The organism is Photorhabdus sp. RM71S (assembly GCF_042879355.1).
Classification (GTDB): Bacteria; Pseudomonadota; Gammaproteobacteria; order Enterobacterales; family Enterobacteriaceae; genus Photorhabdus; species Photorhabdus kayaii.
Genome location: NZ_JBHFKV010000035.1, coordinates 1 through 53,508 on the forward strand (window position 1 = coordinate 1; position 53,508 = coordinate 53,508).

54 protein-coding genes and 1 pseudogene are annotated in these 53,508 nt (G+C 41.9%); 12 read left to right on the forward strand and 43 right to left on the reverse strand.

Annotation, left to right across the window (positions count from 1 at the left end; translation table 11 throughout):
• Positions 1-681: 681 nt before the first annotated feature.
• Positions 682-1,020, reverse strand: a complete 339-nt coding sequence (locus tag ACGF5R_RS16760; RefSeq protein WP_387691894.1) for a hypothetical protein — start codon at positions 1,018-1,020, stop codon at positions 682-684.
• A gap of 101 nt (positions 1,021-1,121) precedes the next feature.
• Between ACGF5R_RS16760 and ACGF5R_RS16765 the strand changes: the two are divergent.
• Positions 1,122-1,528: pseudogene (locus ACGF5R_RS16765) on the forward strand (transposase); the annotation flags it as partial.
• A 71-nt stretch (positions 1,529-1,599) separates the two neighbouring features.
• On the opposite strand, the gene hemY reads toward ACGF5R_RS16765, so the two are convergent.
• From hemY to hemC, 4 genes are read right to left on the reverse strand one after another with little or no spacing between them, the layout of a single operon-like run.
• A complete protein-coding gene (gene hemY, locus ACGF5R_RS16770) occupies positions 1,600-2,838 on the reverse strand; it encodes a protoheme IX biogenesis protein HemY (protein WP_387691896.1) in 1,239 nt (412 codons plus the stop codon).
• A 3-nt stretch (positions 2,839-2,841) separates the two neighbouring features.
• Positions 2,842-3,966 (reverse strand): uroporphyrinogen-III C-methyltransferase, encoded by a 1,125-nt coding sequence (gene hemX / locus ACGF5R_RS16775; protein ID WP_112877295.1) that lies wholly within the window; start codon positions 3,964-3,966, stop codon positions 2,842-2,844.
• A gap of 20 nt (positions 3,967-3,986) precedes the next feature.
• Positions 3,987-4,727 carry a uroporphyrinogen-III synthase gene (gene hemD, locus ACGF5R_RS16780; protein ID WP_387691898.1) on the reverse strand — a complete coding sequence of 247 codons (741 nt, stop codon included), beginning with the start codon at positions 4,725-4,727 and terminating at the stop codon, positions 3,987-3,989.
• The gene (hemC, locus tag ACGF5R_RS16785; RefSeq protein ID WP_387691900.1) at positions 4,724-5,665 is read right to left on the reverse strand and encodes a hydroxymethylbilane synthase; all 942 of its coding nucleotides are present in this window, start codon (positions 5,663-5,665) and stop codon (positions 4,724-4,726) included. Before hemC ends, hemD begins: the two co-directional genes overlap by 4 nt.
• Positions 5,666-6,262: 597 nt before the next feature.
• Between hemC and ACGF5R_RS16790 the strand changes: the two genes are divergently transcribed.
• Entirely contained in the window at positions 6,263-8,833 is a 2,571-nt protein-coding gene (locus tag ACGF5R_RS16790; RefSeq protein WP_112877292.1) for a class I adenylate cyclase, read from the forward strand.
• Positions 8,834-8,861: 28 nt separating this feature from the next.
• Here the strand turns inward: ACGF5R_RS16790 and cyaY are convergent, their stop codons facing one another.
• Complete coding sequence (gene cyaY, locus ACGF5R_RS16795) at positions 8,862-9,182, reverse strand: iron donor protein CyaY (RefSeq protein WP_112877291.1); 321 nt, start codon at positions 9,180-9,182, stop codon at positions 8,862-8,864.
• A 78-nt stretch (positions 9,183-9,260) separates the two neighbouring features.
• Here cyaY and ACGF5R_RS16800 point away from each other — a divergent pair, with 78 nt between their 5' ends.
• From ACGF5R_RS16800 to corA, 7 genes are all read left to right on the forward strand, one after another.
• Positions 9,261-9,446, forward strand: a complete 186-nt coding sequence (locus tag ACGF5R_RS16800) for a lipoprotein (protein WP_112877290.1) — start codon at positions 9,261-9,263, stop codon at positions 9,444-9,446.
• Positions 9,447-9,494: 48 nt separating this feature from the next.
• Entirely contained in the window at positions 9,495-10,319 is an 825-nt protein-coding gene (dapF, locus tag ACGF5R_RS16805) for a diaminopimelate epimerase (RefSeq protein WP_387691902.1), read from the forward strand.
• 32 nt (positions 10,320-10,351) lie between these two features.
• The gene (locus ACGF5R_RS16810; RefSeq protein ID WP_112877288.1) at positions 10,352-11,056 is read left to right on the forward strand and encodes a DUF484 domain-containing protein; all 705 of its coding nucleotides are present in this window, start codon (positions 10,352-10,354) and stop codon (positions 11,054-11,056) included.
• Positions 11,053-11,964, forward strand: a complete 912-nt coding sequence (gene xerC, locus ACGF5R_RS16815; protein ID WP_387691903.1) for a tyrosine recombinase XerC — start codon at positions 11,053-11,055, stop codon at positions 11,962-11,964. Before ACGF5R_RS16810 ends, xerC begins: the two co-directional genes overlap by 4 nt.
• The gene (gene yigB / locus ACGF5R_RS16820) at positions 11,964-12,680 is read left to right on the forward strand and encodes a 5-amino-6-(5-phospho-D-ribitylamino)uracil phosphatase YigB (protein ID WP_112877286.1); all 717 of its coding nucleotides are present in this window, start codon (positions 11,964-11,966) and stop codon (positions 12,678-12,680) included. Before xerC ends, yigB begins: the two co-directional genes overlap by 1 nt.
• A 57-nt stretch (positions 12,681-12,737) precedes the next feature.
• Positions 12,738-14,909 carry a DNA helicase II gene (gene uvrD, locus ACGF5R_RS16825; protein WP_387691905.1) on the forward strand — a complete coding sequence of 724 codons (2,172 nt, stop codon included), beginning with the start codon at positions 12,738-12,740 and terminating at the stop codon, positions 14,907-14,909.
• 95 nt (positions 14,910-15,004) lie between these two features.
• Complete coding sequence (gene corA, locus ACGF5R_RS16830) at positions 15,005-15,955, forward strand: magnesium/cobalt transporter CorA (RefSeq protein WP_112877284.1); 951 nt, start codon at positions 15,005-15,007, stop codon at positions 15,953-15,955.
• Positions 15,956-16,049: 94 nt separating this feature from the next.
• On the opposite strand, the gene ACGF5R_RS16835 is transcribed toward corA, so the two are convergent.
• The 26 genes from ACGF5R_RS16835 to ACGF5R_RS16960 all read right to left on the reverse strand — a co-directional run bounded on the left by ACGF5R_RS16835 (position 16,050) and on the right by ACGF5R_RS16960 (position 42,977).
• Entirely contained in the window at positions 16,050-16,178 is a 129-nt protein-coding gene (locus ACGF5R_RS16835) for a hypothetical protein (protein WP_387691907.1), read from the reverse strand.
• Positions 16,179-16,222: 44 nt separating this feature from the next.
• Positions 16,223-16,657, reverse strand: a complete 435-nt coding sequence (gene ccmI / locus ACGF5R_RS16840; protein WP_387691909.1) for a c-type cytochrome biogenesis protein CcmI — start codon at positions 16,655-16,657, stop codon at positions 16,223-16,225.
• Positions 16,657-17,118, reverse strand: coding sequence for a cytochrome c-type biogenesis protein (locus tag ACGF5R_RS16845; RefSeq protein WP_112877282.1), 462 nt, complete (start codon positions 17,116-17,118; stop codon positions 16,657-16,659). Before ACGF5R_RS16845 ends, ccmI begins: the two co-directional genes overlap by 1 nt.
• Positions 17,115-17,669, reverse strand: coding sequence for a DsbE family thiol:disulfide interchange protein (locus ACGF5R_RS16850; protein ID WP_112877281.1), 555 nt, complete (start codon positions 17,667-17,669; stop codon positions 17,115-17,117). The genes ACGF5R_RS16845 and ACGF5R_RS16850 overlap by 4 nt, the downstream gene beginning before the upstream one ends.
• Positions 17,666-19,636, reverse strand: coding sequence for a heme lyase CcmF/NrfE family subunit (locus ACGF5R_RS16855; protein ID WP_387691911.1), 1,971 nt, complete (start codon positions 19,634-19,636; stop codon positions 17,666-17,668). Before ACGF5R_RS16855 ends, ACGF5R_RS16850 begins: the two co-directional genes overlap by 4 nt.
• Positions 19,633-20,127, reverse strand: a complete 495-nt coding sequence (ccmE, locus tag ACGF5R_RS16860; protein WP_112877279.1) for a cytochrome c maturation protein CcmE — start codon at positions 20,125-20,127, stop codon at positions 19,633-19,635. The genes ACGF5R_RS16855 and ccmE overlap by 4 nt, the downstream gene beginning before the upstream one ends.
• On the reverse strand, positions 20,111-20,374 hold the full coding sequence (ccmD, locus tag ACGF5R_RS16865; protein WP_387691913.1) for a heme exporter protein CcmD: 264 nt from the start codon (positions 20,372-20,374) through the stop codon (positions 20,111-20,113). The genes ccmE and ccmD overlap by 17 nt, the downstream gene beginning before the upstream one ends.
• Positions 20,375-20,376: 2 nt before the next feature.
• Positions 20,377-21,108, reverse strand: coding sequence for a heme ABC transporter permease (locus ACGF5R_RS16870; RefSeq protein ID WP_112877277.1), 732 nt, complete (start codon positions 21,106-21,108; stop codon positions 20,377-20,379).
• A 119-nt stretch (positions 21,109-21,227) separates the two neighbouring features.
• Positions 21,228-21,887 (reverse strand): heme exporter protein CcmB, encoded by a 660-nt coding sequence (gene ccmB, locus ACGF5R_RS16875; RefSeq protein WP_387691915.1) that lies wholly within the window; start codon positions 21,885-21,887, stop codon positions 21,228-21,230.
• On the reverse strand, positions 21,887-22,513 hold the full coding sequence (ccmA, locus tag ACGF5R_RS16880; RefSeq protein ID WP_387691917.1) for a cytochrome c biogenesis heme-transporting ATPase CcmA: 627 nt from the start codon (positions 22,511-22,513) through the stop codon (positions 21,887-21,889). Before ccmA ends, ccmB begins: the two co-directional genes overlap by 1 nt.
• 88 nt (positions 22,514-22,601) lie before the next feature.
• A complete protein-coding gene (locus tag ACGF5R_RS16885) occupies positions 22,602-23,177 on the reverse strand; it encodes a C39 family peptidase (protein WP_112877274.1) in 576 nt (191 codons plus the stop codon).
• Between the two features lie 306 nt (positions 23,178-23,483).
• On the reverse strand, positions 23,484-23,951 hold the full coding sequence (locus ACGF5R_RS16890) for a hypothetical protein (protein ID WP_112877272.1): 468 nt from the start codon (positions 23,949-23,951) through the stop codon (positions 23,484-23,486).
• An 11-nt stretch (positions 23,952-23,962) separates the two neighbouring features.
• Positions 23,963-24,850 carry a hypothetical protein gene (locus ACGF5R_RS16895; protein WP_262980478.1) on the reverse strand — a complete coding sequence of 296 codons (888 nt, stop codon included), beginning with the start codon at positions 24,848-24,850 and terminating at the stop codon, positions 23,963-23,965.
• Between the two features lie 1,163 nt (positions 24,851-26,013).
• The gene (locus ACGF5R_RS16900) at positions 26,014-26,466 is read right to left on the reverse strand and encodes a GNAT family N-acetyltransferase (protein WP_387691920.1); all 453 of its coding nucleotides are present in this window, start codon (positions 26,464-26,466) and stop codon (positions 26,014-26,016) included.
• A 7-nt stretch (positions 26,467-26,473) separates the two neighbouring features.
• A complete protein-coding gene (rarD, locus tag ACGF5R_RS16905) occupies positions 26,474-27,364 on the reverse strand; it encodes an EamA family transporter RarD (RefSeq protein ID WP_112877268.1) in 891 nt (296 codons plus the stop codon).
• A gap of 111 nt (positions 27,365-27,475) precedes the next feature.
• Entirely contained in the window at positions 27,476-27,946 is a 471-nt protein-coding gene (locus ACGF5R_RS16910; RefSeq protein WP_262980476.1) for a thioesterase family protein, read from the reverse strand.
• 444 nt (positions 27,947-28,390) lie between these two features.
• Entirely contained in the window at positions 28,391-30,793 is a 2,403-nt protein-coding gene (locus ACGF5R_RS16915; protein WP_387691921.1) for a GNAT family N-acetyltransferase, read from the reverse strand.
• Positions 30,793-32,094, reverse strand: coding sequence for a lysine N(6)-hydroxylase/L-ornithine N(5)-oxygenase family protein (locus ACGF5R_RS16920; protein ID WP_262980474.1), 1,302 nt, complete (start codon positions 32,092-32,094; stop codon positions 30,793-30,795). The genes ACGF5R_RS16915 and ACGF5R_RS16920 overlap by 1 nt, the downstream gene beginning before the upstream one ends.
• A gap of 30 nt (positions 32,095-32,124) precedes the next feature.
• A complete protein-coding gene (locus tag ACGF5R_RS16925) occupies positions 32,125-33,672 on the reverse strand; it encodes an aspartate aminotransferase family protein (protein ID WP_262980473.1) in 1,548 nt (515 codons plus the stop codon).
• Between the two features lie 169 nt (positions 33,673-33,841).
• Positions 33,842-34,618: a siderophore-iron reductase FhuF gene (gene fhuF / locus ACGF5R_RS16930; protein ID WP_192881004.1), complete on the reverse strand. Its 777-nt coding sequence runs from the start codon at positions 34,616-34,618 to the stop codon at positions 33,842-33,844.
• 310 nt (positions 34,619-34,928) lie between these two features.
• A complete protein-coding gene (locus tag ACGF5R_RS16935; RefSeq protein WP_112877262.1) occupies positions 34,929-35,741 on the reverse strand; it encodes an ABC transporter ATP-binding protein in 813 nt (270 codons plus the stop codon).
• Complete coding sequence (locus tag ACGF5R_RS16940; RefSeq protein ID WP_387691924.1) at positions 35,726-36,787, reverse strand: FecCD family ABC transporter permease; 1,062 nt, start codon at positions 36,785-36,787, stop codon at positions 35,726-35,728. Before ACGF5R_RS16940 ends, ACGF5R_RS16935 begins: the two co-directional genes overlap by 16 nt.
• Complete coding sequence (locus ACGF5R_RS16945; protein ID WP_387691926.1) at positions 36,774-37,787, reverse strand: FecCD family ABC transporter permease; 1,014 nt, start codon at positions 37,785-37,787, stop codon at positions 36,774-36,776. Before ACGF5R_RS16945 ends, ACGF5R_RS16940 begins: the two co-directional genes overlap by 14 nt.
• A complete protein-coding gene (locus ACGF5R_RS16950) occupies positions 37,784-38,797 on the reverse strand; it encodes an iron-siderophore ABC transporter substrate-binding protein (RefSeq protein ID WP_112877259.1) in 1,014 nt (337 codons plus the stop codon). Before ACGF5R_RS16950 ends, ACGF5R_RS16945 begins: the two co-directional genes overlap by 4 nt.
• A gap of 67 nt (positions 38,798-38,864) precedes the next feature.
• The gene (locus ACGF5R_RS16955; RefSeq protein WP_387691927.1) at positions 38,865-41,102 is read right to left on the reverse strand and encodes a TonB-dependent siderophore receptor; all 2,238 of its coding nucleotides are present in this window, start codon (positions 41,100-41,102) and stop codon (positions 38,865-38,867) included.
• Between the two features lie 51 nt (positions 41,103-41,153).
• The gene (locus ACGF5R_RS16960) at positions 41,154-42,977 is read right to left on the reverse strand and encodes an IucA/IucC family protein (RefSeq protein WP_387691929.1); all 1,824 of its coding nucleotides are present in this window, start codon (positions 42,975-42,977) and stop codon (positions 41,154-41,156) included.
• A gap of 448 nt (positions 42,978-43,425) precedes the next feature.
• On the opposite strand from ACGF5R_RS16960, the gene recQ reads away from it, so the two are divergent.
• The 3 genes from recQ to yigL are packed head-to-tail and all read left to right on the forward strand — an operon-like array spanning position 43,426 to position 47,093.
• The gene (gene recQ / locus ACGF5R_RS16965; RefSeq protein ID WP_112877256.1) at positions 43,426-45,252 is read left to right on the forward strand and encodes an ATP-dependent DNA helicase RecQ; all 1,827 of its coding nucleotides are present in this window, start codon (positions 43,426-43,428) and stop codon (positions 45,250-45,252) included.
• Between the two features lie 14 nt (positions 45,253-45,266).
• The gene (pldB, locus tag ACGF5R_RS16970; RefSeq protein WP_262980470.1) at positions 45,267-46,265 is read left to right on the forward strand and encodes a lysophospholipase L2; all 999 of its coding nucleotides are present in this window, start codon (positions 45,267-45,269) and stop codon (positions 46,263-46,265) included.
• A 27-nt stretch (positions 46,266-46,292) separates the two neighbouring features.
• Positions 46,293-47,093, forward strand: a complete 801-nt coding sequence (gene yigL / locus ACGF5R_RS16975; RefSeq protein WP_112877254.1) for a sugar/pyridoxal phosphate phosphatase YigL — start codon at positions 46,293-46,295, stop codon at positions 47,091-47,093.
• Between the two features lie 66 nt (positions 47,094-47,159).
• Here the strand turns inward: yigL and ACGF5R_RS16980 are convergent, their stop codons facing one another.
• The 11 genes from ACGF5R_RS16980 to ACGF5R_RS17030 all read right to left on the reverse strand — a co-directional run bounded on the left by ACGF5R_RS16980 (position 47,160) and on the right by ACGF5R_RS17030 (position 53,430).
• Complete coding sequence (locus ACGF5R_RS16980; RefSeq protein WP_112877253.1) at positions 47,160-47,894, reverse strand: immunity 52 family protein; 735 nt, start codon at positions 47,892-47,894, stop codon at positions 47,160-47,162.
• Positions 47,895-47,921: 27 nt separating this feature from the next.
• Positions 47,922-48,224 carry a Tox-REase-5 domain-containing protein gene (locus ACGF5R_RS16985; RefSeq protein WP_240000761.1) on the reverse strand — a complete coding sequence of 101 codons (303 nt, stop codon included), beginning with the start codon at positions 48,222-48,224 and terminating at the stop codon, positions 47,922-47,924.
• 45 nt (positions 48,225-48,269) lie between these two features.
• Positions 48,270-48,998: an immunity 52 family protein gene (locus ACGF5R_RS16990; protein ID WP_112877252.1), complete on the reverse strand. Its 729-nt coding sequence runs from the start codon at positions 48,996-48,998 to the stop codon at positions 48,270-48,272.
• Positions 48,999-49,033: 35 nt separating this feature from the next.
• Positions 49,034-49,660, reverse strand: coding sequence for a restriction endonuclease fold toxin 5 domain-containing protein (locus tag ACGF5R_RS16995; protein ID WP_112877251.1), 627 nt, complete (start codon positions 49,658-49,660; stop codon positions 49,034-49,036).
• Positions 49,661-49,823: 163 nt separating this feature from the next.
• Positions 49,824-50,087 carry a PAAR domain-containing protein gene (locus ACGF5R_RS17000; RefSeq protein WP_112877250.1) on the reverse strand — a complete coding sequence of 88 codons (264 nt, stop codon included), beginning with the start codon at positions 50,085-50,087 and terminating at the stop codon, positions 49,824-49,826.
• 2 nt (positions 50,088-50,089) lie between these two features.
• Positions 50,090-50,845 (reverse strand): immunity 52 family protein, encoded by a 756-nt coding sequence (locus tag ACGF5R_RS17005; protein ID WP_112877249.1) that lies wholly within the window; start codon positions 50,843-50,845, stop codon positions 50,090-50,092.
• A 31-nt stretch (positions 50,846-50,876) separates the two neighbouring features.
• Positions 50,877-51,509 carry a restriction endonuclease fold toxin 5 domain-containing protein gene (locus tag ACGF5R_RS17010; protein WP_387691931.1) on the reverse strand — a complete coding sequence of 211 codons (633 nt, stop codon included), beginning with the start codon at positions 51,507-51,509 and terminating at the stop codon, positions 50,877-50,879.
• Between the two features lies 1 nt (position 51,510).
• Entirely contained in the window at positions 51,511-51,687 is a 177-nt protein-coding gene (locus tag ACGF5R_RS17015) for a hypothetical protein (protein WP_387691933.1), read from the reverse strand.
• 2 nt (positions 51,688-51,689) lie between these two features.
• Positions 51,690-52,415, reverse strand: coding sequence for an immunity 52 family protein (locus ACGF5R_RS17020; RefSeq protein WP_112877247.1), 726 nt, complete (start codon positions 52,413-52,415; stop codon positions 51,690-51,692).
• Positions 52,416-52,442: 27 nt separating this feature from the next.
• The gene (locus ACGF5R_RS17025) at positions 52,443-53,045 is read right to left on the reverse strand and encodes a restriction endonuclease fold toxin 5 domain-containing protein (RefSeq protein ID WP_387691935.1); all 603 of its coding nucleotides are present in this window, start codon (positions 53,043-53,045) and stop codon (positions 52,443-52,445) included.
• A 163-nt stretch (positions 53,046-53,208) separates the two neighbouring features.
• Positions 53,209-53,430, reverse strand: coding sequence for a PAAR domain-containing protein (locus ACGF5R_RS17030; RefSeq protein ID WP_387691937.1), 222 nt, complete (start codon positions 53,428-53,430; stop codon positions 53,209-53,211).
• Positions 53,431-53,508 lie beyond the last annotated feature (78 nt).

Consider the following 53,508-nt stretch of genomic DNA (forward strand, 5'->3'; position numbering starts at 1 on the left):
CAGCAAAGACACTTAGCTTGAACGAAGAGAAAGCCGCGTCATTTAGGCGCAGTCGGTAACATGCCCTTATAGGGCTAGAGCAAACCACCCGCTATGCGGGTGGTTATGATTAAATCCCATTCACCAAACGGAGCTTACTGCTATGTTAAGAACACCTCTTCCTCAGACTTTCCCACCAGAAACGCTCTCACTTGACGAGCGGTCGTTTTTGATATTACTGATGTGGTGATAAAAAATTGGCCTCGGCCACTTCCGCTAATAGGTCAGAAAAATTTATCTGAAATATCAATAGATGTGACATAAGTCTCAATTTTTCCCATTAAAAATTGATCCTCATTTGATGTAATATTACAGACAATTTCTTCAATAATGGATTGTGTTATGTTATTAATTGCTTTTCTTTTGTCGATATTTGTGATTTTTTTTATGCTATCTATGGTAGCTAATTATTTTATATTAGGAAGAAATTTAAAAAAACCATATTAGTGTCGTTATTAATGACTATTATTGCAATATTCAGCCATGTTTCTCCTATGATTATGTATCAATGGTTTTTTTAATTGTTTTTTTGTATAAGGTCACGCATTTAATGTGCGACCTTTGATGATGGATATTAATGCTATTGCTTTTCAATCAATGGCTTGACTTTTTTTTCATAAACATCTTTATCGACCTGGAAATTTACATTTTTTTCCACTCCCCTGTGATATCAAACGGAGTTCCATTAGGATTCCACTCTTTACCAATTAAATCTTTCATATCGTATGGGTCTGTAAATTCGTCATAAAATTTATAATTTATTACGCCAGATATATTATATTTATCGCCAATATTTTCAGCCTTAGTATCTTTCAAAGTTCCGCTTACTGTTGCACCTACAATAGCCCACAGAGGATCGACAACTTGTATTTTTGCTTCCTTAGCGAAATCATAATTATTTTCAAAATAAATTCGTTCGCCACTTTGAATTTGTGAAATATAACTTTGATATAAAAAAAGTTCTTCATGCGTCATACTCATAAAATTTCTGCTAGCTGCTTGAAGATCTTCGTCAGCTAGTTTTTTTGTTCATTAATAATGTGTTCTAGTTTATCTTTTTGCTCCTGATTTAAACCAGAAATACCATGACTCACGCCATGCGTTATCCGGGAGATGAGATGGTAGATCTTTACAGCCACCGGTGGGAAATAGAGCTGGGTTATCGCGAAATCAAACAGACTATGTTATATGTTACTGAACAAATTAACCCTGAGGAGTAAAAAGCCGGAACTGGTGGAGCAGGAGCTATGGGGCGCGTTATTGGCCGAATCAACTGAGCTTCTCAGAATCGTGCGGCATGGTAATGAGAATGCTGATGATGTTACAGGGTGCTTCGCCGGGCAGAATCCCAGAACTGATGCGAGGTCTGGAAAGTATAGCGTAGTCACTGAAGTTGCCGACAAGGAGGGAAAGGGCCTTCCCGAGAGTGGTAAAGGAAAGGCCATATAAGTACAGAAAGGCTCAGAAAAACAGCCAGTCAGTTGCTTAACTGACTGACATTACCCCATGCGGGGCATTTTTAATCATCGGCATGAAGACTTGCTAATAATGGATGAGAAATCACGACATTACAGCACTATTGCTATTAACGAGATCACTCTTCACGACATTACTCTCGCGCTTCAAAGTGAGCATTAATCCTTCACGACGAACCTGTGCGGCCTCTTCTGGTTTACGCAGTTTATCCAATGCGTCTGCTAACCATGCATAATCATGTGCATCAGGACGTTGGGCTAATGCGGTTTTAAAGTCTTTTACTGCTTTTTCCCATTCTCCGTGACGCACAGCAACTTGTCCGAGCGTACTGTTTAGCAAGGGAGTTGAACCATGTTGTTTTAACTGATGATCCAATGCGTTTTGTATCGGCTTTGGATCTTCGCTTTTTAAGCGTGGGATCAATAAGAGTAAACGTTCGTCATATTGACGTTTTAAACTTTCCAGGATGATCTTTTGTGCAGTTTCATGGTCATCACATTCAATTAAGTGTTCAGATATTGCAACTTGTAAAGCCACATCATGGCGAATTTTTCGGCTTTGATCGTGCCACCAACGTTTTAAGCCTTCGCTGCCTTGTTCTGCCATGTACTGATTCATCAGACCGATATAGGCTTGCTGGCGCAATTTGTGAATTTGTAACTCATCATGTAGATGGATTTTTTCCATTACCGGTAGTATATCAATCAGTGACTGGTAAGCTCCTGACTTCATATAAGCCTGTTCAGCCAAGCGTAAGACTTCTGGATGACGTGAAGCTTGATTTAATAGCTTGTCTACACCATGACGGGCTGCGTGAATTTCACCTTGCGTGAGTTGAATACGTACACGGGTAATATCCACAGGCAACTGGTTATTATCTGCGACTTCTGCCGCGCGTTGTAAATATTGATTGGTACGAAATTCATCTCCGCGTTGTTGGGCTGCTTCAGCCGCCAGTAAGTAGTTGACCACAGGTTGTTCTGCATGGTCAGCGTTACGGGTCAGTAATTGCTCAACTTGTTTGAAGTCGCCTTCTGCCAGTTTGATCAGCGCTGCTTTTGTTTGAGCATGGGCACGGCTGCGCTTGCGTCCAAGGAACCAGCCACGGGTACGTGAGCCTGTGCGTATAACTCTGCGGTAGCACCAGCCAAGGAGGCAGAGTGCCAGTTGTAAAAGAACAAATATAATAAACAGGCCGGTAACACTGGTTTCAATGTTGTAATTGTCAGTTTGAATCAGAACATATCCCTGATGGCCGGCAACGATTGGGCCAAGCACAATACCAACAATGAGTACCACAAACAGTAATAGAACTTTCAGCATAACTTAACCCTCCTGATTGGTTTCAGAAGATTGGGAAAGTAGGCTGCGAACCCGGGTTTGCATCAGTTTTTCCAGTAAAGGCTGGCTTGAAAGGTGGTCTGGCGCAGTGATGGAAACAGGTTGCTGGCTTAATGAATCAATTTCTTCCAAGAATGCTTTGGTATTGGGATCATTGATATCAAAGTAAGCTCTAACCCAAGTTGAAACCGTTTCTAATGATTGTTTAAAAACTTCACCTTGATGACGCGGTATTGCTTGGGCGGCAATCAACAGACGGGCTCGGATATTCTCTCGTAGATAGATATCTTGATTTGGTGCCAGTAATGGCTCTGCTGCGGTATCCCGGCGACGGATGGTAATGAAATTATCCATGAAACTCTTCCAGCTTTTGCTCAGATTCTGGCGCCATTCAGATAATGTACCGGTTAATTCATCATTATCTTCGTCCATTGGCGAACCATCGGTTGTATTGTCAGCCAGACGCAGGTTATCTACTTGGTTAGAAAGCTGATTAACTCGCAGGATAATGCCGTCAAAATCAATCTGACTAATGGCAGATAATGTACTGATGTCTTGTGTAATTGCACGACGGATTTCAATCAGGCTTGGATCATTCATTTCAGAGAGACTGGTATCTGCATTTTTCAGCAGAGCAGCGGCGGTGACTACATCTTGATCATTCCATAATTTCCGGCCTGCCATTTTGACCAGAAAATCAGCTTGTGCCAGTAGCCAGCTTTTTACATCAGAGCTGGATAACGCAGAGATTTTGGCTTGTAACTCTTGTAGGCTATTATCTAGCTGATCATTTTGTGCGGCGAAATGGCTTAAAGTCTGTGATTGTTCTTTAAACAGCGCTTCAATATGCTGTTTATCCTGTGATTGCTGTTGTTTCAGTGATTCCAGTTGTTGGCGTAGCTCATGGTTCTCTGCTCTCAATAAATGGCTTTGTTGCTGTCCGTAATAATAAAGACCGCCACCGATTGCCAGCATGATTGCAATAGCAATAATGTTTTTTAGCGTACCAGAACGTTCTTGCTTTTGAGGCGCGGTTTCGAGCTGTTGCAAGTTTTCAACCGTAGTTTTTGTTTGTTCAACTGTCTCGGCGGACTGTTTTTGCTCCGTCATAGTGGGCATCCCATGTCAGTTTATTCTAGTGCCTGAATTAAGGCATCGTTATCTGCACTTTTTGCAACTTTAACATCCTGCCAGCCCAAGTTCCGGGCGGTATGTGCAAGACGCTCGCTTACCACAATCAGGTGGCAATGCAATAACCACCTGTTTCGATCACTTTCAGGTATTAAGTTATATAATAGTTGCAGTATTTCGCCACTGGTTACAACTAAAGTTTGTACTCCATACTTTTGCCAGTGGACACTGAATTCTGCTGCCGGGTAGTCTACTGGCTCGCGGAAATAACATTCACAATAATTAACTGTGACGCCTCTTTCTGTCAGCGTCCGGGCAATAAGTTCACGTCCGCCATTTCCTCTGAGCAGCAAAGCTTGTTTATTTTCAACCTGATGTAGTGATGGTAATTTTAGCAAGATTTCGCTGGTCTCACCCTCTGATGACCAGATAACATTCATATCCGTTAGTTGATGAAAAGCCAGAGCGGTTGATCTGCCGATAGCATAATAAATCAGCTTGTTGGGCCATAAAAGATTAATTTTATTTAACTGAGAGTTTGCATAATAAACTGCATTTTTTGACAATAGAAATACCATATCACAGGTATTTAGATGGTTAAGCTTCTCAGCTAGCTGTGGCAGCTCTGAACCTGGGTGAATATTGATTAAAGGTGCGCTGAAAGCTGTTTTTCCCGCAGCCTGTAACTTTCTGACTAGTTCCTCTCCGGCAGGAGCAGGGCGAGTCACCAGAATACTCATGTGGAGGGATTTCCTCGATAAACTTTGGTTAGAATTTCCCGTGCTCCCCGTTCCAACAACTCTTCTGCCAATTCAACCCCTGCCTGGCAGGCATCTTTTGGGAAAGCCGTTCTCTCACCGCGAATAATAACGCTACCATCAGGTGCGCCAACTAATGCCCGTAACCAGATTTTCCCGTCCTGCCAGATAGCATAGCTACCTATTGGTACTTGGCAGCCTCCTTCCAGCCGGGTATTCATCGCACGTTCGGCAAGAACACAAACTTCTGTATCATAGTGGTTTAATGGTGCTAACAGAGTTTGTGTTTGTTGGTCGTCGAGGCGGCATTCAATTCCTACCGCGCCTTGACCAACGGCAGGTAATGATTGTTCTGCCGTCAATGGCGTACGGATACGCTCATGCAGTTTTAACCTTTTCAATCCTGCGACGGCGAGGATAATTGCATCATAGTGACCATTATCCAACTTGTTCAGACGGGTTCCAACATTGCCCCGAAGGTCACGGACAATCAGATCAGGACGGAATACACGGAGTTGACACTGGCGGCGTAAACTTGATGTGCCAACGATGCTGCCTGTTGGCAATTCATCAAGAGAGTGATATTTCACAGAGACGAAAGCATCACGTGGATCATCACGTTCACAAATAGTGACCAGACCTAGCCCCTCAGGAAAAGAGATCGGGACGTCTTTCATTGAATGGACGGCGATATCGGCTCGGCCTTCAAGTAGAGCTAATTCTAACTCTTTGACAAATAGCCCTTTTCCTCCAATTTTTGCTAGAGGCGTGTCCAGAATAACATCGCCCTGGGTTACCATCGGAACCAGTTGAACTTCCAAATCTGGGTGACATTGTTGTAGTTTTTGTTGAACATACAGCGCCTGCCACATGGCTAGAGGGCTTTGCCGGGTTGCGATACGGATGGTTTTAGTTGACATAGATGTTTGTATTTCTCAGGCTTTTCAGCCGTCATATAAATGAAAAACATAGCACTCGTTTTAACACTTCATCACTTTTTTTTCCAGCTAGGAGGCTGAGAAGAAGAGATGCCAGTTATGTTAAATCATAAAATAAATTTTAATTTTTAAATTATTTTGATATCTATAAAAATAGATTGATTTAATTATGAATTAACTTTTCAAGTAAATTATTTCTGTAATTAAAGAATTCCGAATGGAAAAAATCATTAATTAAAATATAGCCAACGGAGTCATTTTTATAGGGTTGATGATAACAAGGTATTACGCGCATTAACTTGAAAAAATGGGTAGAGAAAATTTCTTTCGTATAAGAAAGTATAAACGGTATGGGTTTTTTGATTATTCCCATATATAACAATGTATTATTTGATTTTCCGTACGATAAGGCATCGAATTCAATTGCTTTACTGACTTTACGGTTTATCGACAAGGTGTTAAATTGATCACGTTTCCGGTAATAAATTGGTAAAAATCATTCTAAATAATTCCATCGAGCTATAACAGCCGGAAACGGGGGATTTATCTGGGCACTGGAACTCAATCGGGCGAGACGTCTTGTACCTTTATATCGAAACACTGAAGCAGAGACTGGATGCGATAAACCAACTCAGGTTAGAACGCGCCTCTACCGCCATGAGTGCGGAATTTAAACAGGTATACAGTTTACTGCCAGTATTATTGCATTATCATCATCCGATGATGCCAGGTTACATTAACGGTAATGTTCCCTATGGCGTATGTTTTTTCGTGCATGATGAAGCACAAAAATCTTATCTTAATGATTTAGAAAATAAATTAGATCACTTCATAGAACAGCCTGCCAATGGTGAACTTCCTATTACCGGTATTTACTCAATGGGCAGTACTTCATCAATCGGGCAGAGCGGTTGTTCTGATTTGGATATCTGGGTATGTCATCAGTCATGGCTTGATAATGATGAGCGCCTTTTGCTGCAACGTAAGTGTACGCTTATTGAACAGTGGGCGGCAGCGCTTAGTATTGAAGTCAATTTTTTTCTTATTGATGAAAACCGCTTTCGCCATAATGCGAGTGGTAGCCTCGGTGGTGAGGACTGCGGTTCTACTCAGCATATTCTGTTACTTGATGAATTTTATCGTACCGCTGTACGTATGGCGGGTAAGCGTTTGTTATGGGAAATGGTGCCCGTAGAAGAAGAACGCCATTATGATGAATATGTTTTATCGCTTTATGCGCAAGGTGTTCTGACGCCAAATGAGTGGCTTGATCTCGGTGGATTGGGTGAACTATCTGCTGAAGAGTACTTTGGTGCTAGCTTATGGCAACTCTACAAAAGTATCGATTCCCCTTATAAAGCCGTATTAAAAAGCTTGTTACTGGAAGCCTATTCTTGGGAATATCCCAATGGTAAGTTACTGGCAATGGAGATGAAACAGCGCCTACATGCGGGTGAAATAGTTTCCTTTGGCCTTGATGCATACAGCATGATGCTTGAGCGTGTTACCCGTTATCTGATAGAAATTAATGATACGACCCGTTTAGATCTAATACGTCGATGTTTTTATTTAAAAGTTTGTGAAAAGCTCTCTCTAAATCAAGATGATAAAGGCTGCATTGGCTGGCGACGTCAGGTTTTGACCCAATTGGTCTATGAGTGGAAGTGGGATCCAGAACGGTTGAAAATTTTGGATAACCGCAACTCATGGAAAATTGAACAGGTTCGTGATGCGCATAATGAACTGCTCGATACCATGATGCAGAGCTATCGTAATCTTATCCGTTTTGCTCGCCGTAATAATCTGAGTGTCAGTGCCAGTCCACAGGATATTGGTGTGCTGACGCGTAAACTTTATGCTGCATTTGAAGCATTGCCAGGAAAAGTAACGCTGGTTAATCCGCAAATTTCGCCAGACCTATCAGAGAAAAATTTAACATTTATTTATGTCCCTCAAGGACGTGCAAACCGTAGCGGTTGGTATCTCTACAATCAGGCTCCGGCTATTGGATCGATCATTGGTCATCAACCTCTGGAATATAATCGTTATCTCAATAAACTGGTGTCGTGGACCTACTTTAACGGTTTATTAACAGAAAAATCGTGTATTCATATTCATCATGGCGAAACTCAATGTGATGAGCTGAAGCTGCATGAATTGATTAATGATATTTCTACTCATTTTCCCATCCGTCTGCCATCACCGACACCGAAAGCACTCTATAGCCCATGTGAAATTCGCCATTTGGCAATTATTGTCAATCTGGAAAAAGATCCGACCGCTGAATTCTCCAATCAGGTTGTACATTTTGATTTCCGTAAGCTTGATGTATTCAGTTTTGGTGAATCGCAACAGTGTTTGGTAGAAAGCATTGACTTACTTTATCGTAATTCATGGAATGAAGTGAGGACTTTACACTTTAGTGGTGGGCAATCTGTGCTGGAAGCGTTGAAGACCATATTGGGTAAAATGCATCAAGATGCTGCACCGCCAGCGGCTGTTGAAGTGTTCTGTTACAGCGAACATTTACGAGGGCTTATCCGAACCCGGATCCAGCAACTGGTATCTGAATGTATTGAATTACGTTTATCCAGCAATCGTCAGGACCCTGGTCGTTTTAAAGCATTACGTATTGCCGGCCAGACTTGGGGGCTGTTCTTTGAACGTCTTAACGTATCTGTGCAGAAATTGGAAAATGCCGTGGAATTCTATGGGGCAATTTCTAATAACAAATTGCATGGGTTGCCGGTGAAAATTAATACCAAAGAGACACATTTGCCTGCGGTGGTTGATGGCTTTGCCAGTGAGGGCATTATTCAATTTTTCTTCGAAAATACGCAAGATAATCAAGGTTTTAATATTTATATTCTGGATGAAACCAACCGGGTAGAAATTTATTCTCATTGTGAGGGAAGTAAGGAAGAATTGGTACGTGACGTCAGTCGGTTTTATTCTTCATCTCATGATCGGTTTACCTACGGATCAAGTTTTATCAACTTTAACTTGCCACAGTTTTATCAGATTGTGCAAATGAAAGGCCAGATTCAGGTGATTCCATTTAGTGAATCATCTTTTTCACATTTGTGTGTGGCTCATGATGGGGAAAATGAAGAGCAGCCAGAACCTTATCGTTTTGTGTCACATTACTGATTTACCCCGCGATGCGGGGTAGGTTCAATTATGGAAAACTGAACTGTTCGCCACTTTGTTCGCTGATGGCGTGTGCTAGCATGGTTAAAAAATTGTCACCATTGCGGTCACAAATCCACTGACTTTCTTTGTAGTCAAAATGATAACCACCGCCTTTGGTTGCCAACCAGATTTGATGGAAAGGTTCCTGGCGATTGATAATAATTTTGCTGTCATTATCAAAGCTCAGGGTCATGACGCCGCCATTGGTTTCACAGTCGATATCAGCATTGCCATCATAATTATCTAACTGCCCTTCGATATAAAGCATCAGTTGGTCAGCTAACTGGTGAAATTCACTGTCGTTCATCTTCATTTCCTATTTGCTTTTCGAGGTCTAACTGCGATTATAGAGAATATTGACGTATGAATTACAGGCATTAATGCAATGAAGAAAAAATTACGCGGATTTCTGGCTATCATAACCTTATTTGTACTTTCCGGCTGTGGACTGAAAGGTCCTCTCTATTTTCCTCCAGAACAACCATCGACAGAGAAGGCGACAACTGCGTCTCAGATTTCCCCAAATACTGGGCAGCAAGGGCAGAAAGTGGATAGCACCTCTCAGAAATAAGCGAGATAAGCCGATAGTCAGTAGCTACGGTTTACGGTGGAGCATTATATGCAGTTCTCCAAAATGCATGGTCTAGGTAATGACTTTATGGTCGTTGATGCTGTGACCCAAAATGTTTATTTCTCACCAGAATTGATCTGCCGTTTGGCAGATAGACATACTGGTGTGGGCTTCGATCAATTATTAATTGTTGAAGCACCTTATGATCCGGATATGGATTTTCACTATCGTATTTTTAATGCTGACGGCAGTGAAGTTGCGCAGTGTGGCAATGGAGCGCGTTGTTTTGCCCGTTTTGTCCGTCTTAAAGGATTAATTAATAAGCGTGATATTAAAGTCAGCACGCAATCGGGGCGGATGATGCTGAGCATCACCAATGATGATCAGGTTCGCGTTAATATGGGGGAACCTGAATTTGAGCCGCATCATGTACCATTTCGTGCGTTAAGGGCGGAAAAAACCTATATTTTACGGGTAGTAGAGAGAACCGTTCTTTGTGGGGTTGTCTCTATGGGGAATCCTCATTGTGTGATTCAAGTGTCAGATGTGGAAACGGCCGAAGTAGATATTTTAGGGCCAGCTTTGGAAAGCCACGAAAGATTTCCTGAACGGGCGAATATTGGTTTCATGCAAATTTTAAACCGTGGTCATATCCGCTTACGGGTTTATGAACGTGGCGTTGGGGAAACCCAAGCTTGTGGCAGTGGTGCTTGCGCTGCGGTGGCAATAGGCATTCAGCAGCAACTGCTCGACAATCATGTTCGGGTAGATTTGCCGGGAGGTTCACTGTTTATCTGTTGGGATGGGCCGGGAAAACCGCTCTATATGACGGGGCCGGCGATGCATGTTTATGATGGTACAATTCACCTGTAATCGAGTCTGTTTTGAGCTGCGGAGCATCAGAGATGGAGAAAAAAGAAGAGCAGTTAAGCATCAATGGCATACTTGATGATCAGACTGTTGTGGATTATTTGTTGGAAAACCCCAATTTCTTTATCCGTAATGCATGTGTCGTTGAACAGATGCGGATTCCTCACCCGGTAAGAGAAACGATTTCTTTGGTTGAATGGTATATGAGCCGTCAGAGAACGCGAATTGCTTATCTGGAAGAAGATATAACTCTGCTCATGGAGCAGGCCAGAGAGAATGAACAACTGTTTGAGCAGTTGCTTAAATTACTTGTTAATTTAGTTGCGGCAGAGAGTTTACAAGATATGCTTGGTCGGTTAAGTTCATGGGCTAAGAATATGGGACTAAATAGTGCCAGTATTCGTCTTTTCAATGATAAATGGCATATTGGTGCACCACTTAATGCGCCTGATTTAGCGCTTGCTCGCAATGCTTTTGAACCAATCCGTATTCAGCGTTTTGGTAATAAAAACCACTATCTCGGTATGCTAAATGGGCCGGAAATTCTATTGTTGTTGCCGCAAGTTCGGCATGTCGGTTCGGTTGCCGTCTCTCTACTGGGAACGAGGGGCGAATTGGGGATGGTGATATTTAATAGTCGAAATCATCAACATTATCAAGCCGGTATGGGAACTGACATGCTTGAGCATCTGGCTAATTTATTGCCGGATATATTGTCTCGTTGGATTAAACGAATATGATGCAGGAAATTGACCGGTTACTGGAGCCGATTGAGGCATTTTTGCGGTATCTCAGGGTAGAGCGTCGGTTAAGTCCAGTGACTATCACCAATTATCGTCGCCAGCTTGCCACATTGGCTGAGATGGTTTTAGAAATGGGTGTCAGCCAATGGAAAGATCTTGATCCAGCGAAAGTGAGAATGTTGGTAACACGTAGTCGTCGGGCTGGCTTACAGTCAGCGAGCTTGGCGTTGCGTTTATCTTCCTTGCGCAGTTTCCTTGATTGGCAGGTGACTCAAGGGGAAATTTCCGTTAACCCGAGTAAAACCGTCAGCACGCCGGGAACCAAGCGTCACTTGCCGAAAAATATCGATGTGGATGAAGTGAACCAGCTGCTGAATATCAATTTTAATGATCCATTATCGGTGCGTGACCGGACGATGTTGGAAGTGATGTATGGTGCTGGATTACGTTTGTCGGAGTTGGTGAGCCTTGATTGCCAGCATCTGGAGCTTGAAAGTGGAGAAGTATGGGTTTCAGGTAAAGGCAGTAAAGAGCGGAAGGTGCCTTTGGGACATACCGCGGTTGAATGGCTTAATCGTTGGTTGGCAATGCGGGAACTATTCGAGCCGGAGGATAATGCCGTTTTTGTCTCAAAGAGTGGGCGGCGGATATCAACCCGTAATGTACAAAAACGGTTTGCTCAGTGGGGAATACGCCAGGGAATGAGTAGCCATATTCATCCTCATAAATTGCGCCACTCTTTTGCCACTCATATTCTGGAATCTAGTGGTGATTTGCGCGCAGTTCAGGAATTACTTGGTCATGCCAGCCTATCCTCCACACAAATCTATACTCATTTGGATTTCCAGCATTTGACAAAAGTGTATGATGTAGCCCATCCCAGAGCCAAACGGGGGAAATCGTAATGCGTTTTTACCGGCCTCTTGCGCCAGTGTTAGCGATGACATTTGATCTAGATGATACGCTGTATGATAATCATCCAGTTATGGATAAAACGGAAGAGGAAGTACTGAATTTTGTACGGCGGTATGATCCTAGGTTCAGTCATCTTAATCATCAGGATCTATGTGCTTTCCGTGAATTGACACTTGAGCAGTATCCTGAAATTTGTCATGACATGACTTTATGGCGCTGGCACTCTTCAAAGTTGATGTTTTGCCATTACGGTTTTAGCCGTGAAGATGCTGATCGGGGGGCAGATGATGTCATGGCGCATTTCACCCTCTGGCGTAATCGGATTGATATTCCTGAATCAACACATAAGACCCTGGCGGCGCTTGCTGAACAGATGCCACTAGTAGCCATTACTAATGGCAATGCAGAACCCGCTGCTTGTGGTCTTGCCCCTTATTTTAAATTTGTGCTGAAAGCTGGCCCTGATGGGCGTTCAAAACCTTGCAGCGATATGTACTGTTTGGCTGCGGATCGTCTGGGTTTAGCGCTTGGGCAAATCTTACATGTCGGTGATGACTTGAATACTGATGTGGCAGGGGCACTGCGTAGTGGTATGCAAGCTTGCTGGATGAATACTAAGAATAAAAAATTATTGCAGACGATGGAAAGCTGCCTACTGCCTCACATTGAGATTTACGATTTGGCTTCTTTGACAGCATTGATATAATCAAGAAATTATTCTGTATAAAAACACAGCAGCCTCTGGGCGCTGTCTAATCAATTGATGGTAACTATGGACGTCTCCTATCTGCTCGAAAGTCTGAATGACAAACAACGGGAAGCTGTAGCTGCTCCGCGAACCAATATGTTGGTATTAGCTGGCGCAGGGAGTGGTAAAACCCGGGTTTTGGTACACCGAATTGCTTGGTTGTTGTCAGTGGAGAAGGCTTCGCCATTTTCCATTATGGCGGTGACTTTCACCAACAAGGCGGCGGCGGAGATGCGCCATCGGATTGAAAACTTGATCGGTACCAGTCAGGGAGGGATGTGGATTGGTACATTCCACGGTTTGGCTCATCGTTTGTTACGAGCCCATCATCTGGATGCTAATTTGCCACAGGATTTTCAGATTCTTGACAGTGAAGATCAAAATCGCCTGCTTAAACGCATTATCAAAGCAATGAATTTGGATGATAAACAATGGCCAGCTCGTCAAGGCATGTGGTACATCAATGGTAAAAAAGATGAAGGATTGCGGCCCCAGCATATTGAAAGTTATGGCAATCCTGTTGAGGCGACATGGCAGAAAATTTATCAGGCTTACCAGGAGGCTTGTGATCGAGCCGGGCTGGTGGATTTTGCCGAGCTTTTACTGCGAGCTCATGAGTTGTGGTTGAATAAACCTCAGATCCTGCAACATTACCGTGGCCGCTTTACTAATATTCTGGTGGATGAGTTTCAGGACACTAACAGTATTCAATATGCTTGGATTCATCTGTTGGCAGGGGAAACAGGCAAAGTGATGATTGTCGGGGATGATGATCAATCTATTTATGGTTGGCGTGGGGCTCAAGTTGAGAATATTCAGCGTTTTCTGAAAGATTTTCCCGGCGCTGAAACTATCCGTTTGGAGCAGAACTACCGTTCCACCAGTAATATTCTGAAAGTTGCCAATACACTGATTGCTAATAACAGTGATCGTCTGGGTAAAAATCTGTGGACTGATGGTGTAGAGGGTGAACCTATCTCCCTTTATTGTGCATTTAATGAACTGGATGAAGCCCGTTATGTGGTTGGCCGGATAAAAAACTGGCTTGAAAATGGTGGTGCCCTGAAAAACTGTGCCATACTTTACCGCAGCAACGCTCAGTCCCGTGTACTGGAAGAGGCGCTGTTACATGCATCAATGCCATACCGTATTTATGGTGGTCAACGATTCTTTGAACGTCAGGAAATTAAAGATGCACTGGCTTACCTGCGTTTGATTGCCAATCGTCATGATGACGCGGCGTTTGAACGTGTGGTGAATACGCCTACCCGTGGTATTGGTGACAGAACTTTAGATATTGTGCGCCAAGCGGCTCGTGAACGGCAGCAAACGTTGTGGGACTGTTGTCAGATATTGCTTCAAGAGAAAGTGCTGGCTGGGCGTGCCGCTGCTTCCTTACAGCGTTTTATTGAACTGATTGACGCATTATCGACAGAAACTGAAGATATGCCATTGCATGTTCAGACTGACAGGGTTATCCGTGATTCTGGCCTGCGGGCAATGTATCAGCAGGAAAAAGGTGAAAAAGCGCAGGCGCGTATTGAAAACCTTGAAGAGCTTGTCACGGCGACTCGCCAGTTTAGCTATCAGGAAGAGGATGAAGATTTTACGCCATTGCAGGCGTTTCTCTCCCATGCTGCGCTGGAATCGGGAGAAGGGCAGGCCGATGCCTATCAAGATTCGGTGCAACTGATGACATTACATTCGGCTAAAGGACTGGAATTCCCACAGGTATTTATTGTTGGCATGGAAGAAGGCATGTTCCCAAGCCAGATGTCGATTGAAGAAGGTGGACGTTTGGAAGAGGAGCGTCGTTTGGCTTATGTGGGGCTGACACGTGCAATGGAAAAGCTGACCATCACTTATGCCGAAAGTCGTCGTTTATATGGCAAAGAGGTTTATCATCGGCCATCTCGTTTTATTGGGGAACTGCCGTCAGAATGTATTGAAGAAGTTCGGTTACGTGCGACAGTATCTCGTCCAGTTAGCCATAGTCGGTTAGGTACACCAATTAGCTCCAATGATAGCGGTTATGCTCTTGGGCAACGTGTTCGTCATCCTAAATTTGGTGAAGGAACCATTGTCAATATGGAGGGGAGTGGTGAAAATAGCCGATTACAAATCGCGTTTCAAGGGGAAGGGATTAAGTGGCTGGTTGCTGCTTATGCCAGACTTGAAATGGTCTGAAAATAATATCCAGGTTGAATGTTGACAGGCTTTTTCTTCTAAGCGTAACATTCGCGCCTTACGATCACGTAGGGAGTAAAGGAGACTTATGATACATGCTGAGCGCATTTAAGTTAGAGAATAATCGCCTGCTCCGTCTTGAATTTGAAGAGGGAGAAAAGTTATCTGATTCCTTATGGGTAGATTTGGTTGAGCCGGAAGAACAAGACAGGTTGCAAGTTCAAAATGAATTAGGCCAAATTCTGGCAACCCGACCGGAACTGGATGACATTGAGGCGTCGGCGCGTTTTTTTGAAGATGAAGACGGGATACACGTCCACTCATTTTTTTACTTTGAAGACGCGGAAGACCATGCTGGCAACGCAACAGTTGCATTTACTATTCGTGATGGTCGTCTCTATACGTTGCGAGAGCGGGAGCTCCCTGCGTTCCGATTGTATCGTATGCGTGCTCGTAATCAGACATTAGTCGACGGTAATGCTTATGAAGTGCTGATGGATCTGTTTGAAACCAAGATTGAACAGTTGGCTGATGTCATCGAAAATATTTACAGCGTGCTGGAATCCCTGAGCCGGGTCATTATGGAAGGGAAACAGGGTGATGAGTTTGATATTGCCTTGTCCAGTCTTGCTGAACAGGAAGATATTAGCTGGAAGGTTCGCTTATGTCTTATGGATACACAGCGTGCGCTTAACTTCTTGGTGCGACGGGCCCGTTTGCCGGGAGCTCAACTAGAGCAGGCCCGTGAAATCTTGCGGGATATTGAATCACTGTTGCCACATAATGAATCTTTGTTTCAAAAAGTTAATTTCTTGATGCAGGCGGCAATGGGTTTTATCAATATTGAACAGAGCCGAATTATCAAAATCTTCTCGGTTGTCTCTGTGGTATTCCTGCCGCCAACGCTGGTGGCTTCCAGTTATGGTATGAACTTTGAATTTATGCCGGAGTTACACTGGACATTTGGTTATCCGGGCGCAATTGGTTTAATGATTGCGGCCGGCCTTGCACCGTATCTCTATTTTAAGCGGAAGAACTGGCTTTAGCAAAAACTGCTGTAAACCCTTGCCCAATGTAGCATAGGTATTTACACATCGCTGAACTGATCCAAAACCTTTGCGGCTAGCTGGGTCGAAAACGTCAGACAGCCTGAGTGGCAACAGTTGTTTTTTGGGCGCTGGCGATATCTTTAATTATGGGAGCATTAAGGAAGCGACAGGCGCCAAAATCAGTGATGTTTGTTATCTCTTTATCTTGGTGTAATTGCATAAAGATTTCGGCATATAGTCTAGGTGACTCCCTGATTATTTGGTTCAAGTTGATGGTAGGTGTGAGCAAACTCTTGGTGTGCTTGTTGATTGATAGCTCTCGCATTGTTTTTCTTGATTCTGCCAGTCAAGCACTTGCATTAGGCTGCCAGTTTTTAGGTAGAACCCGACAGCTACTATGATCAGAACTAATACACCAGGCACTAACGCCCAGCGATTAATGGGCTTTTTTTGCACTATTGGTTGTATAGGTATGTCACTCAGAAGGTTTCGTTGTAACTCTTGTACCAGCGCCAAACGATCATTTACCACACCCTGTGCTTCATTCTGCTCTAACTCTCTCAGATGCTCCTGATAAAGTATCTTGTTAAGCGTATCGCGGTTGGTATTGGTGTTTGCTTTGCCTTGGAGAATTGCAGGTACTACCAGTAGCGCTGAGGCACTAGCTAGTAGCATAATAATTATTAACCAAAAAATCATTAGGGTTTGTTCCTGTCAGTCTCTTTTAGTAACATCACTAAATGTTGTTGCTCCTGTTTGGTAAATCCATCGTCTGTTTCTTGATGACGGCGGAAATGTACAATTACTATAGCACCACCAATCAGTACAAACAGTAGTGGGCTGACCCAAAGGATCAGTGTTATAGGCGTTATAGGTGGTTTATAGGTTACGAAATTACCGTAACGTTCCACCATATAGTCGATGATATGTTGTTTGTTTTTCCCTTGTATTATTAACTCATACACTTTGGTGCGCATGTCTGCTGCAATAATTGAATTGGAGTCTGCGATGTTGTTGTTCTGACATTTTGGACAACGCAGTTGTTTTGTCAGTTCGTGGAATTGTTGTTCTTGTTCTGCTGACTTAAATTGATATGTGTCAATTGTTGCCCAAGTGCTGTAGCTCAGTAGCCCTGCCAACAATAGTGTTACTAGCTTCATGAGTCACCCCCATATTTCTTGTATAGCGGTAGTACTTTCTGCTCCCAAACTCGTTTATTCATGGCTCCGGCGTGGCGATAGAGGATAACGCCTTGTCCGTCAATTAGAAACGTTTCTGGTGCACCATATACACCAAGATCGAGGCCAAACATGCCGTCGCCATCGTATAGACTCAAGATGTATGGGGTTCCTAAATTATTGAGCCAAGCCACAGCTTTAGTACGATCGTCTTTATAGTTTAGGCCAATTATACGTATTCCTTTCGCAGCTAGGGTATTCAGATATTCGTGTTCAGCCCAGCAGGTTGGGCACCATGTCGCCCAAACATTGAGTAGTATTGGTTTGCCGTTGTGCAATATTGTTTGATTGCAGGTTTTTTCTGGTTGATTAAGCAATTCTAGCTTAAATATAGGTATTGATTTGCCGATCAAAGCTGACTCTAGCATGGTAGGCTCTTCACCGTTGTAGATGTTACGTGTCAGCTGCACTATGAACGCCGCCACTAGGAGAAGAAAAAGGATTAGCGGGATAAATAATAGCCTATGTCTCATGTCGGCTCCTTCATTTTACCTTTGCCCGTTAGCTTTCTGCCCATATGATAGCGAGGATCGAAGATGCACAGTATCCCGCCTATTGCCATGAATATGCCACCGAACCAGATCCAGCGTACAAACGGTTTGTAATGCAGGCGTATTGTCCAGGAGCCATCTTCTAATTCTTCACCTAGCACAGCATACAGATCGCGGGTAAAGCCGCCATCTATAGCCGCTTCAGTCATTATGCTACGAGCTATGTTGTAATAGCGTTTCTCGGCATGTAGCGTCGCTTCTGGTTTTCCGTTGCGTGTAACGTCGATAATACCCACACCACTAATGTAGTTAGGTCCGTAGATGCCGTGTATGTCACGGAAGATGAAGTGGTAATCATGGATATTTACTATATCGCCTATCTTCATGCGTACGTTGCGTTCGATACTGTAATTTTGGCTGAAGGTGATTCCGATAACCATTACCGCTAAGCCGAGATGGCCGAATATCATTCCCCAATGGCTACGAGAGAATTGTGTCAAACCACGCCAAAAGCTGTGTCGATGGGTGGCGCGTTCGTGAAGTTCTACCAGCGTCAGTACAATTACCCATAGTGCCATGATTAGTCCGACCACAGTCATCCCAACTATTCGATCCTGCAATAGCCAGGGTAGCAAGATAGAGAGTAGTAGTGTTAATACTATTGCCACGCATAAGCGCTTCCATAGATTGGATGGTTTATCGCGTCGCCAGCGTACCAGAGGTCCAACGCCTAATAGTAGTGCAAACGGTGCCATCAGCCAGGTGAACATAATATTGAAGAATGGTTCTCCGATAGAAATACTGCCAAAGCCGAATTGTTTGTGGATCAACGGTAGTAGTGTACCTAATAGTACTACCATCATTGCGGTGATCAGCAGCACATTGTTACCCAACAAGAATGTCTCGCGTGAGAATACTTTGTGCTGTATGCGGCTACTCATTTGGTCACCCTTCACTGCATATAGCAACAAAGAACCACCAATGATGATCACCAGATAGGCCAAGATAAATATGCCGCGTTCTGGGTTGGAAGCGAATGAATGGACTGATACTAACATACCAGAACGTACCAGAAACGTACCAAGTAGGCATAGTGAGAAGGTAGTAATTGCTAACAATATTGTCCAAGCTTTGAAGGTACCACGTTTTTCTGTCACTGCCAGAGAGTGGATCAGTGCTGTACCGGCCAGCCATGGCATGAAAGAGGCATTTTCTACCGGATCCCAGAACCACCAGCCACCCCAGCCTAATTCGTAGTAGGCCCAAGCAGAGCCGAGTACTATCCCTAAGGTCAAAAATACCCAAGCGGCTATAGTCCAGGGGCGTGACCAGCGTGCCCAGATAGTATCCAGCCGTCCAGATATTAATGAGGCGATGGAGAAGGCAAAGGCCACGGAGAAACCGACATAGCCCATATATAGCAGCGGAGGATGGAAAATTAGTCCAATGTCCTGTAGTAAAGGATTGAGATCTCGCCCATCGGTAGGAAAATTTGGCAGGGTACGAGTGAATGGATTGGAAGTCATAATGATGAACAGCAGGAAGCCTGCTGTGATTATTCCCATTACTGATAACACGTATGCCACGGCGTCCAGTGGCATTTGGCGGTTACATAGTGCTACCGCCAGAGTCCAGCTGCTTAGTAGTAGTACCCACAGTAACAGAGAACCTTCATGTGCCCCCCAAGTAGCAGCAATACGGTAATATACTGGTAGTTGGCTGTTGGAGTTGTTGACCACATAGGTTACAGTGAAGTCGTTGACCACAAATGCATGCACCAAGCAGAAAAATGCTAATACAATGGTGATGAATAGGCCGTAGGTAAGCGGGCGAGCAACGGCCATCATGCGTTCGTCTTGGCGCACTGCACCCCATTGGGGATAAACGCTCAGCAGCACGGAAATTGCTAATGCTAGGCACAGCAGAAAATTTCCTAACTCTGGCATCATGACTTTCTGTTCCTTTCCTGTGGGGTGATGTAGGCTGAAGTTGCCTCTTTATCGTTTTCCGTCATTGCCTCGGTTATTTCAGGCGGCATATATTTTTCGTCATGCTTCGCCAGTATTTCGTGCGCATTTACGACATTACGTTTTTCCAGTACGCCTTGTGCTATCACACTCTGCTCTTCTCTAAACAGATCGGGCAAGATTCCATCATAAATGACATTGATAGTGCCTTGCGCATCATAGATCTTGAAATTCACTTTCAAGGTTTGTGGATCGCGTTTTACTGAGCCGGGCATTACTGTGCCTCCGATACGTAATCTCTGGCCGATTTCCGGTTTCTTATGATTTTTTCCTTTGCCTAGTAGGACTTCGCTTGGGGTATAGAATAGGTCGATATTTGAACGTAGCGCATACAGAACCAGTGAAACGGTCAGTGCAATGCTGATCAACGCTATTATTACTAGGTAAAGACGGTTTCTACGACGAGGATTCACAATAGTTTCTCTCCCGTTGCTGGATGGTATGTCGTTTCATTAGTAGAGAGGTCCGTTTTGACTGGTGGATACGTAGTTCGCGTGTTTGTCGGCGAATGATTTCATCAAATAGTTGTTTACGTCGCCACAGTGTATGTACTACCAGAGCGAGCATTGAGATCAACGTAGCTGCTACCGCTAGCCATACATAGAAAGCGTAGCTACCCATGGCAAAGAATGACTGCCAAGAACTGAATGCTGTATTCATGGTTAATTTTCCTTATTGACCAGTGCAACTACCCATGGGTGTTGGCGTTCTTGGAATAGGATCAGGTTACGCAAGCGCATTAGGGTTAAGGTGATGAAGAACAGTAGATAGCCGAGAATTGTCCAACGCAGTGGTAGGCGCATATTTGGAGCAACGGTTTGTTGCAGATTGGTTGAACCTTGATGGAGGGTATTCCACCATTCAACGGAAAAATGGATAATTGGTAAATTTACTACTCCAATTAACACTAGAATGCTAATTGAGCGTCCTGCTAGGCGATGATCTTCAAATGTGTTGTACAGCGCGATGGTACCAATATAGAGGAATAATAGTATTAGTTCTGAGGTCAGGCGTGCATCCCATACCCACCAGGTACCCCACATTGGTTTACCCCAAGCAGATCCGGTTATCAGAGCGATAAAAGTGAACACAGCTCCCACTGGTGCCATTGCAGCGACTATGGTATTAGACATTTTCATTTGCCATACTAGACCTATTAATGCTGCTATCGCCATCAAGGCATAAATTCCTATTGACCACATTGCGGCTGGTACGTGGATATACATAATGCGGTAGCTTTCACCTTGTTGGTAGTCTGATGGCGCAAAGCCAAAACCCCATATCCATCCCAGTCCTAGGCACAGTATACTGGCTAGCCCTAGCCAAGGAATAAAGTAGCCACACATTTGGTATAGCTTCTCTGGCTTGGCAAATTGATGTAACCATTTCCACATAGTTGTCATTGCTCACTGCAAAATTGAAACTCTGATCGTTCTTCAGATCAATGAAATTATTTGTTGTTTTCAGGATTAGCTCTCATCTGTATAGTCTGGTTCGATAGATTAGTAATCCCCTAGTGTATGTTTACACGCAGAGCGGCTGCGGTAGCGAAAGGTGCCAGAGTTACGCTGCTTATCAGCATAGCGCCCAAAATCGCCAAGTATCCATCGATAGGTATAGCTATCGATGCGGCGTCGATAGCTATGGTGGAAAATATCAGTACTGGAATATACAACGGTAGAGCCAACAGGCTAAGCAATATGCCGCCTTTGCGTGTCTTAACGGTCAGAGCCACACAGATCGCCCCTATCAGGCTTAATATCGGTGTACCTAGTAGTAGGGTTAATGCTGTGGCGGTCCAGGTGCTAAAGCTTAATGACAGTAGTAGGGCTACTATTGGTGATAGGATCAACAATGGTAAACCTGTCACCATCCAATGAGCGCATACTTTACCCAACACTATGAGCGGTAGTGGTGCGGATAGTAGGAATAATTGTTCCAAAGAGCCGTCGAGAAAGTCGTCTCGAAACAGTCGCTCTAGCGAAAGTAGCGATGCTAGTAGTGCGGCGACCCAGATATTTCCTGGTGCAATGCGTGTTAGTAACTGTGGTTCCGGTCCAATACCTAATGGGAACAATGCGATAACGATTAAGAAGAACCATAGAGGATTGGCGATCTCTGATCTTTTGCGAAAAACAATTTTCAATTCGTGGCGTAGTATAGTGATAAACATTAGATCACCTCTTGACCTACTAGGTGGATTTTCTTCACAGATGGTGTTATTTCTGCCATATACTGATGGGTAGTCAGTAATATCATTCCCCCCTGTTGTGTATGTTGTTTGAAAAGCGTTATCAATTTTGTCGCACCTTTTTTGTCAATGGCGGTTAAAGGTTCATCAAGAATCCACAACGGGCAGTGGCTTAGCCACAGACGTGCTAAAGCAACACGGCGTTGTTGACCGGTAGAAAGCTGGGCTACTGGCAAATTTTCATAACCGATTAAACTGACTTGTTCCAGCGCTTGCCAAATTGCTTGATTGTCTTTCTGCTGCTTAAGCGATTGATAAAACTTCAGGTTTTCATACGGTGTCAGTACGGTTTTTATCCCTGGTTGATAACCGATAAAAAGCAAATTATGGTAATAATGCTTATAATGACTCAGAATGTTTTTGTCCTGCCAGCGCACTTCACCAGTGTCTGGACGTATCAATCCGGCCAAAATACGTAGTAGGCTGGTTTTGCCTGCACCGTTTGGCCCTTCAACTTGAATTATGTCACCTGGGGTTACTGTAAAGTTCAGCCCAACGAACAGAGAGCGTTCATCACCAATATAACTCAAATTTTTCGCTTCCAGCATTAAGGAACTCATATTTTCTTTTTGAGGTGTTGAACCATAGTATAAATGTTATATTGTATATAGTTTGTACTTTATTCAGATCAACTATTTAGAAAAGTGATTTTCTATAGACATAATCATGATTAATATGTATGACTGTTTTTTTCATTAGTATTAATGCTCGTCCTAATTGATTATCCTGGAGCCAATATCGTTCAAATTGAGATCGAGTATAATTAATATTTCCCCAAGCCGGATCAATAATTTGGACGAGAGAAGAGTCTATTCCATTAAATATAACGAAATGATTGGTTCCATTTCTTTTCAGATAAAGGATTGTTGGTGAATTTACCTTTTCAAGTTGTTTTAATGATATCTTTACTCCCATAGATAAAATGTCAAATTTCTTGAGTGTATTCTGTAGATCTATAAATGAATATTCTGGTTTTATTCCTGTTATTTTAATGAGATCCTCTTCCTCTATATTGATTTGATAATTTGTTGCAAGTATATTTATTAATGAGGCGAGCCCACAGGTAAAGTCATACTCTTGTCTTACTATATTTTTGAACTTCAAGTCTATATAGTTACTTACTTTTAACTCTCTCCCAGAAGATTGGCCTGCAAAAAGAACCAAAATTACGAAAATCAGTGTGGTTCTTAGGTGAATTTTAAGTGTTATCATATTATTCAGCCCATCTTATGATAAAAATCATTAAGTAAATAGCAGGTCCCAATAAATAGAGAACGTCCAGATTCCTAGTGGTACTTAATATGCCAAGATTTTTTAGGAAAAAAATCATTATGGCATAACCTAATAATATGACTAGAAAAATAAGTGTTACTGTATTGTATTCATTAATATATCCAGAAAATAACATGATAAATGTTGATAAGAGGCGTACACTCCATTTGGGGCCGGGAAAAGCTCTCGTACCCAAATATAGATAACCAGAAATCAGTAACAAAAATACGATGAAATTAATGTTCATTATATGTTCGAATGACAAGAGACACATCCTGAGCTTGCCGACCCTTTACTTATACCTTTGAGTAGAGCATTGGTTGCTCCACCAGCACTGACTCCTAGTGTAGTGCTAGTCGCTACTCCAAGTGTGCTTGGGCCCATAATACCACCGCTAAATCCGGTAACAAACCCGGCTGATGCTGCGGTAGCTGCATTTCTCCAATTAACAGGATCTCCGTTAGATTTATCAAGTCCTACGGATAAGCTCGCTCCACCAATAGCGCCGATAGCGCCAACCACTACTGGTCCAACTTTGCCTTTTGTTTCGTACATTTCTTCTGAGTTGAGCTGATTGAATGAGCTATATCCAAGTTCTTTCATTAGATCATCATTTATAGATATAGATTTATCATTATTTTCAGGAATTACAGCATAGGATGTAGTTATTAATGTTGACAAAATGAGTAATGAAGTACAAAAAATTCTTAACATTGTCAGAGTCCTCAGATTTTGTAAGATAAAGAAACAGAAACGGTAGATATTTTATTATTACCGACACCACCTTTGATATTAATATCAGTAGAAACTCTATCAGTCAGATTTACTATTGTTCCAATTAATAGAGATGTATTACTGCTCCAGGATTTTTGAGATAAAAGGTTATTTTGTGTATAGATAAAGTCTTTTGAAAAACCCCAACGAATATTTACTTCAGGATTAACAGCGAAGATGACGGAACCACCTGTAGTATAAGCTGTATAATTGTTTGAAAACCGTTCTCTAGATATGCCATCTAAATATCCTAAAGACAGGTTAAGGACTAAAGGATCATAAATCCAGTTTAGTGATGTTCCTAATGTATAGCTTTTTATTTTGCTTTCTTTTATATTTATTCCACTAAAGAAAACAGTATAATCGGAGAATAAGTAGGTTTGATAGCTTCCTCCTAGTCCAACACCATTAAATTGATATTTGTCATTAACGGCTTTCTTGCCATCATCAAAAGTATATTGATTATTCTGCCATTGGCCATTGACAGTAGCTCCTACTGCAAGTTCATCAGTAATACCATATATTAGTGATGAATGAGCAGAGACACCGTTAGTTTCTTTCTGGTATGTTTGTGTTCCTTTGTTCAAAATATAGTGGCCGGGGGATATCTCGTTTAAATAAAATAAAGGTGAACTTCCATCACCTGATTTATTTAAAATGGAGATTCCAGTCGAGAGAGTCCATTTTTTCTTTTCAGGTAGAAAATCGTCAATTTTTAAAATATTCTTTGGTTTTTCTTTATCCAGTATATCCCTTTCTTGTGGAAGAGAAGATGCAAATGCAGTGTGAGAAAGAGAAATTACTGTGATCGCTGCAAGTCCTGTTGCTATTTTGATCATTTGTTTTGGTCATGTTAAAAAAAATTAACATCATTATTTCTAATGTTAGGTGTTATGTCAATTTATTATTTTAATGTAATTCTTGTTGTTATGGTAAGTTGTTCGTTTATTGAATACACGTTTGTGAAGTCAATAGTCAGTCTTTGTTGGCTGTATTGGCTAATCTAGAGGCTGTCTTCAAAAACTTTTTCGCCGAATGGGTTAGTTTCCTAAAAGCAGTTTTGCATTGTATCATTGACGGGAAGATAAAGATGGTCACTATAAAAAGCTCTATCGGGAAAATATTACGCTTGTGTGCCTATTTGATGATTTGAAGGCAAATTAACCCCAGACACAATCAGTGCAGACAGAAGCGTAGGTATTGATTTATATCTGTCACCTGTATGCATCTTATCTAATGGACATAAAGAAAATAATTCCCGGTTTCTCAGTTCGGGCATACACTGCTTGCAAGTTGCCCAGTGAATACTGTTCCGTAAAAGACCGCCATTTTCAGCACGTAAAAAGTAGAAACAAAAAGCGGTTCTCATCCACGAAAAGGTGTCACAGATTTTAAAGCCTCGTGGCTGCTGGAAAGCCCAAAAAAGTGGTTGTGCGTAAGCTTCTTACGTTTCTGAACGCATGGTCAGAAAGAGCGAGGGATGGGATGCATTTTACCATCGGATGACCTAATGTGAAATTATGTTTCAAGGCAGTTGCTGTCAGAGCAGGGACTGCAACGAAAGTTGTTATCCTTTGCTAATAGGGATCATAGGAAGCCCCCGCCTGAGTCACTTGTGACTTAGTGGCGGGAGCAGGTCACTATATGACCGCCGTAATAGTTGTATTGCGGCGGTCATAATAGAGACATAAAAATAATACGTTAAGAGTTTAATCATCTGTTTGTGCAGTATTGGGTTTTATTATTATTTTAAAAAGTTGATTATTGAGTGGAAACGATATTAACATTATTATAAAATGCTTAAGTAAATATTCCATATGGTTTATATAATATCTGATTGGATATATAACTTGGGGTGTTTTTTGTTTTAAAATAAGCTTTTGCTATTATTTTATATCTTTAATGTAGTTGGGATTTTTATTAAAAAACAGTATTTAATTATTAAAGATAAAGTAGATGTGACGATAAAAGGCATTAATTTACAAAATAGAATTAGCTTATTTTACAGGATGTACTTAATCATACGAATTGCTGTTCCTAATTGAGTATATTCTTTTCTTAAATATTCAAAGCCAAGGGCAATATAAAACCCGGCTGCTTGCGGATTAGCCAGCACCTGCAATGAGACGTTGCCTTTTATGTGAAGATCATTCAATGTGATTTGCACCAATTGCTTGCCAATACCTTGATGCCAAAAGGCCGGTTCAACAAATATTCCATCAAGTTCTGCATTTCCATCAGTTAGCGGCAATACAACACAAAATCCCAAGATTACATTATCTTGTTCCGCAATATAAACATATCCTGCTGCAATATATTCTATCGGCAGTTCTATCATGTGGGGATTTGCTAGTAAGGATTCCCTATCTTCTTCCCACATAAGAGACGCACGTAATTGCAGAGCTTCAAGGGCGATCTGTTCGGTTGTATTGGCTAATCTGATGGCTATTTTCATTGTTTTGCTATCTCTGCGATCTACGCTGTGTATACACGGCATCCAGTGTAAACAGCACTAATGCAGCCCAGATAAAGCCGAAAGTAATCAGACGGTCGGTGCCTATTTGTTCACCATAAACCAAGGTTGCTAGCAAGAACATCAGCGTTGGGCCGACATACTGAAAGAATCCTAGTGTGGATAGGCGCAGGTGAGCTGCGGCTTCCGTGTATAACAGTAATGGCACAGTAGTAATAATGCCCGCGGCAATCAGCAATAAATTGAGAATCGTTGGGTTATTACTTAAATCACTGGTTGGGGTGTTGGCAAAACCAAATAGATAAATGGCGGCAACCGGTAGTAACCACAGTGTTTCAATCGTCATGCCTGTTTGAGCATCAACATTCATCTTCTTACGCAGCAGGGCATACAGGGCAAAAGTGACAGCCAAACTTAGTCCAATGACCGGTATAGAACCAAATTGCCATAGCTGGATTAATACGCCGGTGAAGGCCAGAATAACCGCAGCCCATTGCGTACGGCGGAAACGCTCACTGAGAAACAGCATGCCGAACAAAACGTTAACCAATGGGCTAATGAAATAACCTAAGCTGGCTTCCAGCATATGGCCGTGGTTCACCGCCCAGATATAAATCAGCCAGTTACAGGCAACCACGGTTGCTGTCACGGCCAGAAATAATACTTTTTTAGGTTGACGGAAAATTTTGGCTACCTGTGACCAGTGACGAGTTAATGTTAACAGTAGCAACATAAAGAAAAATGACCAAATAATACGATGGGTCAGGATTTCGTCAGCAGGTACTTGCTGGATATGTTTAAAATAAATTGGTGCGATTCCCCAGATAAAACAGGCACCGAAGGCGTACAATACTCCTTTGGTAGTTTGTGGCTTGTTCATATTGTCCTGATGTTAATAAAGGTGGAAAGAGTGTCATGGGTTTTTAGCCCGTTAACGTGAAAATAATATGTCACCGGGCTGAATATTACGCAAGCGATTAAAATTATATTGTCATCCTACCAAATAGGTCGCCGTTACACTGGCGATATGGGTTCTCTGCTCATTATGTAGTTCTGCTCTGGCAACAGAAACTTTGTTGCCATTGCGGATAATACTACTGGTGGCGGTAAATAATTCACCACGACCGGGGCGTAGATAATCCACCCGCAAATCAATCGTTCCCATTATTGATAATCGTTTTTCTAATTCTTCTAATGATGCGGGTATCAGACGGGTCAAGGCGTTACCGATACAGACCAATCCACCACATACGTCAAGCACTGAGGCAATGACACCACCATGTAAAATTTTTTGTGCGATATTACCTACTAATTTACTTTGGTTACGGAATTGTATTTCTACGTAATCTTGTTCAAACCGAATCAGTTCAAGTCCTAATAATTGGTTAAAAGGCATATCGTGAACAAAAGCATGACCAATCACTTGCCGGGCTTCTTCTAGGGTTAATAGCGTTGTAGACATTTAATTTTATTCCCAAATAAAGATATGTGTTATCAATATGACTTTATATATACCCTATGGATTTCAAGATGCATCGCGACGGCAAGGGAGCGAATCCCCGGGAGCATAGATAACGATGTGACCGGGGTGAGTGAGTGCAGCCAACAAAGAGGCAACTTGAAAGATAACGGATATAGTTAATGAGTTGTTAATGTTATGCTTTTATTGCTAACCTTGCCAGCTTTAAGGAATGTCTGGCAATAATCTGAATAGCATAATTGAATACAACTATAGGTAAGTTGAAACGGAAAATAATATCGGTGCTGGAATTTAATCCACTGAAATTACGTGTATAGGTAAATTATGCAAATAAAGAAGGCAGTACTGTAGCAGCACCGCCTTATATAGAATCGTTAGCATGTTACTGATGAGGCACCATTCTTCATGCTCATTGATAGCTCTATTTTACGAGTGACCAAATTTGGCAATTGGGTTAATCAGGTTATCAGCAAACTGTAAACTTTGAGCCGGATCAGCTAAATCAAGCATCTGACGGTTATTCGCTATTTGCAGGCGGTTTAGACAGCAGCGTTTAATCTCTGGTGTAAACAGATCGTAACGTACAAATTGCTCACTTAATTCAGGATGGTTGTGCTGATAGCTTAAAATACAATCTGCTACGGCCTGCCAGAAAAGCTCCTGTGAATAGTCACCCTGTTCATCTAGTATTGCAGCCAGATAGCGGAATATACCGTCAAACACATCAGATAAGATGGTCAGTGTTTTCATATCTTCGGGCATGTCTACTTTGACTCGACGCGCTTTTTCCGGTAAATCGGCGTCGGGATTCATGACCAGAATCTCTTCCGCTAAATCTTTCATGAAGATGTGCTGTGGAACATGGTTTTCCAATACCAGAATGATGTTTTCGCCGTGTGGCATAAACATCAGATCATAAGCGTACAAACAGTGTAACAGTGGCGCAAGATAACTCTCTAAATAGCGACGTAACCATTCCTGAGTAGGTAGGCCGGATGCTGAAATTAACGCGGGCAACAGGGGATTCCCGTGCTGATCACTGTGCAGTAACGCAGCCATCGTCATCACTTGCTGCCCAGGTTCAATGAGTTGCAGTGGGTTTTCTCGCCATAGTGCCGCCATCATTTTTTTATAAGGCGTATCACTACTGATTGCTTGCTCGTAATAGCTGTTTTTGAATCCAACACTGGCGACTTCTCGTAAAATTTTAAAACGATAACGTTGCAGGATGGGATCTTGTGTGACCAAATCGAATAGCCAGTCGTTAATGCCCGGTGTCGTCGCCATGTAATAAGGTGATAAACCGCGCATAAATCCCATGTTCAGAATGGATAACGCCATTTTCACATAATATCGCTGAGGATGACTGCGATTGAATAAGGTACGGATTGACTGTTGTGCCTGATAGGTATCAGCACCAATACCAAGATAGACCAATTTCTGATTAGCAATATCAGGAGCAAACACCGATGCCAGTTTGTTCTGCCATTGCCAGGGGTGAACTGGCATCAGGAAATAGTCTTCTGGATTAAGGTTAAGCGCGATTAACTGCCGGTTAAATTCAGCTACTGTGGTTGTGCCTAGCTCTTGTTCCAGCAACTGTTGATAATTGAGTTGCTCGATGCAAGCAAAGTGTGCCTTGCTCTTATGTGCGGCCAACCATACTAAATGCATAGCAGAGGCGGCTTCGGGACTAAAGTTCTGGAAATCACCAATATCAAAACCAATCCGGCCATTGTTGGCAACGAAAGAGGGATGTCCCTCCATCATCTCCCCTTCCAGCGCCTGAAAATCAGTATTCACGAGATCCATTGCACTGATACCGATTCTGTTATGCTTAAAAGCACTGCTATAGAGAGTACTGGTAATTTCTTCCAGATAGGTAGGCATTACGACATCACTGATGCCAAGTTGTTGTTTGAACTCAATAATGAATAGCAAGGAATCGAGTGCTTTTTCTTCTCCGTTGGCATTTTTCTGTAACGAATCGGCATCAATCAGCCAGTGATCCAGTGCCATACGCCGTGCCCGGAAAGTATAGCTGACCGGATGGTCAGCGTTATCTAAACGGTAATGGTGATATCCATCACTATCTGCTTTTTCAGTTAACTGTTGAGGCACGAGTAAACATTCATGTGAAAATTCAGAAATCGCTTTACACAAGTGTAGACGATTAACTTTCCGCCAGACCGCCGGTTGCAAGTGTATGGCATTTGTCATCAATGAGCCTGAGTGGGTTGATGTTGTCGCTTGATGTTCCCGCTGTAACGCAATCTGATGTTGTTCTCTGGTGCAAAAGGCTAACTTGGCTGTTTTATTCGGTAATACCAATGCCTTCTGATAAACAAAACCAGCCTGTAGATTAAGTTTGTGAATTTTCTCATTACGTATATCAGGTTCAACCACAATGCGAGCCACAGTAGTATCACTAAAAATAAAGGCCATGATGGTTTGGAAAATTCCCCAGGTGAAATGCCTTATTTTTTCTTGCGGTGGTGCAACCAGAATATGCATTCCCATATCATCTGGGTGTGCCGGATAATATTTTCCAATCAGATCATCTTGTGCACGATAACACTCTAATAGAAAAGTAGGTTGCCCCCGATATATTCCAATAAAGACACTGCCCGGATGGCTGGATTCTAAATTATGATAAAATTCCCATACTTGTTTCTCAGTATTGTTTTGCATTCCCCAATAATGGGCGTAATCCCGGTTAACCCAGTCAGTTAATATGGGAATGTCCTGTTCCAGATCCAGTGAACGTAATGCAAAGGTACCTATTTCAGGCAAGGATTTTTCAAACAGTGTAGGATTAAAGACGGACATTAGCATGCTCCTTCGGTGTCAACGCTGAACTGCTGGAAAGCGATACTTTTCTCAATCGGATAATGTTCAATACCGGTAATTTCATAAATCAGGCAGGAGTTGCGATAACAGGCCATTCCCAGATCTGGCGTGACGAAACCGTGAGTATGTAATTCCACATTCTGTATGAAAATGGTATTGTTCTGATCGATACTGTAATTACGCTGTACACCATAACGTCCTTTCTCATCCCAACGGATAAGGTGATGTATACCTTCAATAAAAGTCGGGATTTGATACTGAAAGCCGGTAGCCAGAACGACTCCTTCGGTGTCCAGAGAAAATGGTTGCTCCTGTTCGTGTTGGAATAACGCCAATGTTAGGTCGCGGCCATTTTGGGCATGGCTAATTTGTTGTAATTCACTATTGGTATATAAATTGACGTTTAACTTACCATTTAATCGTTTGGTGTACATTAAATCGAAAATATCGTTGATTAATGAACTATTGATACCTTTATAAAGCTGCTTGTGGGACAAATTTAATGCATCACGTTTTTCGCTTGGGAGACTATAGAAATAATCTACATATTCTGGTGACGTCATTTCTAGTGTCAGCTTGGTATATTCCAGCGGGAAAAAACGTGGCGAACGGGTAAGCCAATTAAGTTGATAATCGAATTTATCAATATCACTGAGCAAATCGTAGAAAATCTCTGCGGCACTTTGTCCACTACCCAGAACAGTAATAGATTGCTTTTGTTGTAAAGCTTCTTTGTTCTTCAAGTAATTACCAGATGTCACCATCTGATCAGAGAAGGGTTGGCAACACTTTGGAATATAAGGTGCAGGTCCGGTACCCAATACCAATTTTTTACAAACAAATTGGTGTTGTTGCCCAGTTAACGTATCTGAACAATGTAATGTATATAGCGAGGCATGTTCATCATAGCTAATGCTGTCAACGCGTGTGTTAAAGCGTAGATTAGATAACTGTTCTGTCGCCCACTGGCAATATTGGTTGTATTCCTTACGCATCAGGAAAAAACTTTCCCGGATATAAAAAGAGTATATTCTCCCTTTTTGCTTGATGTAATTAAGGAAGCTAAGTGGATGAGTGGGTGATGCCAGAGTCACCAGATCTGACATAAAAGGGGTTTGCATGGTGGAATTTTCTAGCATCATTCCCGGATGCCAATCAAAGCCCGGTTTTTGATCAATGAACAGGCTATGAACATCTTTTAGTGGCTGAGTTAAACATGCTAGTCCGAGATTAAAAGGACCTATTCCAATGGCGATAAAATCATAAGGGCGAGTTGTCATAAAATTTTCTCCTGGTAAACAGTATTAATCTCATAAGTTGTTATTATGGGTTGCCAGAAAATCGTTTCCGTGCATTACGATGCTGTGCACAATTTCTTGTAGATGTTGCTGGTTTGTTGCCGGGTTAAGGAAAGTAAATTTCAGATATTGTCTACCATTGACTTTGGTACCCGCAATAACGGTATTACCTTCACGGAATAGTGCCTTACGAATGGCCGCATTGATGGCGTCAATATCTGCATCAGGTAATTTTTGTTTAGGAATAAAACGGAAAACCAAAGTACTTAATTCTGGATAATGAATAAGTTCAAAATAGGGATTCTGTGCCATTAATCGATAGGCATCCTGAGCCGTATCGACCACTTTATCAAAAGCTTGTCCGAGTCGTTTTGCACCCATAATTCGTAATGTCAGCCACATTTTCAATGCATCAAAACGACGAGTTGTCTGGATACTTTTATTGACCAGATTGGGCGTACCTTCTTGTAACGCACTGAGTGGATTTAAATATTCGGCATGATAAGTCAAATGGGATAAATGCTTCTTATTTTTGACGAAGAAAGCACTGCAACTAACGGGTTGGAAGAATGACTTATGGTAATCCACCGTGACAGAATCCGCTAAATTGATGCCTTCCAGTAGATGAGCGCGGCGAGGCGAAACCAGTAAACCGCATCCGTATGCCGCATCCACATGTAACCAGATACCATACTGTTTGGCGATAGCCGCGATAGGATGAAGTGGGTCAATACTGCCGAAATCTGTGGTACCCGTCGTAGCAACAATGGCAAAAGGAATGTTGCCCTGTTCGATGCATTGGTTAATGCTTTGTTCCAATGCTTGAGGGTCCATGCGGAACTCACTGTCATGAGGAACAGAGATAACGGCGTTATATCCCAAACCAAGGATAGCAGCGGCTTTTTGTGTACTGAAGTGGCTGACTGTCGAGGTAAAAATACGTAGTTTATGAAAATCTGTCGGCAGACCATGTAGCTGATTTTTATGTTCAGGATTGCGCTGGTGACAAAAGTGGTCCCGCGCAAGTAGTATTGCCATCAGATTTGATTGGGTACCGCCACTAGTAAAGATACCATCGGCATTTGTGCCTAATGCCATTTTATCTCGTGTCCAGTCGAGAACTTTTTGCTCTATTAGTGTCCCGCCAGCGCTTTGATCCCAGGTATCCAGTGAAGAATTAATTGCGCCAATAATGGTTTCAGCCAGAACAGCGGGTAATACCAGTGGACAATTAAGATGAGCAACATATTTTGGATGATGAAAATAAACAGCATCTTTAAGATAAAGTTGCTGTAGCTCATCTAAGGCCTGGTTTAATGAGGTCAGAGGAAGATCTAAATTCACTTTAGAAAATAGCGGGGATAACTCATGGGGTAATATCCCACTGAAAGGTCTATCTACCCGCTGTAGTATTTTCTTTATTCTGGTAATGACATTATAGGCGTCATCGAGATAGTCTCCAGCACTATGCATATTTAAGAAATATCTGGAAAAATTTTCTTCCGTTATATGACTATCTTCCGTGAGTGGATGGTTTAATAGCAGAGCATCTCCGTACATTATATATCCTTTTTATCTCATATATAGGTTATAATTTGGTTATTTCCCAACATAATTGATTTTATTATGTGTAATATTGGGTTAGAGTAAATAACTGTTGAATAATAGCGCGATTAAATCATAATAATCTCTTTCTACCTAAGCAGATAAAAAATTATAGAATAGAATGTTAATGTTTGTTTTCTACTTTGGATTCCAAAGGGCAATCATGGCAATTACCGACGCCAGGTAGTTTATTTCTCTGGCAACAACTGCGACGTTGCATATTGTTATGCCGTAAAATAACAGTACGGTAAAGGGGGTTATCTCTACCATCAGGTAATTGTGGTTCCATAAAAAGACCATTTATAATTTCTTGATATAACTTGCTATTTATTCTTGTGCTGAATTCTGCAAGATACCAATACATAAGATAACCAATATTATTCCACAGGAGACGTCTATTTATCCCTTGATATGATTCAATCTTTTCGCATACGGGAATAATATGGCGCTCCAAGAGAGAATAGTGGCGATGGAGTAATGATGAAGGAGCCTCATTCAGCCAGGTCAAATTATAGTAAAAAATATCTGGCCTACCGCTATCATGGAATTCAACCTGAAAAAGATTGTAATGGGTATCCACTGCTTGTGGATATTCCAGCAACATTAACATCATTGGGGGAATAACTAAACCAAAATACCATTGTGCCCATAAGGAATATAGGGCTTTCTGGTTAGGTTTTATATCATTGTCACCGTAATATTCATCTTGATAGCGCTGAATTAATACTGGAAATTTCCTTGTGTCTGACCACTGAGGGAAATTCATGCTATTAGTAGGGATATTATCTGCATTTATTCTCATGGTGGAAGAAAAATGGCTAAACGTTTGTTCAAATAACTGAATGATATCTTCAATTACCACTGTGGTTAAAGGTGTAATTGAATGCTTTGTCTCTGACACCACCAACTCCCTGCTTACATGTTCATACCACCTGATTGTAGTATCTTACATATGACTAATCATTGTAAATATAATTATGATAATTATTATTATTATCATTGTTATTATCAAGTGGTAAATATTTTGAGCGCCTATATTGCTTGCTTGTTAATACGACAAAACTATATACCTGTTATCTTTCAAGTTGCCTCTTTCTGTTGGCTGCACTCGCTCACCCCGGTCACATAGTTCGCTATGCTCCCGGGGATTCGCTCCCTTGCCGTCGCGATCCATCTTGAAATCCATAGGGTATAGGCAGCTCATTTCCCGTTCAGATAGGATTGTATCTTGGGATAATTAAAGGCTTACCAGATTCTGGATCGCAAATAATACGGCAGGCTAGACCAAACACATCAGCGATACTCTGCTCATTGATAATCTCTTCTGGCACACCTTCGGCGTAAATTTTGCCATTTTTCATCATGATTAAATGTGAGGCGTAACGTAGTGCCAGGTTAATATCGTGTAGTACCAGCACCAACGTTTTTCCCTGTAAATGTAAACGTTGACAAAGATCGAGCATTTCAATCTGATGGGTGATGTCCAGATAAGTGGTTGGTTCATCTAACAGTACAATGGGTGTTTGTTGTGCCAATGTCATAGCAAACCAAGCGCGTTGGCGCTGACCACCGGAAAGCTCATTCACTAACCGTTGCGACATCTCCTGGAGTTCGACCGCATGTAAAGCGTCGTTAACTGCTCGCTCATCTTCTGCTGACCACTGTCGTAAAAAGGATTGATGAGCGTAACGCCCACGTGAAACCAAATCGTATACGGTCAACGCTTCGGTGATGATTGCCCCTTGTGTTAGCAGAGATAGCTCACGTGCTACCGTTTTTGGTTTGTAATGTTGAATATTGTTCCCATCAAGCAGGATTTCGCCATGCTGTGGAGTTATACCTCGGCTAATGGCGCGTAGTAGTGTCGATTTTCCACAACCATTTGGGCCAATGATGACGCTGAATTCACCATCACGAATAGAAATATCCAGACACTCAACAATCGTTTTCTTGCCGTATGCTAGCGAAAGCGCTTGGGCTGTTAGTCGTGAGGCGGTGGTTGAGGAATTCATATCGAATGACATGACTTTGTTCTCCTTAATTCAGCGTACAGCAAATACATCAAATAGACACCGCCTACCCCTGCGGTGATAACGCCTATTGGCAGACGTGCCGAAGTAGGAAGTAGCAAAGTCATTAAATCGGAAGCGAGCAGTAGTAATGCTCCCACCAGTGCTGAGCAGAACAGCGCAGTGCCTTTGGCCCGTACCAAGCGGCGGGCGATTTGTGGAGCAGAAAGTGCGATAAAAGCCACCGGCCCGACAACCAGTACCGCCATTGAGGCCAGTATGACCGCCAGTGACAAACTCATAAGCTGAATGATACGTACTGGTACACCGAGCGTATTAGCAACTTCATAGCCCAGATTAACGTAGTTCAATTGCCGTCCTAGCCAGAGCAGAAGCGGAACAAACAGTATCATCGTTCCATAAATTAACCCAACATCTTGCCAGCGCCGGTTGGCGAGGCTACCGTGCAGCAGCGAAGCAAGTTGTTGCGCCTGCTCAAGGCGCACATTCGAGATAGCAAAATTAACAAATGCCATACAAAGGGCGGCGATAGCAATTCCAGAGATGACAATCCTGGTTGTTTGCATTTGTCCGGAGGCGCTAATGTTTCCTGCGTATACCAGTAGTACTGCGAAGCTGGCTCCTAGCAGCGCACCTAAAGCAACGGGGAAAACGCCAGGCCAGATGATCAGTGTGGTGACGATCCCTGCGGCAGCACCGGCATTCACGCCGATAATATCGGGGCTACCGAGTGCGTTACGGGTTGTTAGTTGAAAAAGTGAACCTGAGAGTGCCAGTGTTGCGCCCGCCCCGATAGCCACTAATGCGCGGGGTAAACGTAGCTGTGTGAGAATAAATTCCTGATAAGGAGTTGAAGTTGCTAGCCAGGGGTTATCGATACCTTGCTTACCCAGTGCTAGAGAGAGATAAAATAGCACTGCAAGCAGTAACAATATCAATAAGATGGCTCTTTGGGTCCGTTGTGGAGGTACAAGAAAAACAGTAGTTCCCAACATGAAGGTTCGAATTTTTGCCGGTCTGGATAGGTTAATCTGCGACATAATTAACTCCACGATAGGTTTTAATAACCAGATAGAGCAACGGTCCACCGATTCCTGCGGTGATAATTCCCACCATGATCTCCCCGGGCGCTATCACCAACCGCGCCAGTATATCGGAAGTGAGCAACAGGCAAGGCCCGGCGAATAGACAATAGGGTAGTAGCCAGCGGAAATCGCTGCCAACTAAAGCCCGCATCAAGTGGGGGGCAGCCAAGCCAATAAAGGCAATGGGGCCTGCCATAGCGGTAGCCACTGCCGCCAGCATAGTAGCAGTAATAAGCGACAACACGCGGGTGCGGGCAACATTGGCGCCAAGTGAACTGGCGATGCTTTCACCAAACACCATCACATTCAGGGAAGCGCCGAGTGAAAGAGTCAATATCAAGGCGAATAATAGATAGGGTATCAGTGAACTCGCTTCTGCCAGAGACATTGCGCTAAGCGATCCAATAGTCCAGAAGCGGTAACTATCCAGTACATGCGCATTCATCAATACGAAACCTTGCACAAAAGCAAATAGACAGGCGTTAATGGCAGCACCAGTCAATACCATGCGTGCTGGATTGCTATTACGTTGTCCTCCACTGAGCAGGTAGAACAGCAATGTAGCTAGACTTGCGCCAATAAATGCTGTCCAGAAGCGTGGAAGTTCATTCAGTATGGGTATGAAAGAGAAACTGACGACCACCGCAGCAGCACCAGCGTTAACACCCAGTAAACCCGGTTCGGCGAGTGGATTACGCAGCAATCCCTGTGTTACGGCACCGGAAAGCGCCAGTGCTGCACCGGCCATGATGCCAATTAACGTACGTGGTTTGCGGGCATTGATGACCAGATCGCTATAGCTACCGCTGTCACCTAACCAATAGTGATGCCATATGGTTGATAGTGGTAACATTTTTGCGCCCAGACTCAGGCTGGCAATAATACAAATGAGGGTCAGCAGTATCATGAGACCTAAGCCAAGCAGCAGTAGGGATCGGCGTTTAGGATTTGTCATGATGATTTAATTGCCTCTGCCAGAATCGGCATAAATTGTGATAAACCCCAGCGCAAACTAAGCGGTGTACCGTAAGACATAGCAACGACCAATGATTGATCGGTTAGCGGAATATAACCTCCCTGGTGTACAGCTCGGATGGATTGAAATAACGGCTGTGCTTCCACTGCTTTACGTTCTTGTTCATTATTGAACCAGGTTATTAAGATATCAGCGCCATTAAGATAATCCGCATTTTCCAGTCCAATATTGGCGGCGAAACTGCCGAAGGGATCGGCCAGTGTGCTGACCGATGGCAGTAGCGTTAAACCAAGATGGACTAAGGTATCGACGCGTGGATCGCCTTTGACGTATACCGATAGCATGTTACTGCTGATACCCGCTTTGATATAGGCGAAAGTGTAGCCACTGATACACGGGATGGTATTACCTGATTCGCGTAATATGGCATCCAGTTCAGTAGCGAGTTGCTCTCCTTGCGGCTGTTTATCTAGCGCACGAGCAATTAATTCAATCTGCTGTTGTGGTGTCGTGAGCCAAGGGGCAGATGGATAAGCGATCACTGGGGCGAAATATGATAAATGGTCATAAATTTCTTGGGTGATGCCTGATTGGGTTGCCACAATCAGATCCGGTTTGAGACGAATTACCTTCTCAATGTCTAATTCGGGGTACATATCTATCACAGTTGGCAAAGTCTCGCCACGCTGTTGTATCGCTTGTTTAAACCACGGCAGATAGCCCTGTTCATCCCCGCCCCAACGGTGGGATTCGATACCGACAGGAACGATGCCTAGATCCAGTACGATATCTTCCGCTCCTGCACCCAAGGCAACAACACGTTGGGGTTGATGTGGAATCACCGCTGTACCCAATGCGGTAGTTATTTCTTTAGGATAACCGGGCTTGTCTGACGATATATTGTCTGTTCTGGCTGGCTTATCACAGCCAGCCAGCAGACTGACCAACAGCACCAATACGGCAAACCCTTTGTAACGCTTCAATTTCATTTTTTGTTTTCCTCAAATAAATAGAAACATAAGGTTTGCCGTCCGCAGTGTCATTATGACTTTAAACTCAGAACTTATAACGCAAGATCGCTTCAATATTGCGAGGTGCGCCATAGTAATACTGAGAATATTGGCCGAACTGGGTGTAGTAGGTCTTATCAAAGACGTTATTCAGGTTAACCGTCAAAGAGAGATCCGGTGTGAATTGATAACGGCTCATCAGGTTAACCACCGCGAAACTGTCTTGCTTCGCTTGCATTGATGTTTTCCCAGGCCCATCAACGGTTAACCAGGTTTTATCCTGCCAGTTAACACCACCACCGATGGTCAGATTACTCATCGCACCTGGCAGGGTGTAGGTGGTAAACAGTTTAAACAACCTGTTTGGCGTATTGGTATTGATTCGTACACCATTAGGATCTGTTGCGCGGAATTGCGTGTAACCAGTATAAAAACGCCAGTTATCTGTCAGTTGACCACTGATTTCTGCTTCAAACCCGCGAGTTTTGGTGCCATCCACTGTATAACGAGGAATGGAGAGATCCGGTAGTCTCGGTGCATTGTTATCTACTAATGGCAGGTTATCTTGACGGATTTCAAAGACTGCCAGTGAGTAATCAAGGCTGTTATCGAAGGCAACACCTTTTAGGCCTACTTCATAGTTTTGTCCGGACACTGGGGCAAGCAATTTATTATTGCGGTCACGGTGGCTTTCCGGGTTGAATATTTCGGTGTAACTGGTGTAAATCGACAGGTCTTGAGTAATGTTGTAGATCAACCCACCATAAGGAACAAATTCGTCACTGTAGCTGGCATTCTGTGGAGTATTGAAATTATCACCGCGTGTTTGCCAACTGGTTACCCGGCCGCCGAGGATCAAGGTCAGCGGATCTGCCAGAGAAATCTGAGTGACTGCATAACCTGCGGTCTGTTCATTACGCCCTTTTGAGCCATAAGTTCGCGTATTACTCCACTCTGGTTCAGGATATTGCCAGCCAGGAGAGGTGAAGTCACCCAGTCCGGTGCAACTGCCCTTAGGCATACAAGTTGCGTTGAAGTAATCGTTTTGGAAATCTTGTTGCTGATGATTTAAGCCGAAGCTGACATGATGAGTACGGTTAAATAACCGGTAGTCACCATTCACCTGTAGATCGTAGTTCTTCTGGCGGCGGCTGCCATCAATAAGTGTCATGTTACCTGGCACCATACCAATATTGGTGCTACGGTCAGGAAAACTTGTTGCCCATAGGACTTTTTGGTCCAGAGCGTTATTATCATAAGTAAAGGTGCCTTTTACACTCCAGCCGTTGTCAAAGTTATGTTGCAGGCTGGTAAAGGTAGAGAAGGTCCGAACTTTTGAAAAAGCCCAATCAGGTGCGTAGCTGTCGCTGCGTTTATAGTCTGTTTTGCTGCCGTCTGCAAAGTAGATTGGCAAACCACCAAACATACCGCCGCGGGTGTGGTTACGTTGATAATCAACGCCTATAGTCAGCAAGGTATTTTCTGTCAAATCTGCTTCAAGAACGCCATAGAACGGGTATCTTTCGTTGTTATTGCGATCAATAAAGGAGTTGGCCGCTTGATAGGCTGTAACGAAACGCCCGCGTAGGTTGCCACTGTTATTTAACGGGCCAGAGAGATCAAGGCCAGTGCGCCATTTATCCCAAGAACCGGCGCCAGCAGAGAATTCGCCACGGAAATCACGGGTCGGACGTTTACGAATCAGGTTAACGGCTGCTGAAGGATTGCCCGGGCCAACCATCAAACCGGCTGCTCCGCGTACCACTTCGATACGATCAAACAGGTCAGCATCCAGAAGATTGTCACCATAGTTAAAGCGGGTGTCGTAGTAGGTAGCAACCCCATCACGCAGGATGTTATTGATGGACATGCCACGAGAAGTAAACCCAAAACGATCACTATCAAACTGGCGTACGCTCATACCGGTTGTGCTATCGATGACGCTATTAACACTGTCCAGATTTTCGTCAAGCATACGTTGTTTGGTCACGACACTGACGGTCTGTGGTGTTTCACGCGCCGAGAGGTTTAGACCGGTGGCGGTGACCATCGACGTGGTATTGTACATCCCGGTGTCTTCGGTCACCCCTTCATGTTCTGCTCGTGAAGCGGTGACGAGTATCTTGTCATTTTGGGCAGTGGTTTTATCGCTTATGCTCTGTGCACTTTCCGCGACTGCGTAGCTATTTCCCATCAATACTAACTGTATCGTCATTGCAAGGGTTGTCTTTTTAATCATGGAATCCTTTCGCAAAAACGGATACATCACTTTCTTATTATTCATTACATCCCCAAATATAAGTCTTTTGGTATTTATCTATGTTGATATTTTTATTTATTGCTGCTCTGCCTGACGAAAAGTAACCGAGTATTCATGGCGTAAAGCGTATAGTGGATTCACTAAAGTTCCGGCGAATTTGAGATTCTTTTCACGATCGTCGAGATCGATCATCTGTTGATTGTTCGCCATTTGCAGACGATTCAGGCAAGTACGAACAAATTCCTGCTTAAACAGATCGAACTTGCGGAATTTTTCAATCTGATGCAGATGTTGTGACTGATAATTATGGACACAGCGTGCAACCAGTAACCAGAAACGCTCTTCGGGTAGATTAAGATCTTTTTGCAACAGCGGAATTAGGTAGCGGAAGAAACAATCGAAAATATCAAGGAAGATGTAGTTAATTTTCATGTCGTCTTCGATAGTGACGTGCAGGAAATTAATCTCTTCAGGCAGTTGAAGATCACCATTCAAAATAGCGACTTCTTCACCAATATCTTTCATCAACATTTTTGTCGGGCTGTTATTATCTAATACCAACATCAGGTTTTCGCCGTGTGGCATAAATACCAGATCATAGGTGAAGAAAGAGCGCAGTAATGGCGAGAGGTAAGCATCGAGATAACGTGACACCCACTCTTCTGCGCTTAAGCCCGAATACTTTACCAAAGCTGCGACGACGGAATGACCTTGATAATCGACATGCAGCAACGAAGCCATTGTCATCAGGCGCTGGTTATCCTGCAACAGCGTCATTGGGCTTTCGCGCCACAGTGCTGACAACATTTTCTTATGTGGACTGTCCTTTTTAATGGCTGACTCAAAGTAGTTATTGAAATAACCGAGAGCGGCACGTTCCCGTAGTACGGTAAAACCCTTCTGTTGGAAGAAACTGTCATTATGGACTAAGTTACTGAGCCATTCGTTGACTGATGGGGTTGTGACCATGCTGTGTGGATCGAGCCCGCGCATAAAGCCCATGTTCAACACGGAGAGGGCAGTCTTAACGTAGTTCTTCTTCGGTTGAGTAATATTGAAGAAAGTACGGATAGATTGCTGTGCGAGGTAGCGATCATGACCTTCTCCAAGATAAACAATATGATTATTGGCAATATCTGCCGCAAAGCTGATAGCAATACGGTGCTGCCACTGCCAGGGATGGAGAGGCATCAGATAATAATCTGATGGGCATAATCCCAACATATTAAGATGGCGCCCAAATTGGGCTGGCAGGTATTTCCCTAGCTCTTCTTCTATTAATTGTTGGTATGAGAGATCGGATAATGACGAGAAAATAGCTTTATTCTTATGTACCGCAATCCAGATTAAAGTCACGGGGCTGGCGCTTTCAGGTGCATAACGCTGATAATCATCGGCATCAAAACCAATTCGGCCATTATTGGCAATAAAGACTGGATGGCCTTCACTCATTGTCGTTTCAACGACTTGATAATCGGCATAAGCTAAATCTTGGGCTGTAAGTCGGTTGTACTGATATTTAAAAGCGTGACCGTAGAGCGTACTGGATATCTCGTCGAGATAAATCGGCAGCATTTTTTCCGGGATTTCCAACAGCGGATGCAACTCAATAATCAGTTGAATAGCATCAAGCGGTTGAGATTGATTATCCCTGAATTTGGTTACGGAAGCGGCATCAATATCAATATGATCGAGCTGATAAGTTTCCGCTTGAAAATGGTATTGGTAGTCACCTATTGCCAGAGAATACTGCTGCTGTCCATGATAGGTAGGATTAATTAATTTTTCGTGATATAGCTCACGTAATATTTTTGTCACCAGATGGCGATTGGCATGGAGCCAGTTCTCTGCGTTGAGGTGCAGAGTGTGATTATCGGAGTTAATATGCAGTGGACTCATGGTGATAACAATCCCTATTCATAATCAAAAATCCTATCCAACATAGTCGTTGTACACTGGAAACAAATCGGTACGCTTAATTCTGAAATTTTCGAATATAAGCATCCTTTTCCAAGTATTCATTCCGGTTCTCTTAGACAGGTGACTTTTGGGGTATTCAATTTTGATAACATTAATACAAATTATTATCATTAACAACTGTGTAAGTGTAAGGATTTACTCTATTTTTGCTTAAATAGCAGTCAAAAATGTGGCGTTATGGCGCTGCGTTGGGATGAGTAAGATGAATTGGGGGAGAATTTTTGATCGGCTGTAACCTTCAATTAAACCCGCTTTTATACTGAGATGATGTTCAATGACATGCTGTAATTATTTCCAGAGTGAGATAGCATAATGCCCAGGCGTTTTGAAAAGCGTCTGTGATTTTTTAATATGGTTGAGGAAAAGTGTGTCTACCGCAGAGGTCATTAATACGATATCACTGACAGAGCAGGTATTGCGGGAAACCTTTGGTTATTTGCAATTCCGGCCTGGTCAGCAACAAGTTATCAATACCATTCTTGAGGGGCGTGATTGTTTAGTCATTATGCCGACTGGTGGCGGTAAATCATTGTGTTACCAAATTCCGGCGCTGGTACAGGAAGGGGTAACTTTGGTTGTTTCGCCGTTGATCTCTTTAATGAAAGATCAGGTGGATCAACTGCGGGCAAATGGCGTTGCGGCGGATTGCTTGAATTCAACTCAGGTCCGCGAACAGCAGATTGATGTGATCCGGCGTTGCCGTCAGGGCATGATTAAATTGCTGTATATCGCCCCTGAGCGTTTGATGATGGATAACTTCCTTGAGCAACTTCTGGAATGGCAACCAGCAATGCTGGCTGTGGATGAAGCTCACTGTATTTCACAGTGGGGCCATGATTTCCGACCAGAATATCGGGCGTTGGGGCAGCTCAGGCAACGCTTTCCGACATTACCTGTCATTGCGTTGACGGCCACCGCAGATGAAACGACTCGCAATGATATTGTCCGACTACTGAATCTTAATAATCCACTTATCCATATCAGCAGTTTTGACCGCCCCAATATTCGTTATACCTTGATAGAAAAATACAAACCATTGGATCAACTGTGGTTATTTATTCGCGGTCAAAAAGGTAAAAGCGGTATTGTTTACTGTAATAGCCGTAGCAAAGTTGAAGAGATATCAGAGCGTTTACAAAAACGTGGCTTGAGTGTTGCGCCATACCATGCCGGGTTGGATAACAGCCAGCGTGCGCGGGTGCAGGATGCATTTCAGCGTGATGATTTGCAAGTTGTAGTGGCAACCGTAGCATTTGGTATGGGAATTAATAAACCCAATGTTCGGTTTGTGGTTCATTTTAATATTCCACGTAATATCGAATCCTATTATCAGGAGACCGGGCGTGCCGGGCGTGATGGTCTGCCGGCGGAAGCGGTGTTGTTTTATGATCCTGCTGATATGGTATGGCTTCGCCGTTGTCTGGAAGAGAAAGAGGTGGGCACACAGCAGGATATTGAGCGGCATAAGCTCAATGCAATGGGGGCTTTTGCCGAAGCGCAAACTTGCCGCCGTCTAGTGTTATTGAACTATTTTGGTGAAAGCAAACAAACCCCTTGCAGTAACTGTGATATCTGTCTTGATCCACCAAAAAATTATGATGGCTTGGTGGATGCCCAAAAAGCGCTTTCTTGTATTTACCGGGTTGGGCAGCGCTTTGGTATTGGTTATATTGTTGAAGTGCTTAGAGGCGCGAATAATCAGCGTATCCGTGATATGAGACATGATCATTTGCCGGTTTATGGTATCGGTAAAGATCAAAGTCAGGAACACTGGGTGAGTGTATTGCGGCAGCTTATTCATTTAGGCTTTATCAGTCAAAACATTGCCAATTATTCTGCATTACAATTAACGGAAGCTGCGCGTCCGATATTGCGTGGTGAAGTTTCGCTAAAACTGGCTGTTCCACGAATACAGAATCTGAAAGGGCGTAATCAGCAAAGTAAATCGTATAGTGGTAATTATGATCGCAAACTATTTGCCAAGCTACGTAAATTACGGAAATCTATTGCTGACGAAGAAAATATCCCTCCTTTTGTTGTATTTAACGATGTCACGCTGATTGAAATGGCAGAGCAATGCCCGGTGACGGAGGGTGAAATGTTATTAATCAACGGGGTAGGGCAACGGAAACTTGAACGTTTTGGTAATGTCTTTATGGCCTTAATACGTGAACATCTAGAGGAGTTTGGATAGTCAGAGGGCAACTTATGACGCCAGAAATGTTGAAAGAAAGTTGGCTCAATCGTGAGATGCAGTTTTCTGCTTTTGCCAACGGGCCTTTATTAGATTTTTGGCAAGCTAGGGAAGAGTGTGAATTTATTGGTGTCGATAATGTACTGATACGTTATGTCCGTTTTTGTGCAACGATAAAAAATTATAGAGCGGTTGTTATCTTTCCTGGCCGTAGTGAAAGTTATGTTAAATACTCGGAAGTAGCATTTGATTTTTATCACCTTGGCTACGACATTTTTATTATTGATCATCGTGGACAGGGGCGATCCAGCAGGATGCTTGCAGATCCACAAAAAGGGCATGTAGAAAAATTTGATGATTATATTGATGACGTTGAAATATTAATAGAAAGAGAAATTCTTCCTCGTCATTATTCTCACTGTTATGCGTTAGCCCATTCAATGGGTGCGGCAATATTAGGGGGATTTTTATTACGTCACGGCCAGGTATTTGATGCAGCAGCCCTTTGTGCTCCTATGTTTGGTATTAACTTTCCTATGCCACGTTGGTTGGCAACTTTCCTGGTAAATCGGGCTGAAAAGCGGCCAGATATGCGCAACCATTATGCGGTACTAACTGGGAAATGGCGTCCGTTGCCTTATTTGATAAACCTTCTGACGCACAGTTATGAACGTTATAGCCGTTACCTCCGTTATTACGCGGATAATCCGGAATTACGCATAGGTGGCCCAACATATCACTGGATGAGGGAAAGTATCTGGATTGGCGATATGCTGATAGAAAAAGCCGGAGAAATTGAGACACCGCTGATGGTCTTAGAAGCCAGTGAGGATAAAGTCATTAATAATCAGAAAATACGGGCTTTTTGTGAATTACGTAGGAGAGAGAGGGCTTTCATTGAAGAGCCGTTACTGTTAATTATTCAGGGGTCGCATCATGAAATCCTATTTGAAAAAGATAAATTACGTAGCCAGGCACTCAACGCCATTTGTGATTTTTTTGACCAGAATTGACTCAATTAAATGATAGGAACGATAACTATGTATCACATTGTTGCTTCAGATTTAGATGGCACTTTGCTGTCTCCTGATCACAAATTGACTTCTTACACCAAGGAAACTCTTAATTTACTGACCAATAAAGGCATTCATTTTATTTTTGCTACTGGTCGTCATCATGTAGATGTTGCGCAAATCCGAGATGTTCTTGGTATTGATGCCTATATGATTACTTCCAATGGCGCTCGGGTACACAATGCTATGGGTGAACTGGTTTTCAGTCACAATGTTGAGCCTGAGATTGTGCATGACTTGTGTCTAATGGAGTTTGATAACGCTGATATTTTGACGAATTATTATTGTCATGATCACTGGTATATGAATCGTGAATGCCCTGAGCAGAAAGAATTTTTTCAGGAATCAGTGTTTCATTATCAACTTTTTGAGCGTGACAACTTCAAAACCGATGATGTATGCAAAGTTTATTTTACCTGCGAAGATCATGATCTATTGGTTGTGTTGGAAGAGAAAATCAAAACACGTTGGGGTGATAGAGTCAATGTGAGTTTCTCGTTGCGCAATTGCCTGGAAGTGATGGCAGGTGGAGTGTCGAAAGGTCATGCACTTGAGCGGGTAGCCCAATCTATGGGCTATAAACTGAGTGATTGTATTGCTTTTGGTGATGGCATGAATGACTTTGAAATGCTGACGGTAGCAGGTAAGGGCTGTATTATGCAGGATGCTCACCAGCGCTTGAAAGATATCCTGCCAGAAATGGAAGTGATTGGCTCAAACGCTGATGATGCAGTTTCCCATTATTTGTGCGAAATGTATCAGGTTTAATTTATTATCCATTGTAATTACAGCGCTATTGGCGCTGTTTTTTCATTTATTTACTGTTTGTCATATTTATAGCTCTGTCATCAATGGTAGTATTTGTAAATCCCGTAAACAGATTTCAATATCATTGGCTTTATTGATATGCTCTTGGTTTTCAATATCAAAAATATCTTTTGTCGTAATAATCAATGAGCCTTTTTTGTCATTTTTATCAGAAACAGGTATTATTTCTTCTGCCCTTGGAACTAAAGTTGGGTCTATTTCTATTGGTAAATAGAGCATCCAGCCGGAATGAATTCTATCTGGAAAAACTTGTTTTTGTTTTAACGAATAACCTCTTGTATCTACTAAAATAAATGGAGAGTTTCTAATCGATATTGAATTTTTTAAAAGCTCAATAATATCTTGAAAATTAAATTTATCTTTTTCTAAATTGATGCTTATAGATATATTAGTTTTACCTAATCTAACAGGATTAACATGGATTTTATCTTCACCCATATATAGAATACTGTTGTTGTTCTCATCTACTCCATCAGATAATGATTTCACAATAAATCCAGAGTTTTCATCATAAGTTTCTTTAAAATCCTCTATAGCATATTTAGTAGGTCCATTTTCATCAAATGCATTATTTTTTAATCTTTCTTCTTGAGTATAACCAGGCAAATACCAACCACTTTTTCTAGTTGTTAACTTATTTATCTTGCATGTAATTTGATATAAATCAAGTAATGCATTTTCAGGAGTTAAAGCCTCATTTGAGTCATGAAATAATTTTATTCTTGAAAAGATCATTGACATTTTTAACTCTCCTTTTTGTGAGAATGATTAAAGTTTAGTGTTAAATACTGTAATGTTAGGAAACATAGAAAATGTCGTAAGAAAGTATTCATAAGATATTGGCTCTAGAAAGTGCCAATGGGATTTTGGAATATTTTTTAATGAAGCACATACATTATTTTGTCTTTCTGCTTGCCACATCATGCTTTCAAGTTCGGCCTTATCTGTTGGTTTTTTCTTAAATTCAGCATAAAACCATTTGGGTAACCCATCTTCAAAAAACTGATCATACAGAGCCTTAGTCTCAAGAAATAAGCATTGTGTAGGTTTCCAACCATTAAAAATCACCATGATCGGTTATGTCGCTTAAACGGATTACGGCTTTGTCTGTCATATTTATAACTCTGTCATCAATGGTAGTATTTGTAGATCCCGCAAGCAGATTTCAATATCATTGGCTTTATTGATATGCTCTTGGTTTTCAATATCAAAAATATCTTTTGTCGTAATAATCAATGAGCCTTTTTTGTCATTTTTATCAGAAATAGATATTATTTCTTCTGCCATTGGAACTAAAATCGGGTCTATTTCTATTGGCAAATAGAGCATCCAGCCAGAATAAACTCTATCTGGAAAAACTTGTTTTTGTTTTAGCGAATATCCTCTGGCATCCATCATGATTATTGGAGAGTAATGGTTGCTAACTAAAGAAGCTACGAAGTCAATACACTTAGAATGATTAAATTTTTCTTTTTCTAAACTAAGATCAATGCCTACATCCGTTTTTCCTAGCCTATTACTATAGTCACGGCTTGAATACATGATTCTGTTTTTTAACTTTACATCACCTGGAACATCAAATAATGTTTTTATGATAGATTTAAAACTCTCATCATAACTTTCTTTGAATTGATTTATGGCATATTCAGTAATACCACTTTCATCAAAAACATTATTTGCTTTTATTTCGTCTAGATCATATCCTGGTAGATGCCATCTACTTGAACTATTAGATACCTTATTTATTTGTTGCATAATGCAGTATGTGTCATCCAATGCTAATTCCGGCGTTATCTTTTCTTTTAAATCATAAAACATTTCTATTCTAGCGTGTATTATGTTCATCTTTTTAACCCTAATTTTAAAATAAATATCCACATTTAAGGTGTATTAAATTTTTTAATGTTAATAAATTTAGAAAAAGCCTTGGTAAAATATCCGTAAGATACTGGTTGCAAAAAATGCCAATGCGATTTAGGGATATTTTTTAATGAAGCACATACATTATTTTGTCTTTCTGCTTGCCACATCATGCTTTCAAGTCCGGTCTTATCTGTCGGTTTTTTCTTAAATTCAGCATAAAACCATTTGGGTAACCCATCTTCAAAAAATTGATCATACAGAGCCTTAGCCTCAAGAAATAAGCATTGTGCAGGTTTCCAGCCATCGAAATTTGTATCCATGTATAACCAAGTTTCAATTATGTTTAATTCAGGGTTGTATATCGTCCCGGCAATTTTTGTTTGGTAGGCAATGGTTATTTCTGAATACGATGTGGTCTTTTCCCAGACCATCATTACTTTCCCAATAGCCGGACATTTCTCACATTCGGTACGGGACGAAGCAATAGTTTGTGTATCCGCTTTTGCCTTGTCTTGCTCACCTTCTTTATCTTTGGTGCTTTCCATCACACCAACGGCGACTAATCCCGATGCACAAGCAGCCAGTGTCCATTCAGCAGCAGCTAAAAGAGCGGGAGCCGCTGGCGCAAGGAGTGGTAATGGCATATCAATTTCTCCTTTTCAATAAATTATCCATGACCCGAAAATAATCACGGTATTTTTCTCGTCTCTCCATTTTACCGGGTTAATGTATTAGCCCGGTAAAATGGAGAAGACAGGCGGAGCGCGTCAGTGTTGCCCTAAATAGGCCAAAGCGATTGTCGTCTCATTAAGCGAGAAAATCCTTCTGGCTGGCAATCAGTTTTGCGCCACAGGCTGTTTGCATACCTTCTAATGCGACAGGTTTTCCCTGATGCTTTAAGTCATTACTCCCTTCCACAATAGGGAAAACTCCTTTGCATTTAGGGCAGTTTACTAAATCACCTTTAGCGGCAATTGGTACGCCTTGATAAACCCAATCATCAATGGCGGTAATGACTTTACCGCCATGATCGGTTAGGTCGTTTAATCGGATTACGGCTCTATTTGTCATATTTATAACTCTGTCATCAATGGTAGTATTTGTAGATCCCGCAAGCAGATTTCAATATCATTGGCTTTATTGATATGCTTCTGGTTTTCAATATCAAAAATATCTTTTGTCGTAATAATCAATGAGCCTTTTTTGTCATTTTTATCAGAAATAGATATTATTTCTTCTGCCATTGGAACTAAAGTCGGGTCTATTTCTATTGGTAAATAGAGCATCCAGCCAGCACTTAAGCGGTCTGGAAAAACTTGTTTTTGATTTAATCTGTAGCCTCTAGCATCTGTCATAATAAATGGAGAATATCTATGAGAAACCAAATGTTTAATAAAATCGATAAAATTTTTAAGGTTGAATTCTTCTTTTTTAAGTTCAAGACTAATAGATATATTAGTTTTTCCCAATCTATTGTAATTAGAATGAATATCATCTTGTGAAATGTATGTAATATTATTTTCTAATTTTTCACTTTCAGAATTATCAATTGTAGGATTGTCAAATAGTGACGTTATAATAGATTTTCCGTCATCCTCATAAATTCTCCTGAATTCTTTTAAAGCATATTCAGTAATGCCATTTTCATTAAATACGTTATTTTCTCTAATTTCTTCTTCACTATATCCAGGTAAATGCCAACCACTTGAATTATTACTGAGATTATTAATTTGATTCATTAACTGATATATATCGTCCAATGCTAATTCCGGTGTGATGGCTTCTCTAAGATCATAAAATAATTTTATTCTTGGGTGTATAATGAACATGTTTCAATTCTCCTATAGATTATTCTGGTTATTAAGACATCATAGTATTAAAAGTTTTAATATTGAGATATGGAGCAAAAGCTTCTGTAAAATATGAATAAGATACAGGTTGTAGAAAATGCCAGTGAGATTTTGGAATGTTATTTAATACGATACATCCTTCGTTTTGTTTTCTGGCTTGCTTCAACATACTATCATGCCCAGACAGTTTTTTCTTACCTAACTTTACCTTACGATAAAAACCATTAGGTTCCCCATTTTTAAAGAATTGATCGTAATTCGCCTTAGCTTCAAGAAATAAGCATTGTGCAGGTTTCCAGCCATCAAAATTTGTATCCATGCATAACCAAGTTTCAATTATGTTTAATTCAGGGTTGTATATCGTCCCGGCAATTTTCGTTTGATAAGCAATTGTTATTTCTGAATACGATGTGGTTTTTTCCCAAACCATCATTACTTTCCCAATAGCCGGACATTTCTCACATTCGGTACGGGACGAAGCAATTGTTTGTGTATCCGCTTTTGCCTTGTCTTGTTCACCTTCTTTATCTTTAGTGCTTTCCATCACACCAACGGCGGCTAACCCTGTTGCACAAGCAGCCAGTGTCCATTCATCAGCAGCTAAAAGAGCGGGAGCCGCTGGCGCAAGAAGTGGTAATGGCATATCAATTTCTCCTTTTCAATAAATTATCCATGACCTGCAAGTAATCACGGTATTTTTCTCGGCTCTCTGTTTTACCGGATTCAGGCACGTCTTGATACACGCAATCATCAATGGCGGTAACAACTTTACCACCATGATCGGTTGTGTCGTTTAATCGGATTACGGCTCTGTTTGTCATATTTATAACTCTGTCATCAATGGTAGTATTTGTAGATCCCGCAAGCAGATTTCAATATCATTGGCTTTATTGATATGTTTCTTGTTTTCAATATCAAAGATATCTTTTGTAGTGATAATCAATGAGCCTTTTTTGTCATTTTTATCAGAAACAGGTGTTATCTCTTCTGCCATTGGAACTAAAATCAGATCTATTTCTATTGGTAAATAGAGCATCCAGCCGGCACTTAAACGATCTGGGAAGACCTGTTTTCTTTTTATTCTATAATTATCAGTTTCTACCATAATATAAGGTGAATTATGGCTAAAAACCAGAAACTTGATAAAATCAATCAACTTAAGAAAGTGAAACTCTTTTTCTTTAATGGATATATTAATCTCTATTTTTGTTTGGCCTTGTCTTTCAACATGATAATTAAAGTAACTAACTGAACATGCTTGCCCATCCTCGCTTCCATCCCAGACGCCTGATATAACCGTAGGATCTTCTTCCGTATAATTTTCTTTAAAGTCGCTTATACATTCGTTTGTTATTCCTCTCTCATCAAAAGCTACCCGAGTTAATGCTTCTTCGCGGCTATTTCCTCCTAAGTACCATATTTTAGTGTATCCAAAGAAGATATCTTCCAATTGTTTTACGATTTTATAGGTATCATTAACTGCAATGTCTGGAGTTAATGGCTTTTTCCAATCTGTATATATTTCTATGTCTAAAGATAAAATAGTCATTCATTTTTCCTATTAGAAATTATTCGGTTAACAAGGAGTATGAAATACTTTAATATTGGAATAAATAGATAATTTCTCTAAATAATAGGCGTAGCTTATAGGTTGCATAAAATGCCAATGAGAATTTGGTGTACTGTTTAATGAAGTACACACCCATTGTTGTCTTTTTCCTTGTTTTTGCATTGAGTAGCCTGACGATTTCCACCAAGGTTTGGGTTTACCATTTTCAAAGAACTGATCATACTTAGCCTTAGCCTCAAGAAATAAGCATTGTGCAGGTTTCCAGCCATCGAAATTTGTATCCATGCATAACCAAGTTTCAATTATGTTTAATTCAGGGTTGTATATCGTCCCGGCAATTTTTGTTTGGTAGGCAATGGTTATTTCTGAATACGATGTGGTCTTTTCCCAGACCATCATTACTTTCCCAATAGCCGGACATTTCTCACATTCGGTACGGGATGAAGTAATTGTTTGTGTATCCGCTTTTGCCTTGTCTTGTTCATCGTCTCTATTTTTGGTGCTTTCCATCACACCAACAGCGGCTAATCCTGTTGCACAAGCAGCCAGTGTCCATTCAGCAGCAGCTAAAAGAGAAGGAGCCGCTGGCGCAAGAAGTGGTAATGGCATATCAATTTCTCCTTTTCAATAAATTATCTATAACCTGCGAATAATCACGGTATTTTTCTCGTCTCTCCATGTTACCGGATTAATGTATTAGCTCGATAAAATGGAGAAGACAAGCGTAGCGCGTCAGTGTTGCCCTAAATAGGCCAAAGTGATTGTCGTCTCATTAAGCGAGAAAATCTTTCTGGTTGGCAATCAGTTTTGCGCCGCAGGCTGTTTGCATACCTTCCAATGCAATAGGTTTTCCATGATGCTTTAAGTCATTACTCCCTTCCACAATAGGGAAAACCCCTTTGCATTTAGGGCAGCTTACTAAATCACCTTTAGCGGCAACAGGTACGCCTTGATACACGTAATTAACCTGAGTTCTGGTTAAGCCGTCACTAATATGTCCATTTCTGAGCGGGAGATATTCAGTGACGGTTTGTTCTCTTTGAAACAATAAGCGATTAGCCCTCCTAACACA

Coding starts and splice junctions, on each gene's coding strand:
- cyaY (WP_112877291.1), bottom strand. CDS start 9,182: ATGAACGACAGTGAATTTCACCAGTTAGCTGACCAACTGATGCTTTAT.
- ACGF5R_RS16980 (WP_112877253.1), bottom strand. CDS start 47,894: ATGTCAATGATCTTTTCAAGAATAAAATTATTTCATGACTCAAATGAG.
- yigL (WP_112877254.1), top strand. CDS start 46,293: ATGTATCACATTGTTGCTTCAGATTTAGATGGCACTTTGCTGTCTCCT.
- hemC (WP_387691900.1), bottom strand. CDS start 5,665: ATGTCAACTAAAACCATCCGTATCGCAACCCGGCAAAGCCCTCTAGCC.
- ACGF5R_RS16850 (WP_112877281.1), bottom strand. CDS start 17,669: ATGAGACATAGGCTATTATTTATCCCGCTAATCCTTTTTCTTCTCCTA.
- ACGF5R_RS16925 (WP_262980473.1), bottom strand. CDS start 33,672: ATGTACGGAGATGCTCTGCTATTAAACCATCCACTCACGGAAGATAGT.
- ACGF5R_RS16885 (WP_112877274.1), bottom strand. CDS start 23,177: ATGATAACACTTAAAATTCACCTAAGAACCACACTGATTTTCGTAATT.
- ccmI (WP_387691909.1), bottom strand. CDS start 16,657: ATGATTTTTTGGTTAATAATTATTATGCTACTAGCTAGTGCCTCAGCG.
- yigB (WP_112877286.1), top strand. CDS start 11,964: ATGCGTTTTTACCGGCCTCTTGCGCCAGTGTTAGCGATGACATTTGAT.
- pldB (WP_262980470.1), top strand. CDS start 45,267: ATGACGCCAGAAATGTTGAAAGAAAGTTGGCTCAATCGTGAGATGCAG.
- ACGF5R_RS16985 (WP_240000761.1), bottom strand. CDS start 48,224: ATGGTGATTTTTAATGGTTGGAAACCTACACAATGCTTATTTCTTGAG.
- hemY (WP_387691896.1), bottom strand. CDS start 2,838: ATGCTGAAAGTTCTATTACTGTTTGTGGTACTCATTGTTGGTATTGTG.
- ACGF5R_RS16920 (WP_262980474.1), bottom strand. CDS start 32,094: ATGACAACTCGCCCTTATGATTTTATCGCCATTGGAATAGGTCCTTTT.
- ACGF5R_RS16855 (WP_387691911.1), bottom strand. CDS start 19,636: ATGATGCCAGAGTTAGGAAATTTTCTGCTGTGCCTAGCATTAGCAATT.
- ACGF5R_RS16810 (WP_112877288.1), top strand. CDS start 10,352: ATGGAGAAAAAAGAAGAGCAGTTAAGCATCAATGGCATACTTGATGAT.
- ACGF5R_RS16870 (WP_112877277.1), bottom strand. CDS start 21,108: ATGTGGAAATGGTTACATCAATTTGCCAAGCCAGAGAAGCTATACCAA.
- ACGF5R_RS16945 (WP_387691926.1), bottom strand. CDS start 37,787: ATGACAAATCCTAAACGCCGATCCCTACTGCTGCTTGGCTTAGGTCTC.
- ACGF5R_RS17000 (WP_112877250.1), bottom strand. CDS start 50,087: ATGACAAATAGAGCCGTAATCCGATTAAACGACCTAACCGATCATGGC.
- ccmA (WP_387691917.1), bottom strand. CDS start 22,513: ATGCTGGAAGCGAAAAATTTGAGTTATATTGGTGATGAACGCTCTCTG.
- ACGF5R_RS17025 (WP_387691935.1), bottom strand. CDS start 53,045: ATGCCATTACCACTTCTTGCGCCAGCGGCTCCTTCTCTTTTAGCTGCT.
- ACGF5R_RS17015 (WP_387691933.1), bottom strand. CDS start 51,687: ATGACAAACAGAGCCGTAATCCGATTAAACGACACAACCGATCATGGT.
- ACGF5R_RS17020 (WP_112877247.1), bottom strand. CDS start 52,415: ATGACTATTTTATCTTTAGACATAGAAATATATACAGATTGGAAAAAG.
- ccmD (WP_387691913.1), bottom strand. CDS start 20,374: ATGAATACAGCATTCAGTTCTTGGCAGTCATTCTTTGCCATGGGTAGC.
- ACGF5R_RS16760 (WP_387691894.1), bottom strand. CDS start 1,020: ATGAGTATGACGCATGAAGAACTTTTTTTATATCAAAGTTATATTTCA.
- dapF (WP_387691902.1), top strand. CDS start 9,495: ATGCAGTTCTCCAAAATGCATGGTCTAGGTAATGACTTTATGGTCGTT.
- ACGF5R_RS16890 (WP_112877272.1), bottom strand. CDS start 23,951: ATGTTAAGAATTTTTTGTACTTCATTACTCATTTTGTCAACATTAATA.
- ACGF5R_RS17010 (WP_387691931.1), bottom strand. CDS start 51,509: ATGCCATTACCACTTCTTGCGCCAGCGGCTCCCGCTCTTTTAGCTGCT.
- ACGF5R_RS16835 (WP_387691907.1), bottom strand. CDS start 16,178: ATGCAATTACACCAAGATAAAGAGATAACAAACATCACTGATTTTGGC.
- ACGF5R_RS16940 (WP_387691924.1), bottom strand. CDS start 36,787: ATGTCGCAGATTAACCTATCCAGACCGGCAAAAATTCGAACCTTCATG.
- uvrD (WP_387691905.1), top strand. CDS start 12,738: ATGGTAACTATGGACGTCTCCTATCTGCTCGAAAGTCTGAATGACAAA.
- ACGF5R_RS16800 (WP_112877290.1), top strand. CDS start 9,261: ATGAAGAAAAAATTACGCGGATTTCTGGCTATCATAACCTTATTTGTA.
- ACGF5R_RS16900 (WP_387691920.1), bottom strand. CDS start 26,466: ATGAAAATAGCCATCAGATTAGCCAATACAACCGAACAGATCGCCCTT.
- ACGF5R_RS16955 (WP_387691927.1), bottom strand. CDS start 41,102: ATGAATAATAAGAAAGTGATGTATCCGTTTTTGCGAAAGGATTCCATG.
- ccmB (WP_387691915.1), bottom strand. CDS start 21,887: ATGTTTATCACTATACTACGCCACGAATTGAAAATTGTTTTTCGCAAA.
- ACGF5R_RS16990 (WP_112877252.1), bottom strand. CDS start 48,998: ATGAACATAATACACGCTAGAATAGAAATGTTTTATGATTTAAAAGAA.
- ACGF5R_RS16995 (WP_112877251.1), bottom strand. CDS start 49,660: ATGCCATTACCACTCCTTGCGCCAGCGGCTCCCGCTCTTTTAGCTGCT.
- hemD (WP_387691898.1), bottom strand. CDS start 4,727: ATGAGTATTCTGGTGACTCGCCCTGCTCCTGCCGGAGAGGAACTAGTC.
- rarD (WP_112877268.1), bottom strand. CDS start 27,364: ATGAACAAGCCACAAACTACCAAAGGAGTATTGTACGCCTTCGGTGCC.
- hemX (WP_112877295.1), bottom strand. CDS start 3,966: ATGACGGAGCAAAAACAGTCCGCCGAGACAGTTGAACAAACAAAAACT.
- ACGF5R_RS16910 (WP_262980476.1), bottom strand. CDS start 27,946: ATGTCTACAACGCTATTAACCCTAGAAGAAGCCCGGCAAGTGATTGGT.
- xerC (WP_387691903.1), top strand. CDS start 11,053: ATGATGCAGGAAATTGACCGGTTACTGGAGCCGATTGAGGCATTTTTG.
- corA (WP_112877284.1), top strand. CDS start 15,005: ATGCTGAGCGCATTTAAGTTAGAGAATAATCGCCTGCTCCGTCTTGAA.
- ACGF5R_RS17005 (WP_112877249.1), bottom strand. CDS start 50,845: ATGTTCATTATACACCCAAGAATAAAATTATTTTATGATCTTAGAGAA.
- ACGF5R_RS16950 (WP_112877259.1), bottom strand. CDS start 38,797: ATGAAATTGAAGCGTTACAAAGGGTTTGCCGTATTGGTGCTGTTGGTC.
- ACGF5R_RS16960 (WP_387691929.1), bottom strand. CDS start 42,977: ATGAGTCCACTGCATATTAACTCCGATAATCACACTCTGCACCTCAAC.
- ACGF5R_RS16915 (WP_387691921.1), bottom strand. CDS start 30,793: ATGTCCGTCTTTAATCCTACACTGTTTGAAAAATCCTTGCCTGAAATA.
- ACGF5R_RS16935 (WP_112877262.1), bottom strand. CDS start 35,741: ATGTCATTCGATATGAATTCCTCAACCACCGCCTCACGACTAACAGCC.
- ACGF5R_RS16845 (WP_112877282.1), bottom strand. CDS start 17,118: ATGAAGCTAGTAACACTATTGTTGGCAGGGCTACTGAGCTACAGCACT.
- ACGF5R_RS16895 (WP_262980478.1), bottom strand. CDS start 24,850: ATGATCAAAATAGCAACAGGACTTGCAGCGATCACAGTAATTTCTCTT.